Annotated in this window: 54 protein-coding genes (1 of these 54 cut by a window edge); 36 read left to right on the top strand and 18 right to left on the bottom strand. The window is 67.9% G+C overall.

The window, feature by feature from the left end:
* Positions 1–405 precede the first annotated feature (405 nt).
* A complete protein-coding gene (locus tag AB0M24_RS30625) occupies positions 406–1,161 on the top strand; it encodes a class I SAM-dependent methyltransferase (protein ID WP_363775550.1) in 756 nt (251 codons plus the stop codon).
* Between the two features lie 89 nt (positions 1,162–1,250).
* Positions 1,251–1,934, top strand: a complete 684-nt coding sequence (locus AB0M24_RS30620) for an SDR family oxidoreductase (protein ID WP_363775547.1) — start codon at positions 1,251–1,253, stop codon at positions 1,932–1,934.
* Here AB0M24_RS30620 and AB0M24_RS30615 read toward each other — a convergent pair.
* The gene (locus AB0M24_RS30615; protein ID WP_363775544.1) at positions 1,885–2,331 is read right to left on the bottom strand and encodes a TFIIB-type zinc ribbon-containing protein; all 447 of its coding nucleotides are present in this window, start codon (positions 2,329–2,331) and stop codon (positions 1,885–1,887) included. The genes AB0M24_RS30620 and AB0M24_RS30615 overlap by 50 nt on opposite strands.
* 31 nt (positions 2,332–2,362) lie before the next feature.
* Here AB0M24_RS30615 and rsmD point away from each other — a divergent pair, with 31 nt between their 5' ends.
* Both rsmD and coaD read left to right on the top strand, forming a co-directional pair.
* Entirely contained in the window at positions 2,363–2,923 is a 561-nt protein-coding gene (rsmD, locus tag AB0M24_RS30610; protein WP_363775541.1) for a 16S rRNA (guanine(966)-N(2))-methyltransferase RsmD, read from the top strand.
* Positions 2,924–2,976: 53 nt separating this feature from the next.
* On the top strand, positions 2,977–3,459 hold the full coding sequence (coaD, locus tag AB0M24_RS30605; protein WP_166043311.1) for a pantetheine-phosphate adenylyltransferase: 483 nt from the start codon (positions 2,977–2,979) through the stop codon (positions 3,457–3,459).
* Here coaD and AB0M24_RS30600 read toward each other — a convergent pair.
* On the bottom strand, positions 3,456–3,896 hold the full coding sequence (locus AB0M24_RS30600) for a GNAT family N-acetyltransferase (protein ID WP_363775568.1): 441 nt from the start codon (positions 3,894–3,896) through the stop codon (positions 3,456–3,458). The genes coaD and AB0M24_RS30600 overlap by 4 nt on opposite strands.
* A gap of 104 nt (positions 3,897–4,000) precedes the next feature.
* Between AB0M24_RS30600 and AB0M24_RS30595 the strand changes: the two genes are divergently transcribed.
* The 6 genes from AB0M24_RS30595 (at position 4,001) to mutM (ending at position 7,520) form a co-directional block, all read left to right on the top strand.
* Positions 4,001–4,717 (top strand): DivIVA domain-containing protein, encoded by a 717-nt coding sequence (locus tag AB0M24_RS30595; protein ID WP_363775537.1) that lies wholly within the window; start codon positions 4,001–4,003, stop codon positions 4,715–4,717.
* 148 nt (positions 4,718–4,865) lie between these two features.
* Positions 4,866–5,447 carry a YceD family protein gene (locus AB0M24_RS30590; RefSeq protein WP_363775534.1) on the top strand — a complete coding sequence of 194 codons (582 nt, stop codon included), beginning with the start codon at positions 4,866–4,868 and terminating at the stop codon, positions 5,445–5,447.
* 2 nt (positions 5,448–5,449) lie between these two features.
* Complete coding sequence (gene rpmF / locus AB0M24_RS30585) at positions 5,450–5,632, top strand: 50S ribosomal protein L32 (RefSeq protein ID WP_030467958.1); 183 nt, start codon at positions 5,450–5,452, stop codon at positions 5,630–5,632.
* A gap of 16 nt (positions 5,633–5,648) precedes the next feature.
* Entirely contained in the window at positions 5,649–6,452 is an 804-nt protein-coding gene (rnc, locus tag AB0M24_RS30580) for a ribonuclease III (protein WP_363775530.1), read from the top strand.
* Positions 6,453–6,460: 8 nt separating this feature from the next.
* Positions 6,461–6,661 (top strand): hypothetical protein, encoded by a 201-nt coding sequence (locus tag AB0M24_RS30575; RefSeq protein ID WP_325517619.1) that lies wholly within the window; start codon positions 6,461–6,463, stop codon positions 6,659–6,661.
* A 1-nt stretch (position 6,662) separates the two neighbouring features.
* Entirely contained in the window at positions 6,663–7,520 is an 858-nt protein-coding gene (gene mutM, locus AB0M24_RS30570; protein WP_363775526.1) for a bifunctional DNA-formamidopyrimidine glycosylase/DNA-(apurinic or apyrimidinic site) lyase, read from the top strand.
* Here the strand turns inward: mutM and AB0M24_RS30565 are convergent.
* Positions 7,510–9,273 carry an AAA family ATPase gene (locus AB0M24_RS30565; RefSeq protein WP_363775523.1) on the bottom strand — a complete coding sequence of 588 codons (1,764 nt, stop codon included), beginning with the start codon at positions 9,271–9,273 and terminating at the stop codon, positions 7,510–7,512. The genes mutM and AB0M24_RS30565 overlap by 11 nt on opposite strands.
* A gap of 295 nt (positions 9,274–9,568) precedes the next feature.
* Here AB0M24_RS30565 and AB0M24_RS30560 point away from each other — a divergent pair, with 295 nt between their 5' ends.
* Together AB0M24_RS30560 and AB0M24_RS30555 are read left to right on the top strand one after the other, a co-directional pair.
* Positions 9,569–9,895 carry a PadR family transcriptional regulator gene (locus tag AB0M24_RS30560; protein WP_086660750.1) on the top strand — a complete coding sequence of 109 codons (327 nt, stop codon included), beginning with the start codon at positions 9,569–9,571 and terminating at the stop codon, positions 9,893–9,895.
* Positions 9,892–10,989 (top strand): hypothetical protein, encoded by a 1,098-nt coding sequence (locus tag AB0M24_RS30555; RefSeq protein ID WP_363775519.1) that lies wholly within the window; start codon positions 9,892–9,894, stop codon positions 10,987–10,989. Before AB0M24_RS30560 ends, AB0M24_RS30555 begins: the two co-directional genes overlap by 4 nt.
* A 34-nt stretch (positions 10,990–11,023) precedes the next feature.
* Here AB0M24_RS30555 and AB0M24_RS30550 read toward each other — a convergent pair whose 3' ends face one another.
* On the bottom strand, positions 11,024–11,464 hold the full coding sequence (locus AB0M24_RS30550) for a MarR family transcriptional regulator (RefSeq protein ID WP_355444408.1): 441 nt from the start codon (positions 11,462–11,464) through the stop codon (positions 11,024–11,026).
* 303 nt (positions 11,465–11,767) lie between these two features.
* Here AB0M24_RS30550 and AB0M24_RS30545 point away from each other — a divergent pair, with 303 nt between their 5' ends.
* Together AB0M24_RS30545 and AB0M24_RS30540 are read left to right on the top strand one after the other, a co-directional pair.
* Positions 11,768–14,284 (top strand): DUF4118 domain-containing protein, encoded by a 2,517-nt coding sequence (locus AB0M24_RS30545; RefSeq protein ID WP_363775515.1) that lies wholly within the window; start codon positions 11,768–11,770, stop codon positions 14,282–14,284.
* Positions 14,281–14,961 carry a response regulator gene (locus AB0M24_RS30540; RefSeq protein ID WP_363775512.1) on the top strand — a complete coding sequence of 227 codons (681 nt, stop codon included), beginning with the start codon at positions 14,281–14,283 and terminating at the stop codon, positions 14,959–14,961. The genes AB0M24_RS30545 and AB0M24_RS30540 overlap by 4 nt, the downstream gene beginning before the upstream one ends.
* Before the next feature lie 492 nt (positions 14,962–15,453).
* On the opposite strand, the gene AB0M24_RS30535 is transcribed toward AB0M24_RS30540, so the two are convergent.
* Positions 15,454–15,951, bottom strand: coding sequence for a hypothetical protein (locus tag AB0M24_RS30535; protein ID WP_363775509.1), 498 nt, complete (start codon positions 15,949–15,951; stop codon positions 15,454–15,456).
* 165 nt (positions 15,952–16,116) lie between these two features.
* Between AB0M24_RS30535 and AB0M24_RS30530 the strand changes: the two genes are divergently transcribed.
* Entirely contained in the window at positions 16,117–16,548 is a 432-nt protein-coding gene (locus AB0M24_RS30530) for a hypothetical protein (RefSeq protein WP_363775506.1), read from the top strand.
* Between the two features lie 17 nt (positions 16,549–16,565).
* On the opposite strand, the gene AB0M24_RS30525 is transcribed toward AB0M24_RS30530, so the two are convergent.
* Positions 16,566–17,288: a CAP domain-containing protein gene (locus AB0M24_RS30525; RefSeq protein WP_363775503.1), complete on the bottom strand. Its 723-nt coding sequence runs from the start codon at positions 17,286–17,288 to the stop codon at positions 16,566–16,568.
* A gap of 78 nt (positions 17,289–17,366) precedes the next feature.
* On the opposite strand from AB0M24_RS30525, the gene AB0M24_RS30520 reads away from it, so the two are divergent.
* The 4 genes from AB0M24_RS30520 to smc are packed head-to-tail and all read left to right on the top strand — an operon-like array spanning position 17,367 to position 22,471.
* Positions 17,367–17,642, top strand: coding sequence for an acylphosphatase (locus AB0M24_RS30520; protein WP_363775500.1), 276 nt, complete (start codon positions 17,367–17,369; stop codon positions 17,640–17,642).
* 33 nt (positions 17,643–17,675) lie between these two features.
* A complete protein-coding gene (locus AB0M24_RS30515; protein ID WP_355564263.1) occupies positions 17,676–18,182 on the top strand; it encodes a sigma-70 family RNA polymerase sigma factor in 507 nt (168 codons plus the stop codon).
* Positions 18,179–18,769 (top strand): zf-HC2 domain-containing protein, encoded by a 591-nt coding sequence (locus tag AB0M24_RS30510; protein ID WP_363775496.1) that lies wholly within the window; start codon positions 18,179–18,181, stop codon positions 18,767–18,769. The genes AB0M24_RS30515 and AB0M24_RS30510 overlap by 4 nt, the downstream gene beginning before the upstream one ends.
* A gap of 60 nt (positions 18,770–18,829) precedes the next feature.
* The gene (gene smc, locus AB0M24_RS30505) at positions 18,830–22,471 is read left to right on the top strand and encodes a chromosome segregation protein SMC (protein WP_363775493.1); all 3,642 of its coding nucleotides are present in this window, start codon (positions 18,830–18,832) and stop codon (positions 22,469–22,471) included.
* A 238-nt stretch (positions 22,472–22,709) separates the two neighbouring features.
* On the opposite strand, the gene AB0M24_RS30500 is transcribed toward smc, so the two are convergent.
* The 5 genes from AB0M24_RS30500 to AB0M24_RS30480 all read right to left on the bottom strand — a co-directional run bounded on the left by AB0M24_RS30500 (position 22,710) and on the right by AB0M24_RS30480 (position 30,006).
* Positions 22,710–25,268, bottom strand: coding sequence for a BTAD domain-containing putative transcriptional regulator (locus AB0M24_RS30500; RefSeq protein WP_363775490.1), 2,559 nt, complete (start codon positions 25,266–25,268; stop codon positions 22,710–22,712).
* 85 nt (positions 25,269–25,353) lie between these two features.
* The gene (locus AB0M24_RS30495) at positions 25,354–26,067 is read right to left on the bottom strand and encodes a lysophospholipid acyltransferase family protein (protein WP_363775487.1); all 714 of its coding nucleotides are present in this window, start codon (positions 26,065–26,067) and stop codon (positions 25,354–25,356) included.
* 24 nt (positions 26,068–26,091) lie between these two features.
* Complete coding sequence (locus AB0M24_RS30490; protein WP_363775484.1) at positions 26,092–26,430, bottom strand: hypothetical protein; 339 nt, start codon at positions 26,428–26,430, stop codon at positions 26,092–26,094.
* Entirely contained in the window at positions 26,423–27,178 is a 756-nt protein-coding gene (locus tag AB0M24_RS30485) for a PmoA family protein (protein ID WP_363775481.1), read from the bottom strand. The genes AB0M24_RS30490 and AB0M24_RS30485 overlap by 8 nt, the downstream gene beginning before the upstream one ends.
* The gene (locus AB0M24_RS30480) at positions 27,175–30,006 is read right to left on the bottom strand and encodes a tetratricopeptide repeat protein (RefSeq protein WP_363775478.1); all 2,832 of its coding nucleotides are present in this window, start codon (positions 30,004–30,006) and stop codon (positions 27,175–27,177) included. Before AB0M24_RS30480 ends, AB0M24_RS30485 begins: the two co-directional genes overlap by 4 nt.
* 66 nt (positions 30,007–30,072) lie before the next feature.
* Here AB0M24_RS30480 and AB0M24_RS30475 point away from each other — a divergent pair, with 66 nt between their 5' ends.
* Positions 30,073–30,996, top strand: coding sequence for a GNAT family N-acetyltransferase (locus tag AB0M24_RS30475; RefSeq protein WP_363775475.1), 924 nt, complete (start codon positions 30,073–30,075; stop codon positions 30,994–30,996).
* On the opposite strand, the gene AB0M24_RS30470 is transcribed toward AB0M24_RS30475, so the two are convergent.
* Positions 30,946–32,505, bottom strand: a complete 1,560-nt coding sequence (locus AB0M24_RS30470; RefSeq protein ID WP_363775472.1) for a sodium:solute symporter — start codon at positions 32,503–32,505, stop codon at positions 30,946–30,948. The genes AB0M24_RS30475 and AB0M24_RS30470 overlap by 51 nt on opposite strands.
* Positions 32,493–33,614, bottom strand: a complete 1,122-nt coding sequence (locus AB0M24_RS30465; RefSeq protein WP_363775565.1) for an anhydro-N-acetylmuramic acid kinase — start codon at positions 33,612–33,614, stop codon at positions 32,493–32,495. The genes AB0M24_RS30470 and AB0M24_RS30465 overlap by 13 nt, the downstream gene beginning before the upstream one ends.
* A 121-nt stretch (positions 33,615–33,735) precedes the next feature.
* Here AB0M24_RS30465 and ftsY point away from each other — a divergent pair, with 121 nt between their 5' ends.
* Positions 33,736–34,983 carry a signal recognition particle-docking protein FtsY gene (gene ftsY / locus AB0M24_RS30460; protein ID WP_363775469.1) on the top strand — a complete coding sequence of 416 codons (1,248 nt, stop codon included), beginning with the start codon at positions 33,736–33,738 and terminating at the stop codon, positions 34,981–34,983.
* On the opposite strand, the gene AB0M24_RS30455 is transcribed toward ftsY, so the two are convergent.
* Entirely contained in the window at positions 34,980–36,137 is a 1,158-nt protein-coding gene (locus AB0M24_RS30455; protein WP_363775466.1) for a hypothetical protein, read from the bottom strand. The genes ftsY and AB0M24_RS30455 overlap by 4 nt on opposite strands.
* A 106-nt stretch (positions 36,138–36,243) precedes the next feature.
* Here AB0M24_RS30455 and AB0M24_RS30450 point away from each other — a divergent pair, with 106 nt between their 5' ends.
* Complete coding sequence (locus AB0M24_RS30450; protein ID WP_363775464.1) at positions 36,244–38,223, top strand: tetratricopeptide repeat protein; 1,980 nt, start codon at positions 36,244–36,246, stop codon at positions 38,221–38,223.
* On the opposite strand, the gene AB0M24_RS30445 is transcribed toward AB0M24_RS30450, so the two are convergent.
* The gene (locus tag AB0M24_RS30445; RefSeq protein ID WP_363775461.1) at positions 38,220–39,107 is read right to left on the bottom strand and encodes a LysR family transcriptional regulator; all 888 of its coding nucleotides are present in this window, start codon (positions 39,105–39,107) and stop codon (positions 38,220–38,222) included. The genes AB0M24_RS30450 and AB0M24_RS30445 overlap by 4 nt on opposite strands.
* 83 nt (positions 39,108–39,190) lie before the next feature.
* Here AB0M24_RS30445 and AB0M24_RS30440 point away from each other — a divergent pair, with 83 nt between their 5' ends.
* Both AB0M24_RS30440 and AB0M24_RS30435 read left to right on the top strand, forming a co-directional pair.
* Positions 39,191–40,351 carry an MFS transporter gene (locus tag AB0M24_RS30440; protein WP_363775458.1) on the top strand — a complete coding sequence of 387 codons (1,161 nt, stop codon included), beginning with the start codon at positions 39,191–39,193 and terminating at the stop codon, positions 40,349–40,351.
* Positions 40,348–41,157, top strand: coding sequence for an LLM class flavin-dependent oxidoreductase (locus tag AB0M24_RS30435; RefSeq protein ID WP_363775456.1), 810 nt, complete (start codon positions 40,348–40,350; stop codon positions 41,155–41,157). Before AB0M24_RS30440 ends, AB0M24_RS30435 begins: the two co-directional genes overlap by 4 nt.
* Here the strand turns inward: AB0M24_RS30435 and AB0M24_RS30430 are convergent, their stop codons facing one another.
* A complete protein-coding gene (locus AB0M24_RS30430; protein ID WP_363775453.1) occupies positions 41,158–41,904 on the bottom strand; it encodes an IclR family transcriptional regulator in 747 nt (248 codons plus the stop codon).
* Positions 41,905–41,980: 76 nt separating this feature from the next.
* Between AB0M24_RS30430 and aceB the strand changes: the two genes are divergently transcribed.
* From aceB to AB0M24_RS30410, 4 genes are all read left to right on the top strand, one after another.
* Positions 41,981–43,465, top strand: a complete 1,485-nt coding sequence (gene aceB / locus AB0M24_RS30425; RefSeq protein WP_363775451.1) for a malate synthase A — start codon at positions 41,981–41,983, stop codon at positions 43,463–43,465.
* Positions 43,465–44,634, top strand: coding sequence for an aldolase (locus AB0M24_RS30420; protein ID WP_363775448.1), 1,170 nt, complete (start codon positions 43,465–43,467; stop codon positions 44,632–44,634). Before aceB ends, AB0M24_RS30420 begins: the two co-directional genes overlap by 1 nt.
* Positions 44,635–44,709: 75 nt before the next feature.
* Positions 44,710–45,177, top strand: a complete 468-nt coding sequence (locus AB0M24_RS30415) for an Imm1 family immunity protein (protein WP_363775446.1) — start codon at positions 44,710–44,712, stop codon at positions 45,175–45,177.
* A gap of 30 nt (positions 45,178–45,207) precedes the next feature.
* A complete protein-coding gene (locus AB0M24_RS30410) occupies positions 45,208–46,497 on the top strand; it encodes an FAD-dependent monooxygenase (RefSeq protein WP_363775444.1) in 1,290 nt (429 codons plus the stop codon).
* Here AB0M24_RS30410 and pucL read toward each other — a convergent pair.
* Together pucL and uraD are read right to left on the bottom strand one after the other, a co-directional pair.
* Positions 46,424–47,302, bottom strand: coding sequence for a factor-independent urate hydroxylase (gene pucL, locus AB0M24_RS30405; RefSeq protein WP_363775441.1), 879 nt, complete (start codon positions 47,300–47,302; stop codon positions 46,424–46,426). The genes AB0M24_RS30410 and pucL overlap by 74 nt on opposite strands.
* Positions 47,303–47,307: 5 nt before the next feature.
* The gene (uraD, locus tag AB0M24_RS30400; protein ID WP_363775438.1) at positions 47,308–47,829 is read right to left on the bottom strand and encodes a 2-oxo-4-hydroxy-4-carboxy-5-ureidoimidazoline decarboxylase; all 522 of its coding nucleotides are present in this window, start codon (positions 47,827–47,829) and stop codon (positions 47,308–47,310) included.
* 83 nt (positions 47,830–47,912) lie between these two features.
* Here uraD and AB0M24_RS30395 point away from each other — a divergent pair, with 83 nt between their 5' ends.
* The 8 genes from AB0M24_RS30395 to AB0M24_RS30360 form a co-directional block, all read left to right on the top strand.
* Complete coding sequence (locus tag AB0M24_RS30395; protein WP_363775435.1) at positions 47,913–48,659, top strand: TIM barrel protein; 747 nt, start codon at positions 47,913–47,915, stop codon at positions 48,657–48,659.
* Positions 48,656–49,513: an NAD(P)-binding domain-containing protein gene (locus AB0M24_RS30390; RefSeq protein WP_363775432.1), complete on the top strand. Its 858-nt coding sequence runs from the start codon at positions 48,656–48,658 to the stop codon at positions 49,511–49,513. Before AB0M24_RS30395 ends, AB0M24_RS30390 begins: the two co-directional genes overlap by 4 nt.
* A gap of 4 nt (positions 49,514–49,517) precedes the next feature.
* The gene (gene gcl, locus AB0M24_RS30385) at positions 49,518–51,230 is read left to right on the top strand and encodes a glyoxylate carboligase (protein WP_363775429.1); all 1,713 of its coding nucleotides are present in this window, start codon (positions 49,518–49,520) and stop codon (positions 51,228–51,230) included.
* Positions 51,227–52,225: a glycerate kinase gene (locus AB0M24_RS30380; RefSeq protein WP_363775426.1), complete on the top strand. Its 999-nt coding sequence runs from the start codon at positions 51,227–51,229 to the stop codon at positions 52,223–52,225. Before gcl ends, AB0M24_RS30380 begins: the two co-directional genes overlap by 4 nt.
* 5 nt (positions 52,226–52,230) lie before the next feature.
* Complete coding sequence (gene allB / locus AB0M24_RS30375) at positions 52,231–53,520, top strand: allantoinase AllB (protein ID WP_363775423.1); 1,290 nt, start codon at positions 52,231–52,233, stop codon at positions 53,518–53,520.
* On the top strand, positions 53,517–54,509 hold the full coding sequence (gene alc / locus AB0M24_RS30370; protein WP_363775420.1) for an allantoicase: 993 nt from the start codon (positions 53,517–53,519) through the stop codon (positions 54,507–54,509). The genes allB and alc overlap by 4 nt, the downstream gene beginning before the upstream one ends.
* Before the next feature lie 117 nt (positions 54,510–54,626).
* Complete coding sequence (locus tag AB0M24_RS30365) at positions 54,627–56,144, top strand: alpha/beta fold hydrolase (RefSeq protein WP_363775417.1); 1,518 nt, start codon at positions 54,627–54,629, stop codon at positions 56,142–56,144.
* Positions 56,145–56,203: 59 nt separating this feature from the next.
* A protein-coding gene (locus tag AB0M24_RS30360; RefSeq protein ID WP_363775414.1) for an FtsX-like permease family protein crosses the window boundary here: on the top strand, positions 56,204–57,125 show its 5' portion. Its footprint extends 845 nt past the window's final position; 922 of the gene's 1,767 nt are visible here — the first part of the coding sequence; it begins with the start codon at positions 56,204–56,206; its stop codon lies beyond the right edge, outside the window.

The following is a 57,125-nucleotide window of genomic DNA, read 5'->3' as shown; positions in this document are numbered from 1 at the left end:
TGGGTCAAGTCGACGAAAAGCGTGTCGACTTGACCCAACCCCTCTGGCGCGGCCAACGATCAGCCACGACTCGTGACGGGACCCACCCCACCTGTTCGTTGTTCGGCAGAAGCAGCTCGGCTTCGCCTTCTGTTGGTGGCCGGTTTGAACTCCCCGGCTGAAGTGGCTTCGAGCTGTCGTTATCACGGCCGAGGGAACTTCCGGTCGCCAGTTGGGATCAACCGACAACGACGCAGAAGTAGAACAGGCTATTGCGCGGTTCGTTGGGGCCAACGCCGCGTTCCCCAATGCGCGCTCAGCGGCATGCGCGGACGCGTTGCCCTCGTGAAAACCATTGGTGACCGACTTGCTCCGCTGATGTACTGATGGCCACCGTGAGTCTGCCGCGTGACGGAGGTAGTAGCTGTGAGCGGCTATAACGCGCTTGCCGAGGTGTACGAGTGGCTCATCTCAGATGCAAAGCTGACTCCGGCCGAGTTCGCTGCGTCGTTCGATGACGTCCTCGGTCTTCTGCCGTCGAACGCTCACGTCCTCGATTGTTCGTGCGGGACCGGACAGTTGGCGGTTGGCCTCGCCGGTCTTGGCATGCACGTTGTCGCAACTGACGCCAGCGAAGCGATGGTTCGTCGGACTGCGGAGTTGGCTGAGGAATTCGGTGCATCTGTCCGGACGGTGCGGGCGGACTGGCAGGAGTTGCCCGACCATTTCGATGACGACACCTTCGACATGGTGTTCTGCGTCGGCAACTCGCTGCACCATGCCGAGGGCGCACGAGGCAGAGTTGCTGCTCTGGAGTCGATGTCACGGCTTCTGAAACGAGGCGGGCGCTTGGTGCTCACCTCCCGCACCTGGGAACTCGTGAGAGCCAGAGGTTCCCGGCTGGACATCAGTGACCGACTCGTTCGCCGGAACGGTCGCGATGCCGTCGTGGTCTACCGCTGGGACATTGCGCCGAACTGGGAGGACGAGCACCACATCGAGATTGCGATCGCGCAAGTGGACACGGCTGGGTCGGTTCTTGCCCGCTCGGCACTGCTGTCGAGCTGGCCCTACCGATACGAAGAACTCGAAGCCGAGTTGCGCCGGGTCGGACTCCAGACGGAAATGAGCACGTTCAACCTTGAAGCCGAGAACTACATGGTGGTGGCGAGCAAGCTATAGACAACGGGCTCATCAAGAGCCACGGCACGACTAGCACGGACCGCGGCACCGACGAATCTGCTGCGATCACTGTCAGCTTGGGGGAAGCAATGCGTACTGCTGTTGTTACGGGTGGTGGCACTGGGATTGGCCGTGCCATCGCACTTGAGCTCGCCTCGCAAGGCATGCAGGTCACCATCACCGGGCGCCGGGCTGAGGTTCTGGCTGCTGTGCCGGGTGTTCGGCATGTTGCGTTCGATGCCACCGATCCTGGTGCGGTCGACGCCGCGCTGACCGAACTACCGTCCCAAGTGGACGTTCTGGTCAACAACGCCGGTGGGGTCATCGGTCACGAAGACACGAAGTCGAGGTGGCTGGCCAACTACGAGGCCAACGTTGTCAGTGCGGTGTTGGTCACTGAGGCGTTGACGCCTCGGTTTGCCGACAACGGGCGGGTCATCACGATTGGTTCGATCGCGGGGCGGCGCGGTGGCGGGAGTTATGGGGCGGCCAAGGCTGCGGTGGAGGCTTGGACCGCGGAGCTGGCCGGGGAGCTCGGGGCGCGGGGGATCACGGCGAATGTCGTGTCGCCTGGGTTGATCGTGGAGACGGAGTTCTTCGGTGAATCGATGACCGAGGAGCGGCTGGCGATGCTCGTCGGGCAGACGAAGAACGGCCGGGCCGGCACGCCTGAGGATGTGGCGGCGTTGGTGGGGTTTCTGGCTTCGGAGCGGGCCGGGCACATCACCGGGCAGGTGCTCGCGGTGAACGGTGGGGCGCACCTCGGACGGTAGCGCGCAGGCGGCGGATGGCTCGGAGCACCTCGTCGCGGTTCTTGGCCGACTTCAGCCAGGCCGGGAGTTTGGACAAGGTGGTCATCCGCCGCACCACCGTGGGGAGGGGGTCCTCGCGCAGCGTTGCGGAGACGTAGGACTCCAGCAGGTCCAGGTGTTCTGGGTTCAGGGCCCAGAGGGTGTGGCCCGCGCACGGGGTTTGCAGCCAGAGGTCGGGGACGAAGCGTTGGTCGTCCCAGCACCACGTGCGTTGGTAGGCGTGCGTGTGGGCGCAGGCCGGGCAGACCAGGCGGGCCGAGGTGACCACGGCCTGGGCTGTGCAGGAGGGGCACTTCACCAGGACCGGGTGGGTGGCCAGCTCGCAGAGGCAGGCGCCGGAGTCGCGGTGGCGGGTCATGAGGTGAGGATGCACCTGAGAGCATGAAGAGGTGACGCGAATTGTTGCCGGGAGTGCGGGAGGCCGCAGGCTCAAGGTGCCGCCGAAAGGCACGAGGCCCACGTCGGAGCGGGTGCGGGAGGCGTTGTTCAGCTCGCTCGAGTCGATGATGGATCTTGACGGGGTGCGGGTGCTGGACCTGTACGCGGGGTCCGGGGCGCTCGGGTTCGAGGCGTTGAGTCGAGGGGCCGGGCACGCGACGTTCGTGGAGGCGGACAAGAGGGCCGCCGAGGTGCTCAAGACGAATGCCGGGGAGTTGCCCTTCCGGGACGTCGTGATCGCCAACCGGAGTGCCGAGGCGTACGCGGCGACTGAGGGGGAGCCGTTCGACCTGGTGTTCGCGGATCCGCCGTACGCGGTGACCGACGAAGAGCTCGAAAAGGTGCTTTCTGGATTGGTAAACGCGGCGAGGCTCACAGCCGACGCGGTGCTCATCGTGGAGCGTGCTTCGCGCAGTGCCGAACCAGCGTGGCCGGAGGGAGTGGAATCCTTGCGTGCCAAGCGTTATGGGGATACGGCGGTCTATTGGGCGCAGGTGCGTTCGGATGGGTGACGAGAACCACGGACACGCCTGGAGGCGTCCGATCGGGTGCTAACGTCCGCCTCATGACACGTGCCGTGTACCCCGGCTCCTACGACCCGGTAACCAACGGTCACCTGGACATCATCGGGAGAGCCGCGCACCTGTTCGACGAGGTTGTCGTCGCCGTGCTCATCAACAAGAACAAGCGCACCTTGTTCGACGTCGAGGAGCGCCAGGAGATGCTGCGCGAGGTCACGGCACAGTGGGACAACGTGCGTGTGGATTCGTGGCACGGGCTGTTGGTCGACTACTGCCGTGAGAACAACATCAAGGCCATCGTGAAGGGCTTGCGCGCGGTCAGCGACTACGACTACGAGCTGCAGATGGCGCAGATGAACCACCAGCTCACCGGGGTCGACACGCTCTTCATGCAGGCCAGCCCGCAGTACTCGTACCTGGCGTCGTCGCTGGTCAAAGAGGTCGCGACGTACGGTGGCGACGTGTCGACGCTGCTGCCGGCCACGATCGAGCAGCGGTTGCAGCAGCGCCTCGCGGAGACCCGTTAGAGCGGGAGTTTCATCCCCACGTGCGACGCGGTGAAGCCGAGTCGTTCGTAGAAGCGGTGCGCGTCGACGCGTGAGGCGTCGGTGGTGAGCTGGACCAGGCCGCAGCCGCGGGCGCGGGCCTCGTCGATCGCCCAGAGCACGAGCTGTTCGCCCAAGCGCTTGCCGCGCTGGTCGGAGCGCACCCGCACGGCCTCGATGGTCGCGCGGGTCATGCCCAGGCGGGACAGGCCTCCGGTGAACGTGAGCTGCAGCGTGCCCACGACCTCGCCGTCGGAGTCGGCCACCGCGAGGTACTGGTGCGGGTCGGCGTCGATCACCTCGAAGGCCTTGAGGTAGGCGGGGTCGCCCGGCGACTCGCGCTGAGCGCCCAGGGGGTCGTCGGCGAGCATCTCCACGATCGGGTGGACATCGGCCGCGGTCGCCCGCCTGATCGTGATGGTCACGGCCAAATCCTGACACGCCCTGCCGATCTCCCTCTTTCGGGGAGATCCGCAGGGCACACTTGTGGGTGGGAGCCACAGGTAAATCAGGGGAGTGAGACGTGTACCGGGTGTTCGAGGCACTCGACGAGCTCGTCACGATCGTCGAGGAAGCGCGCGGAGTTCCGATGACCTCGGGCTGCGTGGTGCCGCGCGGTGATGTGCTCGAACTGCTCGACGACGTGCGCGACGCGATCCCCGCGGAGCTCGACGACGCGCAGGACGTGCTGGACCACAAGGACGAGCTGGTCGGCAAGGCCAAGCACGACGCGGAAGCCGGAGTGTCGAAGGCTCGCGCGGACGCCGAGCGCATGCTCGCGGAGGCGCAGGCCGAGGCCGAGGCCATGCTGTCGGACGCGCGGGCCCGTGCCGAGCGGATGATCGCCGAGGCCGAGGACCAGGCGGAACGCACCGTCGCCGCCGGTCGCCAGGAGTACGACGACCTCGTCGGGCGTTCGCACTCCGAGGCCGAGCGGATGATCCAGGCTGGCCGCGCCAACTACGAGCGCGCCACCGAGGACGGCCGTGCCGAGCAGGCCAGGCTCGTCAACGAGCAGGAGGTCGTCCGGGCGGCGCACGCCGAGTCGGCGCGCATCCTGGACGCCGCGCAGAGCGAGTCGATCCGGCTGCGGTCGGAGTGCGACGCGTACGTGGACGGCAAGCTCGCGGACTTCGAGGACCTCCTCGCGCACACGCTCAGGTCGGTCGGCAAGGGCCGTTCGCACCTGCGCGGGCCGGCCGTCGCGGGGGCTTCGGCGCCCTTCGACTACGGTGCTTAACGAACCAGCTGGTCCTCTGGGCGCCTGAACGTGTGATTCGCGCTACTACGGACAGGTGCGATCACCTGCCGATTTCACGCGTGAGCCCGTCGTCCCGTACCCTGGACCGGCTGGACGTGGTAGGTCCCCGCCGGCAACAAATCTGATCATGACTGAGCATCGTCACGCGTCCACGCGTCCCACAGCATCCGGTCCCTGGGTCATCGACACCAGGGACATCGGCCGTCGCGCCGGGTCGAGCCGACCCTTCGTCCGGTCGGTTCCCGCCGAGGGTGTGGGGTTGCTCGGGGTGATCGCGGTGCCGGAGGCCGGAGAGGTCGAACTCGATCTCCTGGTCGAGTCGGTGGTCGAGGGTGTGCTGGTGTCGGGGACCGCGTTCGCCAAGGTCGAAGGGGAGTGCTCGAGGTGTCTCGAGCCCATCTCCGATGAGGTTGAAGTCCGGGTCACGGAGCTGTACGCGTGGCCGGACAGCACCACGGACGAGACCACCGACGAAGACGAGGTCAGCCGGATCGAGAACGATCTGATCGACCTCGAGCCTGTGGTGCGGGACGCCATCGTCCTCGCGCTGCCGCAGGCGCCGCTCTGCGAGCCGGACTGCAAGGGGCTTTGCTCCGAGTGCGGCGGTAGGTGGGCGGAGCTCGGGCCCGACCACGGGCATGAGACGATTGACCCTCGGTGGGCCGCGTTGCAAGAGCGGTTCAGCGATGACAACAACGAGGAGAAGTAGTCGTGGCCGTCCCGAAGCGGAAGATGTCGCGCTCGAACACCCGTGCGCGCCGTTCCCAGTGGAAGACGTCTGCCGTGCACCTGGTGGCGTGCTCCAACAAGGCTTGCCGCCAGCCGAAGCCGCAGCACGTCGCCTGCCCGGCCTGTGGTCAGTACGCTGGCCGCCAGGTCGCTCAGCCGGCCTGATCTCCTCGGTTACGTAGTGGGGGGAAAGCCGCCGCGCGCTCCGCAAGCTGACCGCGCGACCTTGTCCGAAGCGCTCGGCGTCCAGTTGGACGCCGAGCTGCTCGGGCTTGCGCTCACCCACCGGTCGTACGCGTACGAGAACGGCGGTCTGCCGCCGAACGAGCGTCTCGAGTTCCTGGGAGACGCCGTGCTCGGGTTGGTCGTCACCGACCACCTCTACCGCACCCATCCCGATCTTCCCGAGGGTCAGCTCGCGAAGCTCCGCGCCAGCGTGGTGAACATGCACGCTCTCGCGGGCGTAGCGCGTGACCTGGGGCAAGGCGGGCTCGGTGCACACCTGCTGCTCGGTCGTGGCGAAGAGCTGACCGGCGGCAGGGACAAGGCGAGCATCCTCGCCGACGGCCTCGAAGCCGTCATCGGTGCGGTGTACCTGCAGTTCGGTATCGATACCGCACGAACGTTCGTTCACCGGCTGTTCGATCCACTCTTGGCCAAAGCTCCGCTTCTCGGTGCTGGACTGGACTGGAAGACAAGCCTGCAGGAGCTCACCGCTCAAGCCAGTCTCGGCGTCCCGGAGTACCGCGTGGACGACCAGGGGCCGGACCACCGCAAGGAGTTCACCGCCACGGTGCTCGTCGGTGGCCAGCCCTACGGCAAGGGTGATGGGCGCACCAAGAAGGAAGCCGAGCAGAAAGCCGCCGAAGCGGCTTATCATGTTCTGTCGGAGCGGGTCAAGGCCGAGCAGGAGTCGGTCAAATCCGCAAACGGACAGAACGGCGCCTCGGTGACGCCAGGGACCCTCCCATCCGAGGAAGACTGAGACACGCAATGTATGCGACCAGGTACCGCACCAACCGCCGCACGCGCTCCGCTCGCGGCCCGGTGAACACCTCCCGCAGTGGAGGCATCCAGGGACTTGTGCTGGTCAGGGACACGAGCCGCGCGGGTGTGTGGGTGCTCAAGCCCACCAAGCCGCAGGCCGCCGTGATCGAGGCGCAGCCCGTCGACGAGGGCAAGTCCGAAGCCTGACGTGCCCGAACTCCCAGAGGTCGAGGTGGTTCGCCTCGGCCTCGAAGCTCACGTCTCCGGCCGGGTCATCTCCTCGGTAGAGGTGCTGCACCCACGAGCCATCCGCCGGCACGACCTGGGCTCCGCGGACTTCTGCGCGCGCTTGGTCCAGCAACCCATGGTTGCCGCCAAGCGCCGCGGCAAGTACCTCTGGGTCGAACTGGCCGACAAAGCCGCCATGCTCGCTCACCTGGGCATGAGCGGCCAAATGCTCGTTCAGCCTGTTGGCGCCCCGGACGAGAAACATCTTCGCGTGCGGTTCCAGTTCGCCGACGGCGGCCCGGAGCTGCGTTTTGTCGACCAAAGAACCTTCGGCGGCCTCGCCCTGGCCGAACTCGTAGAGGTCGACGGCACCCTGGTCCCCGACTCGGTCGCCCACATCGCCCGCGACCCGATGGACCCTCTCTTCTCCCGCGATGCTGCCGTGCGCGCGTTGCGCCTGCGTCACACCGAGATCAAACGCGCGTTGTTGGACCAGACGCTGGTGTCCGGCATCGGCAACATCTACGCCGACGAAGCGCTGTGGCGCGCTCGCCTGCACGGCACCCGGATGACGGACAAACTCACTCGGGTGAAAGCCTCTGAGCTGCTGGATCACGCCACCGACGTGATGCGTGAGGCGCTCGGGCAGGGCGGGACGTCGTTCGACGCGCTCTACGTCAACGTCAACGGTCAGTCCGGGTACTTCGACCGGTCGTTGAACGCTTATGGGCAGGAGAACCGGCCTTGCAAGCGGTGCGGGGCGATGATGATCCGCGAGCCGTTCATGAACCGCTCCTCGTACTCGTGCCCGCGCTGCCAGCCGCGTCCTAGGGCTTGAGGATCTCGGTCAGCTTGGCGTGCAGCTCGACGAGGGCCGCCGCGCCTTCGGGTTCCAGCTCGATCTGATCGGCGTTGTTGAGCAGCCGACCAGCGATCGCGACCTTGCCGGCCTTGATGTTCTTGGCTCTGCACCAGGTGTCGACGGCCTTGCTCCGCGTCACTCCCTCAGTGAGGTCTGCTGGGGTGATGCGCTCGGTGCTTCCGCTGTCGGCGATGTGATCGTTGACCGCTTGCAGGTACGAGTCGATCGTCAGCAGGTCCTCCATTGCCTTTCCTGGGGGCAGCGACAGCACGCGATCGGCTGGCATGCCGTCTTTGACCAGCGCTTTCTTCTTGGCGATGCCGCCCCCGTCTCCGTCGACCAGGTAGACGACCCGGTCCGCGGGGTCGTACAGCTCGAGGCTGTCCGCGCTGATGTTCGAGAGGCCGGGAGCCACTCGGTAGAACAGGTCCGTCTCTCCGGTCGCCTTCCGGATGAGGGTGGGTAGCAACAACATCTCGCTCGCACCCTCGGTCAGGACTGCGCGGCTGAACCGGGAGTACGCAGTCCGACTAGCCCCGGCCATCACGTGAAGTTCGCGGAAGCCCGCCTTGCCACTGCTCCAGAAGTTGGACCGCAGCTCGCTGGTGTGCTGGGACGTCGGCACGACGAACCGGAGCCCGGTGCCGATGTCTGGTGGCAGGCAGTCGAGCGAGTGCGTGGTGTACAGGATCTGTTGTGCCACAGTCTGCTGTTGGAGGACTTCCATCAGGTCTGCTTGGGCGTCGAGGTGCAGCTTGCTCTCGGCCTCGTCGATCAGCAGCACCGGTGGATTGGGTCCGGTCCGGTCATGCATGAACGCCATCAACGCGACGAACGCTCGAAGCCCTTCGCTTCGTTCGTCCAACGACGTGGTCACGCCGTCTTCGTGCAGCTCGTTGATGAGCACCTGCACCTGCGTGCCATGGGTGACCAGCTCGATCGTCAGTTCAGACTGCCGCCAGGTTGGCTGGAGTTTGGCCCGCAGAGCGTTGTTCGCCTTCCGCAGCGCCGTCCTCAACAGGGTGATGTTGCCTTCGGTGATCAGTGCCCGGAGTTGCTCGACGTCCGTGCAGCCCAGCCGGAGCAGGTTCTGCAAGGCTCGTGGTGGTGGGGCGTCTTCGTCCGCGAGGTCGTAGGTCGTCTGCAGCATGCGATCGGATTGACTGAACAGAAGGAACTCCGGACAGACCTTGAGAAGGGCTTGCTGCATGACCCCGAAGGGGCCGCCTCGACCAAAGATGCCGTCGCCGTCGACGAGCTCTAGGGCAGCCAAGATTGAGGAGGTCTGAGAGTTCTGCTTGCGCCGGGGGAGTGCACGCAGAACCTTGATCAGTTGAGTCACCGTTTGCTGTTGCTCGTCGCCCCAGGGTCCTGTTGTGAGGTTGTCGAGCAAGCTGCGGACGGAGTCGAGAGCCGATCGTTGGTCTCGGTTGAACATCCCGGCGGCTCTGCCGACGGACTCAAGATCACTTCGGAGGTTTGTGAAGAAGAGTCCCGGAGTCATAGGCAGTCTGCCTTCGGACTGCAAGAACCATGCCCGCCCGCCGGCGTCTCTGTTCATCGTCACCGACTGTGGGACTTCATCGATGTAGAGATCATTGAGTAGCCGATGGTCGTGTTCGGTCAGCTGGAAGGTCGCTGTGATCACTCCGGTGCCGGACTCGTCGACCGGCATCTCTCTGGTCAGATCGGCTGCGTGCAACGGGGTGCCGTTGAGGTCCTTTGCCATCAGCCAGGCCAGTCCTTCTAGGACTGTGCTCTTGCCTGACTCGTTCGGGCCCAGGAACGCGATCAGCTTGCCGTCGACGTTGCACGACGTCTGAGCCAGCCGCTTGTACCCGTTGAACTCGATCTTCGTGAGCCGCACCCAAGACCTACCCAGTGACCCAGCGTGTCCGATGAGGGGAAAGGTCTAACACAACGCGACCCCCATCACCGACGACTTTCTCCAAGGCACTAACGGGTTAGACAGTACTGCGCACTGCGTAGTACTGTTCAGCACGCAAGAGCGGGTCGGAGGGGTCATGGACACGAGTCAGCTGCTCAAGGGTGTGCTGGACCTCGCCGTCCTTGCGGTTCTGCGCAAGGACGACGGGTACGGGTACGACGTGGTGCGCAGGCTGCGCGCAGGGGGTTTGAACGATGTCGGGGACGCGTCGGTGTACGGGACGCTGCGGCGGCTCTACAACGCGGGGATGCTGACCTCGTACGTGGTGCCCAGCGAAGAGGGGCCGCACCGCAAGTACTACAGCATCAACGAGACCGGGCGGGTGCGCCTGGCTGAGTCGAGGGAGACGTGGAGGTCGTTCGCCAGCACGCTGGACGGCCTGCTCGAGGAGGTCGCAGCATGAACACGCAGGCACTCGGGGTCGAGTACTACCTGGCCGGGATGCGTGCGGCCCTCGACGACCTGCCGCCCAGCGAGGTCGCCGAGATCATGGAGGACGTCAGCGCGCACGTCGCGGAGCTGGCGACCGAGCTCGGCGAGAACGAGACGCTCGAGCAGCGGCTGGGGTCGCCGGAGCAGTACGCGCAGGAGCTGCGGCAGGCTGCCGGGTATCCGCCGCGGACCGAACGGCTGCCGGTCACGACGAAAAAGAAGCTGCTGAACCGCCCGCGGGTGGCGGCTTGGGGGCTGGCGATCGCCGCGGGTGTCACCTTGCTCGCGGGTGTCACGACGCTGCGGGAGCCGGCGATCTTGCTGCTGCCTGGCGTGCTCCTGGTTCTCAGCCTGGCGCTGGTGCACGACCGGGGGCCGGCGCAGCAGGAGATCATGGACCTGCCGGAGACGCGCAGGATCCAGCAGTGGCTGACGGTCGAGGAGGGCACGCCGGCTGAGCGGGCGTTGACCTACCTGAAGTCGTTGCAGCCCGCGTGGTGGTTGGCGCGGGCCGCGCTGCTGGGGATCGGGGCCGTGCTGCTCGCAGGGCGGGACATCCTCGGGTTCCTGGTCGTCGCCGCGATCGCGATCATCTCGGTGTTCGCGGGGCCGCGCGCCAAGATCGACCGGCGGTGGCTGTGGTTCAGCCTGCCGGCGTCCGCGTTGGCGGTCGGGTTGCTGTTCCAGGTCGTCGACGCGACGGCGAACAACCTCGGCTACAACGCGTCGAGGTCGTCGTACCCGCAGCCGATGGTCGAGACCTACGAGAACATCTACGTTCAGGACGAGAACGGCAAGTGGCTCAGCAACGTGCTGTTGTACGACGAGAACGGCCATCCCATCAATGCGCCGCGCACGTACTACGGCTGTGGTGGGAACGGTCCCGAACCGATGATTCCGGCTAACAGGTATCCGCGACCGAAGATCGACTACGAAAACGGAACCTGTTACACGGTGACACCGAGCATGTCCGCTCCGTCATCAACGCCGAGCACATCGCCGTCGACTTCCGGAAGCGCACCTTCCAGCTCGGTGCCACCTACTTCTGTGTCACCCAGCAAGTAATGCCAGGAGCGGGACCTGTCGGGGGGTCCCGCTCCTACTTGTTTTCCTGTGGTTCGGCCAGGTGGCGCAATACCGGCATGGCCGATCGCAGCAGGTCTCTGTCTTCCGGCGAAAGTTCGGACATTCTTTCACTCAATAGTTCGGCCTCGCCGTGAGCCATCGACAGGACAGTCTCGCGACCGACCTCGGTGAGCACGACAATCGTGGCTCTGCCGTCGGCCGCGTCGGGCTCTCTGCGTACTAGACCGGTGGACTCGAGGCTGGTCACGACGGTTGTCGCGGTCGGCTGCGAACACAGCGCGCGCACCGCGATCTCGCCGATCCGCATCGGGCCGTGGGCGCTCAGTTCTGACAGCACCAATAACTGGGTGGGTTGCAAACGACGGGCCGGAGCGGCCTGTCGAAGACTTCGCACCAGCCGGTGCACGGCCACCACGAGTTGAAGTGCCTCGTGGTTGGTGACGGTGGTGGGCATCGTTTCTCCGCGCGCATGTGATTGTCCTGATTAGGACACGAACCCTGGCACTTTCTCTCATTCACGCTCCGCGCGCTATCCGCCAACTGCCGATAACCCATTCGGCCGTTGTGGTGACCGGACCTGTCACGGCGCGCGTCCGGCACACTTAAATGTGCTGGTAAACGGCGTAAAAAGTGCAGCGAGGCTCACTCGAACGGGCGTCGTGCTGAAGGATGATTCAGCAGGTCAGATCTCACGACAAAGATGTGGGAAGGAGCACTCGTCTGGCCGGGTGGCGCAGCGCGTACCCCCGAACAGTCCATGCGGGGCCAGGAGCAGACTGGTCCGGTGAGTGCGAAACCCAGGCGTGGTGAGCTCCGCATCTTCCTCGGAGCTGCTCCCGGTGTCGGCAAGACGTTCGCGATGCTCGGCGAGGCTCATCGCAGGCGGGAACGCGGCACGGACGTGGTCATCGGATTTGTGGAGACCCACGGCCGCGCCAAGACCGCTGAACTGGTCGAAGGCCTGGAAATCGTCCAGCGCGGGTACAGCACGCACCGTGGTGTCGAACTAACCGAGATGGACGTGGACGCCGTGCTGGCCCGCGCGCCCGAGGTCGCCGTCGTCGACGAACTCGCGCACACGAACGTGCCGGGTTCTCGTAATGCAAAAAGGTGGCAAGACGTCGAGGAACTCCTCGAAGCCGGGATAGACGTCCTGTCGACGGTGAACGTTCAACATCTTGAATCACTCAACGACGTCGTTCAACGCATAACGGGCGTGCCGCAGCAGGAAACGGTACCTGACGAAGTCGTAAGGAAAGCCGACCAGATGCAGCTCGTCGACCTCACCCCCGAGGCGCTGCGACGTCGGCTCGCCCACGGTGACGTGTACGCGGCGAACAAGATCGACGCGGCTCTCGGCAACTACTTCCGCGTCGGCAACCTCACCGCGCTCCGGGAGCTCGCGCTGCTGTGGGTCGCGGACCAGGTCGACGTCGCGTTGATGCGCTACCGGACCGAGCAGCAGATCACCGACACGTGGGAGACGCGCGAACGTGTCGTCGTCGCCATCACCGGTGGCAAGGAGAGCGAGACCCTGATCCGACGCGCGCGCCGGATCGCCACGCGCGCGGGTGGCGACCTTCTGGTCGTGCACGTTCTCAGGGGCGATGGCCTCGCCGGGGCCGATCCGCACTCACTGCAGAAGTACCGCAAGCTCACCGAGGACGTCGGCGCCACGTTCCACACCGTCGTGGGTGATGACGTGCCTACGGCGTTGTTGGAGTTCTCGCGCGGGGTCAACGCCACTCAACTCGTGGTCGGCACATCACGCCGTTCGCGGTTCGCGCGCGTGTTCTCCGCCGGTATCGGCTCCACGGTCGTGCAGGAGTCCGGGGCGATCGACGTCCACATGGTCACGCACCCGGCCACGACGAGCGGCTGGCGCGGGCGGTTCGCGAGCAGCCCGCTCAAGCCGAGCAGGCTCGCGTGGGGCTGGTTCCTCGCGGTCGCCGGTCCCGCGCTGGTCACGGCGGCCGGCGCGTCGATGCGCCACACCCTGATCCTCTCGACGAACGTCGTCGCCTACCTGCTGGTCACGCTGGTGGTGGCGATAGTGGGCGGCCTCGGCCCGGCGATCACGGCGGCGCTGCTCAACGCGTTGCTGCTGAACTTCTTCTTCACCGAGCCCTTCTACACGTTCACGATCGACGCGCAGCAGAACGTGCTCACCTTCTTCGCGATGATCATCGTGGGTGTCAGCACCGCTTTGGTGGTGGACTACGCCGCCCGTCGTGCCGCGCAAGCAGCGCGCGCTCGCACCGAGGCAACGCTCCTCGCGTCGTACGCGCGCACCGTGCTGACGAACCCCTTCCCACTCGCACGGCTGCTGGAAAAGGTGAAGGAGAACTTCGGTCTGCAGTCCGTCGCGCTGCTGGAACGCGTCGACGGCGAGTGGGCGCGAGTGGCGTGCGTCGGCGCGGGTCCGTGCGACGAGCCTGATGAGGCGGACGTCGACATCGCGGTCACCCCGGACGTGCACCTGGCGTTGCGCGGTCGGTCGCTGCCCGCGTCCGATCGGCGCGTGCTGGAGGCGGCGGCCGGCCAGGCGTTGCTGGCGCTGAGGCAACAACGTCTCGCCGAGCAGGCTCTGGAGACCCAGCGGCAGGCGTCCAGGACCGAGCTGCGGACCGCGTTGCTGAGCGCTGTCGGCCACGACCTCCGCACGCCGCTGACCTCGATCAAGGCGTCCGTGGGGTCGTTGCGCGACCCGGAGCTGACGCTGTCCGGCGAGGACACGGCTGAGCTGCTGGAAGCCGTCGAGGAGTCCGCGGACCGCCTGACGGGCCTGGTCGACAACCTGCTCGACTCGTCGCGCCTCGCCACCGGCGCCGTCGAACCGCAGTTCCGCGCCGTCGGTTACTACGAGGCGGTGGCACGGGCGTTGAGCGGCCTGAGCGGGGACATCGAGGTCGACGTCCCCGAGTCCCTGCCGCCCGTGCGCGCCGACGTCGGTCTGCTCGAACGAGTGATCGCGAACGTCGTCGGCAACGCACTGCGTTACGCCGGTGCCGTGGCGTTGCGGGCGTCCGCGCACGGCTCCGAGGTCGAGTTGCGGGTCGTCGACCACGGCCGCGGGCTGCCCAGGGACACGGCGGACCAGGTGTTCGCGCCGTTCCAGCGCCTCGGCGACCGCACGCCGGGTGGTGTTGGTCTCGGTCTGAGCGTGGCGAAGGGGTTCACCGAGGCCATGGACGGCACGATCAACATGGAGGACACGCCCGGTGGTGGCCTGACCGTGGTGATCTCACTGCCGGTTGAGGAGAGGATCTCGTGACGAAAGTACTGGTGGTCGACGACGAGCCGCAGATCGTGCGCGCGCTGCGGATCAACCTCTCGGCCCGCGGCTACGAGGTGCTCACCGCCCACGACGGTGTTTCCGCCCTCCGGCTGGCCGCCGACGGCAAGCCCGACGTCGTGGTCCTCGACCTGGGTCTGCCGGACATGGACGGCACGGACGTGATCGCGGGCCTGCGCGGCTGGACCACGTTGCCGATCATCGTGCTGTCCGCCCGCACCGACTCCACCGACAAGGTCGACGCCCTCGACGCCGGCGCCGACGACTACGTGACAAAACCGTTCGGCATGGACGAGCTGCTGGCCCGCCTGCGCGCCGCCGTCCGCCGCTCGGCCGTCACCGGGCCCGAGGACGAGCCGATCGTGCAGACCGCCTCGTTCACCGTGGACCTGGCGGCCAAGCGGGTGCTGAAGGACGGCGCCGAAGTGCACCTCACACCCACCGAGTGGGGCCTGCTGGAGGTGCTGGCGCGCAACGCCGGGAAGCTCGTCGCGCAGAAGCAGCTGCTGCGGGACGTCTGGGGGCCCGCGTACGAGAAGGAGACGCACTACCTGCGGGTCTACCTGGCGCAGCTGCGGCGGAAGCTGGAGCCGGAACCGGCCAGGCCGCGGCACCTGCTGACCGAGCCCGGGATGGGGTATCGGTTCGAGGTCTAGGGCTGTCGGCCGACGGCGGGGTGGCCTCGGGCTATCCGATTCCTGGGCCTGGGCCTGGGCCTGGTGCGGGTGCGGGTGCCGGTGGCGTGGTGGGGCGGCCCCGGACTGCTCGGTTCCCTGGTCTGGGGCTTGTGCGGCGGTGGGGTGGGGCGACCTTGGACTGTCCGATTCCGTGGCCTGGGCCTGGGCCTGGGCCTGGGCCTGGGGCTGGGGCTGGGGCTGGTGTCGGTGGCCGGGTGGGGCGGCCTTGGACTGTCCGATTCTGTGGCCTAGGGCTGTTGCCGGTGGCGGGGCGAGGCGAGTTCAGGCTGTCCGGTTCCGTGGCCTGGGGCTGGTGCCGGCCGCGGGGCGGGGCGGCCTCGGACTGCCGGGTTCCGTGGCCTGGGGCTGGTGCCGGTGGCGGTGTGAGGCGACCTCGGGCTGCCCGATTCCCTGGCCTGAGGCTTCTGCGACGGCAGGGTGGGCGGCCTTGGGCGTTGTCGATTCCCGGGCCTAAGGCTTCTGCGGCGGCGCGGTCGAGCTCGACGACGAAGAAGACGACGGCGGCGTGGTCGTCGACGAGGACGAAGAAGAAGAGGACGCGGGCGGCTCGCTCCACGACGTGGGCGGGTTGCTCTGCGTCTGCGTCGGGTCGGCCGGGTTCGTCGTCACCTGAGGCTGCTGCGGGGCGTCCGGCTTGGGCTGCTCGTTGGGGCGCGCGGCCTGCCTGCGGTCCGGCGTGGCCGACGACTTGCTTGCGCTCGACGGCACCGTCACGACGACCGTGCTGGTGCTGCCGTCCGGCGCGACCGTGGTGATGGTCTGCACGATGTCGGCGGACGTGCGCTCCGGCGTGGCCTCTTTGCCGGATGCGGCGAGCATCGACGCGACCGTCGCGAACAGGGTCGCTACCACCACACCGCCCGCAGCCAGCATGACGGCCGTTCCCACGCGCTTCTTCTGCGGCGGCGCGGGATCGGTTGGTGACTGCGGATGATCTTCCTCGAACACACCCATCTCCTCGTGGGAAACCCGGTCGGATGGACTTGCGTTCGAGTTATCGGCGGAAACGCACCAAAGCCACAGCGACGCCACACCTTCGTGTAGCTCTGCGTCACTGAGCGGTGACGGGCGTAACCCTACGGCTTCGGGCTCGTTGGGTCGGGGTTCGTCGTCGTGGTGGTCGTCGTGGTCGTGGTGGTTGTCGTCGTCGTAGTCGTGGTGGTCGACGAAGACGTGACGACCGGCGGCGGGTCATCGGTCGTGACGGTCGTGGTCGTGCCGTCAGGACGCGTGATGGTGGTGACCCGCGGGTTCTTCTTCGTGGTCGTGGTGGTCGACGTAGTCGTCTCCGAGGGGGAGGACGAGGTCAGCTCGACCGAAGAAGTCGGTGAGGACGTCGGCACGATGCTCAGCGCGTCCTTCACGGCTTCCTTCTTCTGCTGCTGCGCGGGCGCAGGGGACTCCGAGGCGGTGTCCGAGCCGGCCGCGAACGAGGCGACGGCGGCGAAGACCGTGGCCAGCACGACGCCTGACACGGCCAGGATGATCTGCGGTGCACCGCGAAAGCGCGAGCGCGAGTCCGGTTCCGGGCTCTCGTACACGTAGTTTCCCCTGCTCAACCGTCAGTAGCCGAAGTTCTGGGTCCAGTAGTTGCCGCGGGTGTCGAGGCCGACGCCCATAGCCGTGAAGTCGCAGTTCAGGATGTTTTCGCGGTGGCCCTGGGACTTCATCCAGCCGTCCATCACCGCCGCCGGCGTCGCGTAGCCCATGGCGATGTTCTCGCCGCCGGGCTTCGGGTAGCCCGCGTTCTTCATGCGGGTGGCGAACGTCGTCTTCTCGGGCTCCGACGTGTGGCTGAAGTAGCCCTTGTTGGCCATGTCCGCGCTGTGACCCTGCGCGGCGGTCGTGATGCGGTCGTCGATGACGAGGGCCTTGCAGCCCTTCGCGGCGCGCTGGTCGTTCACGAGCTCCAGGACGGCCTGCTCGGGGGTCTTGTTCCCCGGAACCTGCGGCGGCTGCACGGGCGGCTTCGGCGCTTCGGGAGGCGTCGTCGTGGTGGTGGGAGCCGCTGACGAAGAAGAAGAGGAGGGTGTCGCCGTCGTCGACGAGGTGGTGGGAGCGGAGGACGACGACTCGGCGGGCTTGCCCGTACCGGTGTTCTCGGGAGAGTTCTGTCTGTTGGGTGCTGCCGCGTTGCCTGTACCGAACTGGTTCGCTGCGTCGGTGCTCTCCTGCTGCGCGGCTGTGGTGAAGCTGATGCCGAGAGGAGAGGTGCCGGTGACGGCGAGACCGCCGACGCCGGTTGCACCGATCAGCAGGCCGAGTAAGAGGCTGCGGGCACTCACGGGTCGGCACCGTACCACTAATGGGTGATAAGCCAGGAGTGCGTCTTCGGTCACCTTGGGTGACTACGCAACCATTCGGTGGTGGACGTGCGACTAAACGCGTGGGTGCGGGGACGGGTTCAGGGCGTTGGTTTTCGCTGGTGGACGCGAGCCAGGGCGCTAGAACTGGGCCTGGTGGGCAGTGCTTCGAACAGGCCCGACGGCCGGGTGGAGGTGGTTGCCGAGGGTCCGCGCGAGAAGTGTGAACAACTGCTCAATGCTCTCCGTTCGGGTGAAACTCCTGGCCACGTCGAATCTGTCGGTGAGCAGTGGACCGACGCGAGGGGCGACCTGACCGGGTTCATCGAGCGCTGAACCTTTCCGAACGAGGTGGCGTAGTAAGGGAGCGTGGACTCCGCCGAAGACGTCCTCATCCAGCTCTACGACCGCTGGAGAGGCCCGCTGCTGCACTACGTGCTGAAGCTGGTCGATGGCGACTTTCAGCAGGCAGAGGACGTTGTGCAGGAGACCTTGCTCCGCGCGTGGCGGCACTACGACGAGCTCAAACCGGACGACGCGGCACCGTGGCTCTACACGGTCGCGAAGAACCTGGTGATCTCCGGCTACCGCCGCCGCAACGCACGGGCGACCGAGGTGCCGCTCGAACCGGTGGATCTCCCGCCGGTCAGCGACCAGGTCGAGCACGTGCTGCAGACGTGGCAGATCGCGTCGGCGCTGAGGGCGCTCACGCCAGAGCACCGGACGGTCGTCATCGAGCTGTACTACCGCCGCCGCACCGTCGCGGAGGCCGCCAAGACGCTCGGCATCCCGCCGGGCACGGTCAAGTCGCGCTGCTTCTACGCACTGCGGGCGTTGCGCGACGCATTGGAGGAAAGAGGGGTGACCGAGGCGTGAGCTGTCAGCACACCGTCGACGTCGGCGCCTACCTCTTCGGGTCGCTCGACCTCAAGGAGCGGTCCGCGTTCGAACGCCACCTGTCCGGTTGCGACGCCTGCCAGGCCGAGATGCTGCGGCTGGCCCCGCTGCCGGGCCTGCTCGGGCGCCTGAGCCTGGACGACGTCGAGAACCTCGACGAGATTCCCGAGTGTCCGCCGCAGCCCAACCGCCAGCGGCGCGTGTTGATCGCGTGCGCGGCGGTGCTGGCCGTGCTCGCGCTGGCCGGTGGGATCTTCTTCCTGAGGCCCTCACCCGCACCGACGTGGGCCGCGCAGGATCAGGGAACCGGGGTCGACGCCAGCGTGTCCATGCTCACCAAGTCCTGGGGCACCGAGATGCGGTTCAAGCTCGGCAACGTGAAGCCGGGCGCGCGCTGCAAGGTGATGGTGTTCAGCAGGGAGGGACAGCGCGAGATCGGCGGCTGGTGGGGTTCCGATCATGCCGCTGACGAGGAGATTCCGGGCTCGACGTCATTTTCCCTTGATCGGATAGATCGCCTGGAAGTGTCGGACGAAAGCGGAATTCTGGTTACTCTCCGTCCATAGAAACGCAGGTCACGGCCTGCCTCACGCATCACTCGCAAGCGTTTGGGTACTCTGCCCGGCGTGCATCTCAAGAGCCTGACGCTGAAGGGCTTCAAGTCCTTCGCCTCGGCTACCACGCTGCGCTTCGAGCCCGGCATCACCTGTGTGGTCGGCCCCAACGGGTCCGGCAAGTCCAACGTGCTCGACGCACTGCGCTGGGTGATGGGCACGCAGGGTGCCAAGGACCTGCGCGGCGGCAAGATGGAGGACGTCATCTTCGCCGGCACGTCCGGCCGCGCGCCGCTCGGTCGCGCCGAGGTGACGCTCACGATCGACAACTCCGACGGCATGCTCCCGATCGAGTACACCGAGGTGTCGATCACCCGCCGCATGTTCCGCGAGGGCGCCACCGAGTACGAGATCAACGGCAACTCGTGCCGCCTGATGGACATCCAGGAACTGCTCTCGGACTCCGGCATCGGCCGCGAGATGCACGTGATCGTCGGTCAGGGTCAGCTCGCCGCGATCCTCGAGTCCAAACCGGAGGAACGCCGCGCCTTCATCGAAGAGGCCGCCGGCGTCCTGAAGCACCGCAAGCGCAAGGAAAAGGCGCTGCGCAAGCTCGAGGCGATGCAGGCCAACCTGACGCGCCTCACCGACCTCACCACCGAACTGCGCCGCCAGCTCAAGCCGTTGGGCAAGCAGGCCGAGATCGCCCGCCGCGCCCAGGTCGTGCAGTCCGAGCTGCGAGACTCCAAGTTGCGCCTGCTCGCCGACGACCTCGTCACGCAGCGAGAGGCCATCGCGCAGGAGGAGCACGACGAGGCGAAGGCCCGCGAGCGCCGCGCCGAGGTCGAGAAGTCGTTGCAGGCAGCGCAGTACCAGCAGAACGAGCTGGAAGAGCGCGTCGCCGCCGACTCGCCGAAGCTGCAGGCCGCGCAGGACACCTGGTACCGGCTGTCCGCTTTGGAGGAACGCCTCCGCGGCACCGTCCGCCTCGCCGCCGAACGCGCGCGGCACCTGTCCGCCGAGCTGGACGCGCCGTCCCGTGGCCGCGACCCGGACGACCTCGACCGCGAGGCCGAGGAGACCGCCGAGATGGAGCTGGAGCTCCAGGAGGGCGTGACCGAGGCGCGCATCGCGCTGGCCGAGGCCGTGGAGACGCGCGCCGAGCTGGAGCGCATGGTGTCCCAGGCGGAGAAGGCGCACATCGCCGCGGTTCGCGCGATCGCCGACCGCCGCGAAGGCCTGGCCCGGTTGTCCGGTCAGGTGGAAGCGTTGCGCAGCAAGACGAACGCGACCGCCGAGGAGATCGAACGCCTCTCCGTCACGGTCGCGGAGGCGTCCGAACGCGTCGAGTTCGCGTCGACCGAACTGGCCGAGGCGCAGGCGGTCACCGGCTACGAGGACGAGGGCGACAACGACCTCGACGAACGTCACCGGCACGCCGTGCAGTCCAACGACGCGGCACGGCAGCGCGTCGAGGAGCTGGTGAAGGCCGAACGCACCGCCGAACGCGACATCGCGTCGTGGCGTGCCCGCGTCGACGCGCTGTCGTTGGGCTTGACCCGCAAGGACGGTGCGGGCGCGCTGCTCGCGTCGGACGTGCCGGGGTTGCTGGGTTCCGTGGCCGCGCTGCTGACCGTCGAGCCCGGTTTCGAAGTCGCGTTGGCCGCTGCACTTGGCCCGATCGCCGACGCGGTAGCGGTTTCGTCGGGTGACGGCGCGCTGCAGGCGCTGAAGCTGTTGAAGGAGAAGGACGCCGGACGCGCCGGTGTCCTGATCGGCTCTTACGGCTCCACTGTGGACACCTCGCAGTGGGGTCAGCTGCCTTATGGCGCGCGGTGGGCCATCGACGTCGTGCACGCTCCCGAAGCGTTGCGCCCGGCACTGGCTCGTGCGCTGGATCGCCTTGCTGTGGTTGAGGATCTGGACACCGCGGCCCGGTTCAGCGGAAAAGCCGTGACCCGTGACGGCGACCTCTTCGGCACGGACTGGGCCATCGGCGGCTCGGGCGCGCAGGGGCAGAGCGTCATCGAGGTGCAGGCCGCCGTCGACGAGGCGCAGGAGGCGTTGGCGACCGCGGAACGCGCGCTGGAGCACGCTTCGGCCGCGTTGGAAGGTGCCAAGGCCGAGCAGCAGTCCCGCCGCAAGGTGCTGGACGCGGTCAAGGAGGCAATGCAGGAGGCCAAGGTCCGCAAGGCCCGCTCCGGCGAACGCCTGAACCGGATGGTCGCCGCGGTGCGCTCCGCCGAGGCCGAGGTCAGCCGCATCACCGAGCAGCGCAACAAGGTCGAGCAGTCCCGCGAGGACGCCCTGATGAAGCTGGGTGAGCTCGAAGAGCGCCTGCTGATGGCCGAGGAAGAGCAGACCCTCGACGACGAGCCGGACACCGAGCAGCGCGACCAGCTGGCCGCGGAGCTCGCCCAGGCGCGTCAGGGCGAAATGGACGCACGCCTGGTGCAGCGCACGGCTGAAGAGCGCGCACGGGCGGTGCAGGGCAAGGCGGACGGCCTTCGTCGTGCGGCGCGCGCCGAGCGCGAGGCCCGTGAACGCCACGCCCGCGCGACGCAGCACCGTGCGCGTGGCGCCCTGGTCGCGAAGGCCGTCGTGCGCGGCGGCGAACAGGCGTTGGAGCGCATCGAGATTTCGTTGCACCGGGCCGCCCGTGAGCGCGACCAGGCCCAGGAACGCCGTCAGCAGCACGAACTTCTGCTGACCCAGGTGCGCAACCTGGTGCGCGAGATGTCCGGCGAGCTCGAGAAGCTCGTCGACGCCGTGCACCGCGACGAGGTGCTGCGCGCCGAGCAGCGCCTGCGCATCGAGCAGTTGGAAACGAAGATCGCCGAGGACTTCGGCATCGGCCTGGAAGACCTCGTCAACGAGTACGGCCCCGAGGTCATGGTGCCCGCGTCCGCCGCGGAGATGGCCGAGTACCAGGCGGCCAAGGAGCGCGGCGAGACGGTCTCCGAGCCGCAGCCGATGCCCTACGACCGCGACACCCAGGCGCGCCGCGCCAAGCGTGCCGAGCGCGACCTGTCGTTGCTGGGCAAGGTCAACCCGTTGGCGCTGGAGGAGTTCGCGGCGCTGGAGGAGCGCTACAAGTTCCTCTCCACGCAGCTCGAGGACATCAAGGACACCCGCCGCGACCTGCTGACCGTCGTGAAGGAGGTCGACGACAAGATCCTGGAGGTCTTCACGTCGGCCTACGAGGACGTGGCGCGCGAGTTCGAGATCGTCTTCAAGGTGCTGTTCCCCGGTGGCGACGGCCGGCTGGTGCTGACCGAACCCGAGGACATGCTGACCACCGGCATCGAGCTGGAGGCCCGCCCGCCCGGCAAGAAGGTCAAGCGCCTGTCGCTGCTGTCCGGTGGCGAGAAGTCGCTGGCCGCGGTCGCGATGCTGGTCGCGATCTTCCGCGCCCGCCCCTCACCGTTCTACGTGATGGACGAGGTCGAGGCGGCGCTGGACGACACGAACCTGCACCGGCTGATCGGCCTGTTCCAGCAGCTGCGGGACCGTTCGCAGCTGCTGATCATCACGCACCAGAAGCCGACCATGGAGATCGCGGACGCGCTGTACGGCGTCTCGATGCGCGGTGACGGCATCTCGCAGGTGATCTCGCAGCGGCTGCGGACTCGTGGTGACGAGCCGGCCAAGCCCGCGGAAGAGGTGCCCGCGGAGGCGGCGGAAGCGCCGGAACCGGCTGAAGCCGAGGCCTAGAGGGCGGTCGGAGCGGTGCCTGGGGGGCTAAGACCAACCCCGACCGCGGCCTCTGCTTCGGGCTGCGCCGTGCCCGGTGACCTTCCTCTTGGGAGAGGGAGGTCCCCCGTACCACCGCGCAGACGCAGCCCGGCGCCCGATGGGGTGAAGTCCCCCAGTTCAACCTCACCACATCGGGTGCGCACGGACTACTTTGCCCGACCGACCTTGTGAAAACCTTGTATCCCCAGGTCAGGCCTCAGTTGTGGGCCAACTTCGCCTGCACCGCGGCAGCGGCTTCCGCGCGTTCGGTGGCCTGGTAGAGCTCCTGGGCCTGGTTCCAACTCTCTCGCGCGCGGTCCGGTCGACCGGCCGCATGCCAGGTGTCGCCCAGGCGGTCCAGCGAGGTCGCTCTGTTGTAGCTGTTGTCCTGGGCTTGGAAGATCTCGATGGCGCGCTCGTACATCGTCACGGCTTCCTCGTGCCGGCCGGCTGAGGCCAACGTGAAGCCCAGGCTGTGCAGGGTGTGCGCCTTGCCGTTGTCAACGGTGTCCGCGGACTGGAGCGCCAGTGCGGCGCGACCCTGCTCTTCCGCCAGTTCGAGCTCACCGCACTGCGCGGCGTAAAAGGCGGCCGTGGAGAGAACGTCCGCTTCGAACATCTTGTTGTTCAGTGTGCGCACCAGGTTCAGTGCGAGCAGGAGCTGGGCGAGTGCTTCGCGCGGGTTGCCGCGTTCCGACTCGAGGTGCCCGAGGATGCGGTAGCCGGCCGTCTCCCGCCACACGTCGCCGGTCTCCTTCGCACAGCGGACCGCGACGACGAGGTGGCGCTCGGCTTCGTCGTAAGCGCCGGCAGTCGCCAGCGACTGACCGTGCAGCAGGTGAGAGGGGAGGATCGCCGCGGGGTCGCCGAGCCGTTCCGCCGCCTCGGCAGCCGCGCGCGTGACCCGCAGGACGTTGTCGAAGATGCTTTGCGTCCTGAAGTAGTAGGTGTAAAGGGCCCAGCTCAGCCGCCAGATCGTGGCGTCGTCGGCGATCTTCAGCAGGGCTTCCGCGGTGTGGTGCTCCGCGTCGAACCACCGCATCGCGGCGTCGCGGTCGGGAAACGTCAGCGGTTCGGCTGTCGCAGGCTCCAGGTCGATGTCCATGCGCCCGGGATAGAGCACGCGGTCTCCCGCGTGGGCGGTGTGCAGCACGAAGTCCAGCAGCCTGCGCAACGCCTCGCCGAGATCCGGTGGTGCGGCGTGCTCCTGGCCGTACAGGCGCACGAGGTCGTGCATCCGCCAGCGGTCGGGGGCGTGCTCCTCGATGAGCGAAACTCGTTCCAGGGCACGAAAAGCACTGCGAGTCTCCACAGTGGACGTCCCGAGGAGCGCGGCGGCACAGGTGGTGCCGAGGTCCTCGCCCGGTACCGCGGCGAGCAGTCCGAACGCGCGGGCGTGCGCCGGTTCCAGCGTCCGGTGCGACGACGCGAGCACCGCGGTCAGCGATGCCGCGGGAGAGCCGAGATCGAGCGCGTCGAGCCGGGTGGAGGTGTCGCGCAGTTCCTCTGCGAGCGACGACAACGGGAACTGCGGCCGTGCCTGTGCCTGTCCGGCGGCCACCGCGAGCGCGAGCGGCAGGCCCCCGCACGCCGTGACGATGGCGGTGACCGCGTCCGGTTCGGCGGCCACCCGTGCCGCGCCGATGCGGTCGGCCAGCAGGCGACGGGCGTCCGGCGGGGCGAGCTCGGCCAGCGGAACGATGCGGACGCCGTTCGTGGTGATGAGGCTGTGCAGGGGGTTCCTGCTGGTGATCACGACCGCGCACGACGGGGTGCCCGGCAGCAACGGGGCGACCTGGTCGGCACTGATCGCGTTGTCCAGCACGAGCAGGAGGCGGCGGCCGGCGATGGTGCTGCGGAACAACGCGGCCCGCGCGTCGACGCCGTCGGGGATCTTGGGGACGCCGAGCCCGCTCAGCAGCCGGTGCAGTGCGTCGGCGGGGGACACGGGTTCACCTGATGGCGTGAACCCCATCAGGTCGACGTGCAGCTGTCCGTCCGGGAAGAAGCGCGCGTCGCGGTGCGCCCAGTGCAGTGCGAGCGCGGTCTTGCCGATGCCGCCGGGCCCGCTGATCACCACCTGGCGGGGACCGTCGTTGGTGAGCACCGCGGTCAGCTCGGCGAGCTCCTCGCCGCGGGCGCTGAACGACCACGGCGCGGCGGGCAGCTCGCGCGGCCGTTCGAGGTGGGCGAGCAGCCGTTGGTGCAGCTGCCTGGTCTCCGGATCCGGGTCGACACCGAGCTCGTCGGCGAGGCGGCGCCGCAACGTCGCGTACACCCGCAGGGCGTCGCCTTGCCTGCCGTCGGCCTCGAGAGCGCGCATGAGCTGCCTGATCACGCGTTCGTCGTGCGGGTGCTCCTCGGCCAGTTCCCGCGCGGACGCCTCCACTGGTGCGTGTTCGCCTCTGCGGAGTCGTGTCTCGTTCAGGTCGAGCAGGACCGCGAGGTGCTCTGCGGCCAGCGCGGTCCGTTCGTGCTCCAGCCCCGGCACTCCGGCGAACGGCTCGCCCCGCCACAGCGCCAGAGCCTCCTCCGGCCGGCCATCGGCGACGAGCGCGCGGAACTGATGCAGGTCGACGGACTCGCGCGCGACCTCCAGCACGTACCCGTTCGAGCGCCGGGTGATCGGCACGTCGCGGGGCAGGAGCGGCCGCAGCCGGTACACGTAGGTGTGGAGGGCCTCGTTGGGCTTCCGCGGTAGTCGTTCGCCCCAGATGGCGTCAATCAGCGCGTCTGTGCGCACGACGCGGTTGGCGTTCAACAGCAGCAGCGACAACGCAACGAGCGCACGTCCGCTCCTCGCGGTTAACGGAGAGCCATCGACCGAGACCTCGCCTAGTACCTGGAAGCGCGTCACGTCTCTATGGGCGCTTGGCATCCAGTTCGGTTGCCTCTTCGGGGGTCGGCGCGGTGCCACCGAGGTGCCGCGGAGCCCACCACGCGCCGGGCTCGGTGGGGTAGTCGGCCTGCGCCTGGTCGAGCAGGTCCTGCATCCGCTTGCGCAGCAACGCGTCGCCGGAGTCGCCGGGCAACGCCTCGAACGGCTCGCCGATGAGGATCGTGATCGGCACGTGCCGCTGCGTCAGGTCCTTGGGCCGGCCCTTGGTCCACAGGCGCTGGGTCCCCCACAGCGCGACCGGGATGAGCGGCACGCCGGCCTCGTGCGCCAGGCGGTTCGCGCCGGACTTGATGTCCTTGACCGTGAACGAGCGGCTGATCGTGGCCTCGGGGAAGATCCCGACGACCTCGCCGGTGCGGAGCGCGGACAGAGCCTGCTGGAAGGAGGCCTGGCCCGCGCTCCGGTCGACGGGGATGTGGTGCATGCCGCGCATGAGCGGCCCTGCGATCTTGTTCGCGAAGATCTCGTGCTTCGCCATGAACCGCGTGAGGCGCCCCGAGGGACGTGCGCCGTAGCCCGCGAAGATGAAGTCGAGGTAGCTGACGTGGTTCGACGCCAGCACCGCTCCACCGGTGCGCGGGACGTGGTGCGCCCCTTCGACGGTGAGCCGCATGTCCAGCACCTTGAACATGAGCTTGGCAGCGGCGATCACCGGGGGATATACGCGATCCGACATGCTTCCGAACGGTAGCCGGAAAAGCTACTGACCGGTAGCGGCGCCTTCCTTGTCTCGGATGACCCTCGGCACACCCGCCAGATCCTCGTCGTTGCACAGCAGCTTGAGGTCGTAGTACGGGTTGCCCTTGGTGTCGTCGTAGTCGAGATGAACTGCGATGACGTCCACGGGTTCGCCCAGCCAGTCCTGAGTCTGCCGCAGCCAGGCGGCGGCACGTTCGAGGGCAGTGGGCAGATCATCGTCTCGGAATTCGACCGGCCGGTACGGAACACCCTGGACCTGGTCCCGGTTGTTCGTCGGCAAGGGCAGGTCGACGGCCACCCCGGATTCGTTGAGATCGAGTTGGATCGTTTCCTCACTCACCGTAGAAGAGTCCCCCACCCTCACCAGCCCTGCAAGCCCGAATCTGGGTGGCGTCCCACGCGCCGTCCGCCACCGTGAGGCGGCATACCAGCGTCAGAGAGCTTCCCGGTGTGAGCGTTGTCTCCTCGTGGAAGAACGGCGCCGGGCACACGGCGGGGAATTCTTGTGTGCGCACGAACCACCAGGTCGGTTGCGGTGTCTCGAAGACGAGCGTGGCCTGTTCCGTCACGTAGGCGAGCCAGGCGCTTTCTTCACCCATCTGCGCGCCTAGGACGGTTCCTTGGACCATCTCCATAGGACCGCGCCACAGGATTCCGCCGTATCCGACGCCGTCACGGCCGTTGGTGGCGGGGCTGCCGAAGACGAGTGGTTGCGCGCTCACGTTGGTGAGCCTGGAGCGCCAGGTGATCGCGTAGTGGTTGTCGTGCGCCGTTTTGTCGACTCGGCGCTCTTCGGTGATCACGTGCTCGCCGGGCTGCGTGAGCCAGCTCAGCCGCTCGCTGAAACCGTTGCCGGTCTTCAGGAACTCGTCGGACTGCTGGGTGCCGTTGTTCGGCAGCTGCACGTAACCTTCGCCGCGCACGAACGTCGGCCCGCCCCAGAAGTTCGCTTCGCCGACGTGCGCGACGGCGAGGCTCAGCCCGGTGTGCCACGGGTGATCTTCCGGCCCGACGTCGGTGATGCTGCGGCCTTGGAGCGTCTCCAACTCCAGATACGGCCGGTCGACTTCGGTGCGCACGTACCTCATGTCAGCTTCTTCTTGAGGAACTCGATCTCGCGCTTCAGCTTGGTGATGCGGTCGTGCGTGGGCATGAGCGTCCGCGACAGCGCTGCCAGCTCCTGCTCCCGCTGGCTGATCGCTCCTTCGACGTCCCCGGTCTCATAGTGCACGGCGGCGAGCAGTCGCCTGGTTTCCAAGGTGTCCTCGTGCTCGGGGCCGAACACGCGAACCTGGTCGCGCAGCAGCGGTTCGGCAACGCGGACGACCTTGGTGAACTGCGATGTGGCGCCGAGCAACCTGGCCAGGTTCAGGCGGATCCCCAAAGTCTGGGGATCGTCCACACCCACCACTTCCGCGCAGTCCTCGGCCAGCGTTCTGAACTCGGCGATCGCTCGCTTGAGGTCACCTGCCTGGGCTCTCGCCGCCGCCAGGGCGTACCGCGTCCGGAGCGTGTCCGGGTGCCGGTCGCCGAGCACCTTGCGCTGGTCCTCGGCGAGCAGGCCGAACTCGCGGACCGCACCGGCCACGTCGCCCGCCTCGATCAGGTTCGTGGCCAGGCTGAACCGGGTGTTCAGGGTGAAGGGGGTGTGGTCACCGATCGCACCTTGCTGGTCGTGCACCAGCTCCTCCAGTTCTCGAACGGCGTTGAGACGATCACCTGACTTCCCGCGCAGGCAGGCCAGGTCTTGGCGAGTGGAAAGTGTGATCGGGTGCAGCGGCCCCAACACCTCCAGGCAGTCGTGCAGCACGAGCACGAGCTCTTCGAGCGCTGCGTCGACCTCGCCGGCCTCAGCGCGCTGGTGAGCGTGGTTGTTCCGGGTCATGAGGGTGTTCGGGTGCACCGGGCCGAGGATGCGGTGCAGGTCCTCCAACAGCTCCTCGAACTCCTCTGTCGCTGTCTTCTTGTCGCCCGCTTGGCTGCGTGACCACGCGAGGTTGTTGCGCACAGTCAACGTCGCGGGGTGCTCGGGGCCGAGAACCCGCATCTGGTCGGCGAGCAGTGCTTCGAAATCAGCTACCGCTCCGGTCTCGTCGCCCGCGGACACCTTGCTGGACGCCAGGTTGTGCCTGTTGCCCAAGGTATCTGGATGATCTTCGCCCAGAACGGCGACCAGGAGGGGCTTCAGTTGCTCGTAGGTGTGGATCGCTGCGGCGAAGTCACCCGCTTCCGAGCTGCAGCGAGCCAGGTTTCCGCGAGTGGTCAGGGTTTCGTGAGCGTCCGGCCCCAGCACCCTGGTCTGATCCACGAGCAGGTCCTCGAGGTCTTTCACGGCACCACCGAGGTCGCCTGATGTGAATCGCCAGATGGCTCGGTGGTGCCTCGACGACAGGGTGGAGAGGCTGTCCGTTCCGTGCACGCGGAGACAATCTCTCACCAGCCGGTCGAACTCGTCGAGGGCTCCGGCCGCGTCTCCGGCCTCCCCGCGCCAGGTCGCCATGTTGCTGCGGGCGGCGAGTACGTCGGGGGCGTCACCGCCGAAGTGAGGCACCGCGGCGTCGAGCAGGCGCCTGTAGTGCTGGTACGCCGCTGCGACCAGCCCGGCTTCACCGAGACTTTCCCCATAGGTGAACAAGAGAGCGTGGCAGTCGGGTTCCACGAGTTGGGGCAGTGCCACTGTGATGAGTGCGGATGCATTGGCGCGCAAGGAAGACGACAACGGAGTGTGGCTCGGGCGAGTCGGGCACATACCTTGGATCGCGTCCGCCACCGCGCGGCTGGTCGCGTGCAGATCTTCTGCGCCCATGCCCTCACGGGTCGCTCGTTGCACGAGGGCGTGCACGGTGACCGAGTCCGCGCTCGCTTCGACGAGGCTGAGCCGGTGCAGGCAGCGAAGCGCGTCGCCGGCGGCTTCGGGGTCGACGACGTGGTCCGAGATCTCGGTGAGCCTCGCGGTGATCGGCGGGCTGGTGAGGACGGCCACGGGGATGCCGTTGGGGTCGAGCAGCGAGGCGATCCGCAGCAGTGGTGTGGCGAGGCCGGCCGGTTCGAGCGAGTTCGCCAGTTCGATCGACAACGACCACGTGACGTCGATCGTGGCCTGGTGGTCGTCGGGCAGGGCGGACGCTTCCGGCACCAGCGCGCGGAGCTTTCTGCGCTGGTCGAGGAAACGGGAGACGTACGCGGCGCACGTCAGGCCGCGGTCGGTGAGGTAGGCCACCGCCTGGGCGAGCGCCAGCGGAAGGTGGCCGAGGACTTCGGCGAGTTCGGCGGCGCCCTCGCTCAGGTCCGCGTGACCGGCCAGCTTGGCGCCGAGGTAGGTACCTGACTGGATCGCGGTGAACACGTCGACGTCGACCAGCGAGGAGTCGGTGCGGGCGAGCCAGGACTCCTTGTGACGAGTGGTCACGAGGGTCTGGCCTGTTTCCGTCGCAGGTGGCCACAGTCCGGCCACCGCGGCAGCGTCGGAGAGGTCGTCCAGGACGATCAGCCAGCGGCGCTGCGCGGTTTCCAGCCAGGTGACGAACTGGGAGGCCGCGGCCGTGGTGTCGGTGTCCGAGGTCGCGATCTGGACGAGGGCGGCGGCTTGGGCGTAGGCGGCCACGATCGCTTCGCGGCTCGTGGCGGTGATCCACACGACGAGGGAGGTGTCGGGGTCGTGTTGGGCGGTGCGCGCGTGGGCGGCGGCCGTTTGGGTTTTGCCCACGCCTCCCATGCCTCGGAACACCGTGAGACCGGACGAAACGGGCGCCGGGCGATCTTGGTAGCAGTCGGCCTGGCGGGGCACGACGCCTACGTGCACGGGCCAGGAAACGCCTGGTGACGTGCTGTTTTGCACGGTGGGGTGGAGGTTGCCGAGCCGGGTGGCCGCGCTGTGGATCTCGGCGGAGATCAGCGGGCGTCGCGTCTCGGACATCCTCGCCATTTTACCCGTCCGAAAACTCCCTCGCGTCCGGACGGCGGGGGAGCAACCATTCCTTGTATGTACGACATCCGTTTCGCCGAACCTGGCGACCTCGGCGCCACGATGGCGCTCCTGGTCCGGCTCCAGGCCGACTCAGCGCACCACATCGGCTACCTCGGTGAGACAGTCGAAGAGCTCCGCGCGGAGCTCGCCGAGTTCGAGCCCAGCTGGGCCGACTGCACGGTGGTCGCGGTCGACGCCGACGACAACATCACCGGCATGCTCAGCGTGGAGGTCGATCCCGAGCTGGGCCGCGCGTGGCTGCACGGGCCGTTCGTCGACGTGCCGGTCAACCACCCCGCGGGCAGCCGCATCTGGGACCAGACCGCCGACGCGATGTTCCGGCGGGCAGCCGAGCTCCTCACCGGCGTCACCGACCTCGAGCTGTACGGGCACACCGCCCACCGACGATTGGCGGCGTTCGCCGAAAGGCACGGGTTCAGTGCCGGCAAGGCGAGCGCCATCCACGTGCTGGACAACGGGGAGCTGCGCACGTTGCTGCTCAGGGACGCGAAGTGCCCGAGCGAACGTGAGATGCGCGTTCTGCCGACCGACAAGCACGTGCACGAAGCAGTGGCCGTGCTGCACGAGCGATGTTTCCCGCGGACCTATCTGTCCGGCAAACAGCTTGTCGAATCCAAACCGGAGACCCGCACCGTCGTCGTCGCGATGGACGGCGAACGCGTCATCGGGTACGCGGCGGGCAAAGCCCAACCCGAGGAGTACTACATCGACTTCGTGGCCGTCGAACCCGATGTTCGCGGCCAAGGCGTCGGCGCGGCCCTCATCACCGAGCTGTTGTGGAAGCTCGCGGCCGAGCACGGGGCTCGACCGCAAGCGGCCGCGTCGATCTACTCGGGCAACGAGTCGTCGCAGAACATGTTCGCCCGCCTAGGCTTTCGACTCCACATCGAGCTTGTCGCCTACCGGCACACCGCCTGAATGCCGCAATGACAGCAATCCACCGACCACCAAGGTGACCGCCACCCCCAGGGGCGTGTTCCACCAACCGGTCAACGACTTCAGGTCGGCTGTCGCCTTGCCGAAGTTGACCTGAGGCGTGCTCCCGGCGAACTTGACGCCCAGGATCACGAAACCGACGACCAGCACCGTCGTCACGAACGCGATGATCGCGTCCGCCTGCGTGACGCGCTTGAAGATGAGGCCCAGGAGGAAGGCCCCGAGCAGCGCGCCGTAGGTGTAGCCGGCGATGCCGAGCGCCTGCACCACGATCGGATCCGCCGTGGTCTTGTTCGAGGAGGCGAACAGACCCGCGCAGACGATCAGCAGACCCGCCCACACCAGGGTCCAGATCCGGCCGTGGCGCAGGCGTTCCTCGTCGGTCATCGGGGTCTTGCGGACGCGTTCGTAGACGTCGGTGACCGTCGAAGAGGCCAAGGCGCCCAACGACGACGACAGCGCGGCGGCGAGGATGCCGGCGATCACGAAGCCGGACAGGCCCGACGGCAGTTCGCGCACGATGAAGTTGCCGAAGAGCTCGTCCTTGTTGCCGAGCCCCAATCCCTTCACCGGGTCGACGCCGTTGTAGAACGCCCACAGCATCACGCCGATGAACAGGAAGAACGCGAACTGCAGGAACACCACGACACCGGAGGCGATCAACGCCTTCTGCGCGGCCTTCACATCACGCGTGGCCATGAGCCGTTGCACGATCAGCTGGTCCGCGCCGTGTGAGGCCATGGAGAGCAGCGCACCACCGAAAAACGCTGCCACGAAAGGATAAGCGCCCGTCAGCGGCGACGAGGTGAAGTCGAAGATCTGGAACTTGTCGACGTCGGCGGCCTTGGAGAGCCAGCCGTCGGGGAGCTTCCCGGCGAGCCACCAGATCACGACGACGCCGCCGAGCACGTACCAGAGCATCTGGATGGCGTCGACCCACACGACCGCGCGCACACCGCCGAAGAAGCTGTAGAACACCATCGCGATGCCGAGCGCCACGATGATCAGCCAGTACGAGGCGTTGATGCCGTACTGGGCGAGCACCAGCTTGATCGGGATCGCCGTCGCGAAGAGCCGGATGCCGTCCGCGAGCAGACGCGTGAAGAGGAATGTCACGGACGCCGTGGCGCGCATGCCGTTGCCGTACCGCTTGCCCAGGAACGCGTATGCCGTGACGAGATCACCGGCGACGTACTTCGGCAGCAGCACGAAGCTGACGATGATCCGGCCGACGATGTACCCGAGCGCGAGCGTCAGGTACGTCATGCCGCCCTGCGCGGGCGTCGCCATGTACGCGATCACCGGCACGCTCAGCACGGTCAGCGTCGACGTCTCCGCGGACACCACCGACAGGCAGACGACCCACCACGAGATGCGGCTCTCGCTGACGAAGTAGTCGGTGGACGACTTCTGCCTGCCGCCGATCCACGTGCCGAGCAACGGCATGCCGACGAGGAACACGGCGATGATCGCGAGATCTAGTCCAGCCACTTCGGCTCCCCCACTTTCAGCTTGGACACGGGACCCGTGACAGGTTCCGGCAGCCTCAACGGCCCGTTGCCGGGGGTGATGCTGCCGAGCAGCCGCGGCCCGGACGCGCCGGTCGCGGACGGCGTGTTGCCCGAGATCCCGTGCCACGTCAGGAACCCGAGCAGTGCGGCGAGGTAGGCCTCCTTGCCGTCGCGCGGCAGGCCCAGCGAGTCGCTGATCTTCAACGGGATCGGGTCGAGCGCCTTCGTCAACGCCTCGACGAGCACGGGGTTGCGCATGCCGCCACCGGACGCGACCACAGAGCTCGCGTCGTGCGCGCGGCAGGCGTCGGCGATGGTGCGGGCGGTCAGCTCGGCGAGGGTGCGCAGCATGTCCTCGGCCGGCACCGTCGGAAACCCTTGCAGGTACTCGGCGTTGAACAGCTCCTTGCCCGTCGACTTGGGCCAGGGCTTCGAGTAGTACGGGTCGGCGAGCAGCTTCTTCAGAATGTCCTCGCGAACCACGCCCCTGCGCGCGAACTCGCCGTTGGTGTCCTGGCGGCGCTGGCCGTTGGAGATGACCTCCATGACGGCGTCCATCAGCGCGTTGCCCGGCCCTGTGTCGTACGCGATCGGTGGTGCGTCGGGTCTGACCACGGTGATGTTGGCGATGCCGCCGATGTTCAACGCGATCGAGGTGGTGTCACCCGCCAGCCACAACGCGTCCAGGGTCGAAGCCAGGGGTGCGCCCTGGCCGCCTGCCGCGACGTCGCGGACGCGCAGGTCGGCGATCACGGGGACGCCGGTGCGTTCGGCGATCCACGCGGGCTGGCCGAGCTGGAGCGTGCCGAGGCAGTCGCCGTCCTGGACCTCGTGGTGGACGGTCTGCCCGAGCGAGGAGATCAGATCCGCCGGCAGGTACCCGGCGGCGACTTCGCCGAAAGCCTGCCCCAGCGACGTGTCGAAAGCGCACACTTCGGCGAGGTCTTTCGGTTTCTCCAGCAGATCCTTGGGGAAGGGGTGCTCGGCGCATTGCACCGGCACGAGCTCGACGACGTCGCCGTGGATCGACAGGTCGGCGACGGCGACGTCGATGCCGTCCATCGACGTGCCGGAAATCAGTCCGATCACCCTCACGACGTGTGGTCTATTCCACACTCCGGGCGGGCGCAAGTGCTTTGGTGAAATCTTCGCCTAAATGAGCAATAGATGGTTGATGGGTCACATGACGGCCTGTGAAACCATGAGTCCCGTGTCGACGTCTTCCCTTGTCCTGATCCTCGTCGTCGTGGCGGTCGTGCTGATCGCCGCGCTGGTGACCGGTGTGGTGCTGACGCGTCGTCGTCGCATCAGCCTGACCCAGAAGGAGGAGGCGCCGAAGCCCGGCGGGTACGAGGCCTCGTCCGGGATCTCGCTGGCTCCTGCCAAGCCGGAACCGGTCGAGCATCCCGTCGCGGACCGGCCCGAGGTCGACGGCCAGCCAGGTGTCGGTGACGACGCCTCGGAGCCGCGCGACTCGGTGAAGCGCGGGTTCGTGGAGGTCGACCTCCCCGAGGAGTCCTCCGAGGTCGAGGAGATCGAGCCGACCGCGGGCCGCCTGGAGCGGTTGCGCGGCAAGCTCTCGAAGTCGCGCAACGCCTTCGGTTCGTCGCTGCTGGGCCTGCTGGGCGCCGGCGACCTCGACGAGGACTCGTGGCAGGACGTCGAGGACACGCTGCTGATCGCGGACCTGGGCGCGGCCACCACCACCGAGATCGTCGACACGCTCCGCGCGAAGATCGCCGGTTCCGCGGTGCGGACCGAGACCGAGGCGCAGGCGCTGCTGCGGTCCGTGCTGGTCGACGCGCTGCACCCGTCGATGGACCGGTCGCTGAAGGCGCTGCCGCACTCCGGCAAGCCCGCCGTGCTGCTGGTGGTCGGCGTCAACGGCGTCGGCAAGACGACCACCACGGGCAAGCTCGCCCGCGTGCTCGTGGCTGACGGCCGCACCGTGCTGCTGGGGGCCGCGGACACGTTCCGCGCCGCCGCTGCCGACCAGTTGGAGACCTGGGGCAAGCGGGTCGGCGCGGAGACCGTGCGCGGGCCTGAGGGTGGCGACCCGGCTTCTGTGGCGTTCGACGCGGTGAAGCGCGGCATGGACGCGGGCGTGGACACGGTGCTGATCGACACGGCCGGCCGTCTGCACACCAAGGTCGGGCTCATGGACGAGCTCGGCAAGGTCAAGCGCGTGGTCGAGAAGCAGGCCGTGGTCGACGAGGTGCTGCTCGTGCTGGACGCCACCACGGGCCAGAACGGCCTCACACAGGCACGGGTGTTCGCCGAGCAGGTCGACATCACCGGCATCGTGCTGACCAAGCTGGACGGCACGGCCAAGGGCGGCATCGTGTTCCAGGTGCAGCGCGAGCTGGGCGTGCCGGTGAAGCTCGTCGGTCTCGGCGAGGGCGCCGACCACCTGGCTCCGTTCGAGCCAGGGGCCTTTGTGGACGCTCTGCTTGGCTAGAGCACGCGGACGAAGACGTCCTTGTGCCCGTTGGTGTCTCCGGGCACGAGGTTGGTCGCGTACGAGCTGAACCCGACGGACGAGCCGTCACCGCTGATCGACGGTTCCATGCTGTCGCCGTCGCCGCTCACGACCGTGGTCTTGTTGGTGGCGAGATCGCGCACGACGATGGTGAAGGCCGCCATGAAGGCCACTCGGCTGCCGTCCGCGCTGATCGACGGCGTGCGGCCCTCGGCGTCCACGAGCTTGGTCGTGCCGGCCGCGAGATCGCGCACGAACACGCCCTTGCGCCCTTCGTAGGCGACGTGCTGCCCGTCCGCGCTCAACGCGAGCTTGTCGGCCGGACCTTCCACCCTCGTCGTGGTGTTCAGTTTGCGGATGAACACGTCGTAGGCGTTGTTCGTGTCGCCGGCGACGAGGTTCGACGCCTTGGTGATGAAGGCGACCGAAGCGCCGTCAGCCGAGATCGCCAGATCCCGCACCCCGTAACCGTCGTCGACGAGCGGGCCACCTTGCACAGGCACGCTGGCACGGGTGAGCGTGCCCGTGGCCAGGTCCTTCACGACCACGTTCGAGACCGGGCCGTTGTCGTCGATCAGCTCCGAGCGGTAGGTCACGTAGGCGACGAACCTGCCGTTGGCGCTGATCACGCCGTCGGTGCTGGAGCCGCTGTCCTGCGCGCCGGTCGCCGAGACGCTCGCTCTTGTCGTCGTGCCCGCCACCGTGTCGCGCACGAAGACGTCCGGTCTCTCGTTCGTGTCGCCTGGGACGAGATCGTCGGCGTACGAGGTGAAGGCCACGTACCGTCCGTCGGCGCTGATCGACGGCTGACCGCTGTAGCCGGACCCGCCGATCCGCGTGGTCACACCCGCCGTGAGATCCCGCAGGAACACATCGCTCGTGCCGTTCGTGTCGCCAGGCACGAGGTTCACCGCGTTCGACGTGAAGACCGCGAACCGTCCGTCGGCGTTGACGGAGATCTCGTCCGAGTGCATCCGGTGGACGCCCGGCTCCTCCAGCTGGGCGGGGGTCGGCTCGGCCTGACCGCCCAATGTGGACACACTGACCCGCACGGTCCGCGGGGTGTCCGCAGTGGACACACCGGTGACGCTCAAAGCCATGGCTCCGGTCAACGCCAGCGAAAGCAGTTTCATCGTCGTCCTATTCTTTCGTGCCAAGGGAAAGCACGTCGATGATCGCCGGTGACCTTTCGCTCACCTGTGGGTGAGGGGGCAGGACGAGTCAGGCATCCTGTGCGCCATGCTCACCGACTGGCCGGCGGCCATCGACGAGGCTTACCGCGTCACGGAGGACTTCGGGCCGCTCACGGCGGCGCAGGCCTGGCCGTTGGTGATGGTGTTGTACCTGCAGGGCGACATGGCCGCGGCGCGGGCGGTGCTCGCGAGGGTTCCGGACGCCGGCGACCGGGTCTTGCTCGCGAGGGTTCCGGACGCCGCCGCTGGGCTGGACGTCGGCGACCGGGTCTTGCGCGCGAAGGTTCCGGGCGACGAATCGGGCGATCTAGGTGACCGGGCTCTGCTCGCCGCGTGGGGAGCGAGCGTCGTCTGGGCGCAGGGCACTCCTTGCCGCGACCAGGTGGAGTCGGCACTGGCACTCGCGAGGGCCTCCGGAGACCAGCGCGCGCTCGCGGCCGCTCACACGGTGCGGGCCCTGGTCGCTGCGGCTGAAGGCGACCGGCGAGCGAACGACAGGCACTACGCCCTCGCCCTCTCTGCCGCCGAACGCGCCGGCGATCGCACCCAGCAGTTGCGGATCCGCGCCAACCGGGCGTCGCAACGGGTGGAGGAAGGCGACCTCGACGGCGGGCTGGCCGAGCTCGACGACGCGCTGGAGCTCCTGCCGGGCGCGCATCCGGCGATGGTGGGGCTGGCGCAGCACAATCGCGCTGATCTTCTGTTGCGCCGTGGCCGGCTGGACGATGCGCGCAAGGGCTTCCGGGCCGCGTGCCTCACGTTGCAGCAGGCAGGGTCGGGCATCGTGGCGTACCCGTTGGCGGGCCTCGGCGAGTGTCATGAACTGCGCGGTGATCTCCAGCAAGCGCGGGCCGCCTACGAGGAAGCCGTGCGGGTGGCGGATGAAACCGGCATCACGCCGACGCTGGTACCGGCGTTGTGCGGACTCGCTCGGGTGCTCGCGGCCACTGGCGATCCGCTTGCTCCGACGATCGCGGCCAGAGCCGTTGCCCACTCCGACGGGTTGAGCTCGGCGATGGCGCACGCGGCTGCCGGATGGGCTGTGGTGGCAACGGATCCAGCCGCAGCGCGCACGTGGGCCACGCAGGCGATCGAGCTGGCTCGGGTTCATCGCGCACCGACAGCGCTCGCCGATGCCCTGGAACTGGCCTCTGTCGCGGGTGACACGGGTGAGGATGCGGCGCGTGTGTTCGCGGACATCGGCGACCAGATCGGCGTGGCCCGGGTCGCACTTTCTCGTGCGGGATCCGCGGCTGCTCGTGTCCTGGCAGAACATCGTCTGCGCGGGCTCGGTGTGGATCCGTCGACCGGCACCCGATCACTCGCTGTGCGAACCGCTGCCAGGACGAGCGTGCGGGTGCTGGGGTCGTTCGCCGTGGTGCGCGACGGCGAGGAACTGCCGCCGTCGGCGTGGAAGAGCCGCAAGGCGCGCGATCTGCTCAAGCTCCTCATCGTCCGGCGCGGCCGCCCGGTGTCGCGGGAGGAGTTGGCGCAGACGCTGTGGCCCGGCGAGAGCGACGTCGCGAACCGGCTGTCGATCACCCTCTCGGTGCTGCGCGCGGTGCTGGACCCCACCCGGACCGCGCCGCCGGTGATCGCCGGGCCGTCGGGCATCGCCTACGACCCGCGAACCCTGCTCGTCGACGTGGACACCTTCCTGGAGCTGGCCGCGGCGGGCTGTGCGGACGAGACGCGCCTGCTGCTCGAAGCCGCCGCAAACGCTTACGAGGGCGATGTCCTGGGCGATGAACCCGAGCTGCGGGTTGTCCAGGAACTACGCGATGAAACGCTCAACCGGTACCTGGAAGTGATGCGCACGCTTGGTCGGGTGTGTGCGGCCGAGGGCGACGTGGACGGTGCACGGCGAGCGTGGTCGCGGGTTCTGGAACGCGACCCGTACGACGAGGGGACGGCGTTGCGGCTGATCGACGCGCTGCGGGCGGCGGGACGGCTCGGCGAGGCGGCCCGGCAGCACCGTCGGTACGCCGAGCGGATGCGGGAGCTGGGCGTACCGGTGCGGGCCTAGACGGCGAGGTCGCGGGCCACGTCGACGGCGATCTCCCTCGTTCGGAGCGCGAGTGGCGACTCGGTGCGTCCGGCCGGCCAGTACAGGGACAGCTCGCGCGTGGGTGCCGGCTTCAGCGGGTGGATGCCGAGTTGGTCGTCGGACCAGGCGTCGTGTGCCTTCAGGGCGAGCCACGGCAGCACCGCCCAGCCGATGCCCGCCCGCACCATCGACAGGACGGTCTCGTGCCCGGTGGTGCGGAAGACGAATCGCGGTTGTGCGCCGGCGCGGGCGAGCGTCCGTTCCAGCCAGCGCTGGTGGTAGGTGAGCGGCCAGCCGATCATCGGGGCGTCGTCGAGCAGTTTCGCCCGCACCGGGCCCACCGGGAACGTGCCCGCGCCTGTCACCAGGAAGTACTGCTCGTCGAATAGTTTGACGTGCTCGACGTCGCCTTCGACCGGGCCGTCGTGGAACAGCAGGTCGAGGTCCCCGATCCGCGGATCCTCCGGTGTCACGTCGGACAGCCTGATGTCGCAGCCGGGATGCTCCTCCAGCAGGCGGCGGATGACGGCCGGGAGGATCAGCGTGGACACGCCCTGGAACGTGCCGATGTCGATCCGGCCTTGGCCTGCGAGAAACCGGTCGACGGCGTCGGTCAGCGCGTCCGCCCTGCGCAGCAGGTCGCGACCGTGGGCCAGGACCACCTCGCCCAGCGGCGTGATCCGGACGGGTCTCGGCCCGCCCGGCCGGTCGAAGACGGGGCCGCCGACGGTCTTCTCCAGCGCCGCGATCTGCTGGCTCACCGACGACTGGGTGTAGCCGAGCCGGGCCGCCGCCTGGCCGAACGTGCCTTCCTCGGCGATCACGACCATGGCCCGCAGGTAACGCAGTTCGACGTCCGCCACACCAAAAACTATAAGTGAAAGCGATTGAGTCGATCGGAAGTCATCGCTTTTCGTGATGGAAATGCCGACCTAGCGTGAGTGCCATGACGACCTCGATCACGACCCGCGCGCAGCTCGGTCTGCCCAACCTCGTCTGGGCGTTGGCCGCCACGCACTTCGTCGGCAGGGCCGGGGGTGTGGTGCGGTCGTTCCTGGTGCTGTACCTGACGCAGGCGCAGCACCTCTCGCCGGCGACGGCGGGCGCGGTGGTCGCGGCCGTCGGCGCGGGCGACATCGGATCCCAGGTGCTCGGTGGCTGGCTGGGAGACCGGATCGGGCGGCGCAACACGATGCTGGTGGGGTTCGTGGGCGCCGCGATCGCACTCACCGCGCTCGGCTCGGCGGACTCGATGCCCGAGATCTGGGCGGCCGCCGTCGCGGTCGGGCTGACCGTCGAGCTGCACCGTCCCGCCGGATCGGCAGCGGTGGCCGATCTGCCGTCACAGCAACGGATCCGCGCGTTCGGGTTGCTCTACTGGGCGGCCAATCTCGGCTTCTCCGTCGCCACGGTGACCGCGGGGATCCTGGCAGGACACGGCTACGGGTTGCTGTTCTGGATCAACGTGCTGGCCTCGCTGGCCGCGGCGCTGATCGTCTGGCGCCAGGTGCCGGAAACCCGTCCGGCGGGGTCGGTGCGGACGCGGCAGGCGCTGCTGCCCGTGGTGCTCAAAGACCGGCGGATGATCGCGATGCTGGCGGTGCACGTCGGCTACTTCACGGTGTTCCTGCAGACGTTCACGACGTTGCCGTTGCTGATGACGGCCGACGGTCTCGGCCCCGCCACGTACGGAATGGTGTTGGCCCTCAACGGAATCGCCGTCGTGGCGCTCCAGCCGGTGGCGGTCAGGCTGCTCGCCGGTCGCGACGGCAGCGCGGTGTCGGCGGTCTCGATGCTGCTGGTCGGGGCCGGTGCCGCGCTCGGCGCCGTGAGCCACGGCAGCGCTGCCTTCGCCGGATCGGTCCTGATCTGGACTCTCGGCCAGATCGGCATCGCCGTCCGGTTCGGCGACACCTTCGCCGACCTCGCGCCGGCCGCCCTGCGCGGCGGTTACATGGGTCTCGCGTCGACGACCTGGAGCGTCGGCGCGGTGCTCGGCCCGCTGGCCGGAACCGCGGTGCTCGACCTGGCCGGACCGGCCGTGCTCGGATCAGCCTGTGCGATCGGTGGGGTGGCACTCTTCCTCGCCCGGAAGGTGTTGTCATGACCACGATGCGTTCGGCGCTCTGGCTGCCGATCTTCGACGAGCTCGCCGAACCCGTGGTCGTCGCGCGGCTGGCAGCCGAGGCGGAAGAGGCGGGCTGGCACGGGTTGTTCGTGTGGGACCACCTGCGCTGGCAGGCACCGGTACGGGAGGTCGCGGACCCGTGGATCACGCTGGCCGCGGTCGCCTGCGCCACCGAACACCTGCGGATCGGCCCGATGATCACCCCGCTCGCCCGGCGGCGGCCGGTGAAACTCGCGAGGGAGACCACGACGCTGGACCGGCTCAGCGGTGGCCGTCTCACCCTCGGCGTCGGCCTGGGCAGCGACCGGTTCGGCAACGAGCTGTCGAAGACCGGCGAACCGCTCGACGACCGGCAGCGAGCCAGGATGCTCGACGAGTCCCTGGAGATCCTCACCGCCGCGTGGTCCGGCGAAACCGTGCACCACCACGGCGAGCACTACACCGTCGACGGCATCGAGTTCCTGCCCCGGCCGGTCCAGCGACCCGGCGTGCCGGTGTGGGTCGCGGGATTCCCGGGCAACCGCAAGCCGATCCAGCGTGCTGCCCGGTACGACGGGTTCTTCCCCGTCAACCTCGAACACCCGGACCAGGTCGCCGAGATCGCCGCCACCATCACCGATCTTCGCGACGACCCGACGGCGCCCTACGACATCGCCGTCGCACTGCCCGCCGGCACCGACCCCGCGCCGTACGCGGCGGCGGGCGCGACCTGGTGGCTGACCGACGTCTCGCCGGGCGACACGCTGGACCACGTACGCGGCCTGCTGCGCGACGGCCCGGCTTAGTCAGGCGGTCGCGGCCTGGTCCGCGAGCCTCTTCGCGACCGCCAGCACCTCCGGCAGGATCCGCGACACGGCTTCCTTCGTGAGCCTGCCCTCCGGTCCCGACACCGACACCGCGGCCAGCGTCGGACCGCCGATCACCGGCACCGCGATGCACCGCACGCCGAGCTCCTGTTCGGACTCGTCGAGCGCATAGCCGCGTTCCTGGATCTCGTCCAGCTCGTCGAGCAGCCCGGCAGCGTCCGTGATCGTGTTCGGCGTGTACGCGGGCAGGCCTGTGCGATCCAGCAGCGACCGGACCTCGGCGCGCGGCAACTGCGACAGCATCGCCTTTCCCACACCGGTTCCGTGCGGCAACAACCGCCGGCCCACCTCGGTGAACATCCGCATCGAGTGCTTCGAGGGCACCTGCGCGACGTAGACGACCTCGTCGCCGTCCAGCACGGCGAGGTTTGCCGTCTCCTCCACGGAGTCGACCAGCTGCGAGAGGAACGGACGCGCCCACGTCCCGTACTGGCGCGACGCGGTCTCGCCCAGCCGGATCAGGCGGGAGCCGAGGGTGTAGCGCCGGTTGCTGTTCTGGCGCACATAGCCCAGCGTGACAAGGGTGCGGATGAGCCGGTGGATCGTGGGGAGGGGGAGGCCGGAGGTGGTGGCCAGCTCGGACAGGGAGGCTTCACCGCCCGCGTCGGCGAGGCGTTCTAGCAGGTCGAAGGCTCTTTGCAGGGACTGCACGCCACCTGTGGACACGTGCGGCTCCTCTCATTGCTGTTCCGCAATGCAGAAACTATAGTCCACACAGCAAAACCGAGAGAGGTGGATCCAGGTGCAGGTCCTCACCGAAGAGGCTCTTGAGTTCGTCGCGAAGCTGCACGAGGCGCACGCTGCGCGCCGGGACGAGCTGCTCGCCCTGCGCAAGGAGCGGCGCCCTCTCGGGTTCTTGCCCGAGACCCGGAACATCCGCGACGGCGAGTGGCAGGTGGCCTCAGCACCCGACGCGCTGAAGGACCGTCGCGTCGAGATCACCGGCCCGACCGAGCGCAAGATGACGATCAACGCGCTCAACTCCGGCGCGAAGGTGTGGCTCGCGGACCTGGAGGACGCGAACACGCCGCACTGGGACAACGTGGTGCAGGGACAGGTGAACCTGTACGAGGCGGCGCGCGAGACGATCGAGTACACCTCGCCGGAGGGCAAGGAGTACAAGCTCAAGGGCGGGCCGTACCCGACGATCGTGGTCAGGCCTCGCGGATGGCACCTCGACGAGCGGAACCTCGAGTTCGGCGGTCGCAAGGCGGTCGGCGCGCTCGTCGACTTCGGGCTGCACTTCTTCCACAACGCCGAGCTCGGGCGGCCGTACTACTACCTGCCGAAGATGGAGTCGCACCTCGAAGCGCGGCTGTGGAACGACGTGTTCACCACGGCGCAGCAGCTGAAGGGCGTTCCGCACGGCACGATCCGCGCCACGGTGCTGATCGAGACGATCCCGGCCGCGTTCCAGATGGAGGAGATCCTCTACGAGCTGCGCGACCACGCGTCCGGGCTCAACGCCGGCCGCTGGGACTACCTGTTCAGCGTCATCAAGTACTTCCGCGACGCGGGCGCCGACTACGTGCTGCCGGACCGCAACAGCGTGACGATGACTGCGCCGTTCATGCGCGCGTACACCGAGCTCCTCGTGAAGACGTGCCACAAGCGCGGGGCGTTCGCGATGGGTGGCATGGCGGCGTTCATCCCGAACCGGCGCGATCCCGAGGTCACCGAGAACGCGCTGCGCAAGGTCCGCGAGGACAAGACGCGCGAGGCGACCGACGGCTTCGACGGGTCGTGGGTGGCGCACCCGGACCTGGTGCCGATCTGCCGCGAGATCTTCGACGGCGTGCTCGGGGACAAGGCGAACCAGATCGACAAGCAGCGGCCCGAGGTCGACGTGAAAGCCGAGCAGCTGCTGGACTTCAAGTCCGCGGGTGGCGCGGCCACGCGGGCCGGGCTGGAGTCCGCCGTCGACGTCGGCGTGCGGTACATCGCGTCCTGGCTCGGCGGCAACGGTGCGGCGGCCATCCACAACCTCATGGAGGACGCGGCCACCGCGGAGATCAGCCGCTCGCAGATCTGGCAGTGGATCAACAACAAGGTCGTGCTCGACGACGGCACGCAGGTGACCCCGGACGCCGTGCGGGAAATCCTTGCGCGCGTGGGCAAGGACGTCGAAGGTCCGCATGTGCCGGCTGCTCTTGAGCTGTTCGAGCAGGTGGCGTTGTCCGAGGACTTCGTCGACTTCCTCACGCTGCCGGCGTACGAGCGCATCTGATGTACGAGACGTCGCTGTCGCCGGAGGACGTCGAGCGGCTGACCGCTCGGCTGTCCACTGTGGAGCGCAGCTGGCCGGTGGGGCGTCAGCCCGTGCACACGTGCTACGTGCCCGCCGGTCGGATCATCGCGACCACCGTGAAGGACTGGGGCCGCGAGGCGCTGGAGTCGATCGAGCCCGACCTGCTGCCATCGCTGCCGGAGGGTGTGCTCGACCGGGTGCGGGCCAAGCTCGTCCGGGAGCCGATCGAGGACCTGCGGATCGACTTCGAGGACGGCTACGGCGCGCCCGAGGACGACGTCGAGGACATGGACGCCGAGAGCACCGCGCATCTCGTGGCCCGGTGGCTGGAGGAGGGGTCCGCGCCGCCGTCGATAGGGCTGCGGATCAAGTCGTTCGACACCAAGGCGTTGCGGGAGCGCGGGCTGCGCACGTTGGACATCTTCCTGACAGCACTGGGAGAGGTTCCGCCAGGTTTCGTCATCACTTTTCCCAAAGTGACATCAGTCCACCAGGTCGACGTGTTCGGCGACGTTCTGGATCTCTTCGGCAAGGAGCTGAAGTTCGAGATCCAGGTCGAGACGACCCAGTCCATTGTGGATCACAAGGGACGGCTCGCGATCCCGCGGTTCATCAAGGCGGGCAAGGGCAGGGTGACAGGTCTGCACTTCGGGACCTACGACTACACGGCGGGCTGCGGGTTGTCCGCGGCGCAGCAGCACCTGGCGCACGGGGCGTGCGACTTCGCGCGGCACGTCATGCAGGTTTCCGCTGCTGGGACCGGGGTGCGGTTGTCCGACGGGTCCACCAACGTGCTGCCCGTGGGTGATCAGAAGAAGCACGGGTGGGACACGCACTACCGGCTCACGCGACGATCACTGGAGCACGGTTTCTACCAGGGTTGGGATCTGCACCCGGCACAGTTGGTGACACGTTATGCGGCTGTTTACGCCTTCTACCGCGAGGGTTTGGACGCCGACGCGGGGCGCCTGAAGTCCTATGTGCAGCGCGTCTCAGGAGGGGTGCTGGACGAACCCGCGACCGCTCAGGCGCTGTCGTCCTTCTTCCTCCGAGCGGTGGACTGCGGTGCGCTCGATCCGGTGGAAGTGCAGGTCGCGACGGGTCTGGATGAGTCAGCGTTGAGGGGCCTCGTCGCACGATCGGGCTGACCGGGTCATCACCCGTTCGTGTGGTTCTGTCAATGGGTGTCGAATGTTCCCGGCAATGGGTGCAGGGTGGCTCGCATGAGCATGCGTGCCGGCCTCTGGACCGGGCTACCCGACCTCGACGCGGCGGAGCACAAGTACCAGGTCGTCGCGTGCGAGGCGGATGTGGACACGTTGATCGGCCTGCTCGGCAGGCCGGAGTGCAACGACGGATCGCTCGACCACTTCGGCAGGGCTCTCACCGCCGAGGGCGACCCGGACCACAACGTGGTGCTCGCCGTGCGGGGCGGCTGGGGCTACATGTACTACGTCGACAACGCGTTCATGGGCTGGCCGAAGGGCTCGGAGGAAGCGCCGTACGTCAACGAGAAGTACACCGACTTCCCACCCGGGGTCGGTGTGCCGCTTCCGTTGTACCGGCAGCTGCTGATCGAGTTCATGACGACCGGCGAGCGGCCGACCGGCGTGGACTGGTACTGCGAGGCGGATCTGTTCCACTCGTGGCGCGACCAGCAGATGTCCCTGCGGGGCACGGAAAACCGCTGACTCTCAGCGCGACGCTGGTTCAATGGCCTCATGAAGGCCGTGGTGATCGGTGGGGGAATCGCCGGCTTGCTGGCTGCCCACGTGCTGAGCGAGTCTCATGATGTCGTTGTCCTGGAACGGGACAAGCTGTCCGACGAACCCGAGTACCGCTCGGGTGTGCCGCAGGGCAGGCACGTGCACGGGTTGCTCGTGCGCGGCGGCGAGATCCTGGAGGAGCTGTTCCCGGGCCTGCGCGCCGAGCTCGTCGAGGCCGGAGCGCACCTCACCGACGCGGGTGAGGCACAGCTGCTCAACTCGGTCGGCTGGCTCGCCAAGGCGGACACCGGGTTGCCGTTGCTGACGGTCAGCCGGCCGTTGCTGGAGACGCACATCAGGCGGCGGGTCACCGCGAAGATCGTGGACGGTGTGCACGTCACCGGACTGTCGTTCAGCGGATCCACTGTGGACGGTGTGGTCACCAGGGACGGGCGGGTCGACGCGGATCTGGTGGTGGACGCGTCCGGGCGGGCGTCGAAGCTCACGACCTGGCTGTCCGATGCTGGTGTGGCCGTCCCCGAACCCGTCGTGGTGGACTCGCGGACCGGGTACGCGACGCGACTCTACACGGCACCCGAGGACTTCCCGGTGGTGATCGCGGAGCTGGCCGGGGCGCCCGACCACCCGCGCGGGTGCGCGGTGATGCGCATCGAAGGTGGCCGGTTGATGGTCACGGCTCAGGGAGCGGCCGGGGACCACCCGTCGCGTGATCCTGAGGAGTACGACAGGTTTCTGGCGTCACTGCGAGGGCCGCTCGCCGAGATGCTGGCCGACGCCGAGCCGTTGACGCCGATCTACCTGTTCGCGCGGACGGCCAGCAGACGCAGCGGGTACGAGAGCGTGCGCGACTGGCCAGGCGGGTTGGTGGCTGTTGGTGACTCCGCCTGTTCGTTCAACCCCGTGTACGGGCAGGGGATGACGGTGGCGGCCTTGGAGTCGTTGCTGTTCCGCGGGCACACGGACTTCAGCGCGCGCGGGTGTCACGCGTTTCAGAAGAAGGTCGCGAAGGTGGCGGCTGAGGCGTGGGCGATGTCGAGCGGTGCGGACCGGGGGTGGACCGACGACGAGCCGGGGACGGCTCAGCGGCTGCTCGGCTGGTTCATGAAGAAGTGGCAGGCCGGGATCGTGCACGACCCCGACCTGTTCCGGCGCTTCGTCCGGGTGGTGCACATGAAGGCGACGCCTGCCTCGCTCATGAACCCGGTGGTGTTCAGAAGGTTGGCAAAGTACTCCAGGCAAGACCCGCGTCCGGAGCGTCGTCCCGGAGGATCGAGCCCTCGATGAGCCCGTACGGGCGGTCGGCGGCGTAGAAGACCTCGTTGTCGTTCTCCAGATCGAACGCGCTGAGGTCGACGAGGAAGTGGTGCTTGTTCGGCATGGAGAGCCGTACCTCGGCGACCTCGGGACGTGCGTTCAGAACAGCCTCGCCCATCGCGTACAGCGTCTGCTGCAACGACAGGGAGTGCTTGTCCGCGAACGTCTTCAGCATGATCGACCGGATCTCGGTGAACGACTTGGCCCAGTCGACGTCGGTGCCGACGTAACGCCAGCGCGCCGTCACCGACGTCGCCAGGATCCGGTCGTTCGTCTCCTTGAGAGTCGTGTACGGGTCCTTCGGGTACCCGTGGAACTCCGACCCGGTCGACTTCAGCACCACCAGGTCGCGCACGCCCGACACGACCCACGCCTGTGAGCCCTCGATCGTCACGGCCGTGGTGCGCTTCTCGTTCGACCCCTGCACGAACGAGTGGTCGTGGCCGTCGATCCGGTCCCACGAGTGCTCGTCGACGAGAATCCGCGCGCCCGAGATCGCCTCCTGCGAGGAGACGAAGTGGCGGCCCAGGCGCAGGGCGAAGTCCTCGACCTCCCCGACCGGCGCCTCCTTGGCGAAGGCGTACACGGTGTTCTTCTGCGTGTCCGTCGCGAGCACCTTGGCGTTGTCGCCGGTGAGGTGCGTGTCGGCGAGGTCTCCGCGGAGCGAGGTGCTGACGGTCAGGTCTTTGATCGTGTGCACGGAACCGTTGCGCGACACCGTGACGAGGCGGTTCTCCGCCTTCCCGTACTGGTTGGGGCCCAGGACGATGGCCATGTTGTTCAGCTCCCGATCAGCTTCTGCAGCCGCAAGGCGGCGATCTTCGCGAGTTCGTCGTTGACGACGCGGACCTCGACATCCGGCGGGTTGTCCATGCGACTGGACAGGTTGTCGAGCATCTCCGCACCGCTCAGGCCGGTCGCGCACACCAGGTAGATGTGCCCGAACCGATCCTCGTACGCGGCGTTCGCAGCCGCCAGGCGATCAGCCTGGGAGCTGTCCACACCGGACTGTTCGGACCGCGACCACTTCGCCGACACCCCACCTGTCTTCTGTCGTTCGCCGATGCGCGGGTGCCCGGCGATGGCGCCGAGCACCTCCTCGTCGGAAAGTCCTTGTGCAGCAACGGAAGAAGCTGCGAGGAGAGCATCCATCGACGCGTACGGCCTGCCCGCCACTATCGCGTCGACCCAGCGGGGTACCGCGAGGCACTCGGAGAGAAGAGGTCGCAGTTCGGCCTCCGGGGCGCTGTTGAAGCTGTCCACGGCTCTCCAAGTTTCTGTATCGCGGAATCTAACTTCCACATTCTTGACCCGGGCCAAGTGAGATGTCTAGTGTCTCCATAGAGCGAAATTGAACTTCCGCAATGTGGAAGGAACGACCAGAGATGTTCGACGCAAACCTGTCCATGCTCTTCACCGAGCTGCCGTTGCTGGAGCGTCCGGCTGCCTCACGCGCCGCCGGGTTCGACGCGGTCGAGATCTGGTGGCCGTTCGCGGACGCCGTACCCGAGACGCGCGAGATCGAGGCGTTCGAACGCGCGATCGTGGACGCGCAGGTCCGCCTGGTCGGCCTCAACCTCTACGCGGGCGACATGCCGGCGGGCGACCGCGGCCTCACCAGCTGGCCCGGCCGCGAGACCGAGTTCCGGACGAACGTCGAGATCACGGCCGCCATCGCGGCGCGGCTCGGCTGCCGGACCATCAACGCGCTGCACGGCAACTTCGAGACCACCGCGCAGACCGTCTCCAACTACCGCTTCGCCGCCGACGTCGCGGCCGAGGCGGGCGCGCAGATCGTGATCGAACCGCTCAGCGGCGCGCCGCAGTACCCGATCAAGACCGCCCACCAGGCGTTGGACCTGATCGACGAGATCGACCGCGGCAACGTGAAGCTGCTCGCGGACCTTTACCACCTCGCCACGAACGGCGACGACCTCGACCTCCTCGCCGACCACGTCGACCGCATCGGTCACGTGCAGATCGCCGACGCTCCCGGACGCGGTGAGCCCGGCACCGGCGATCTCGACCTCTTCGGGCATCTCGCGAAGCTCCGCGCCAACGGCTACACGGGCTTCGTCGGCGCCGAGTACAAGCCCGTCACCCACTCCTTCGCTTGGAGGGACAACGCATGACCCGCATCGGTTTCATCGGACTCGGCATCATGGGCTCGCCGATGGCGGCCCACCTCGTAGCCGCCGGGCACGACGTGACGGGATTCGACCTCAGCTCGGCATCCCTGGAGAAGCTCGTCGCCGACGGCGGCAAGGCGGCATCCAACGCCCAGGAAGCCGTGAGTGGCGCCGAGGTCGTCATCACGATGCTGCCGAACCACCCGCAGGTCGAGGCCGTGATCGACGAGGTGACGTTCGACGACGGCACGTTGCTGATCGACATGAGCACGATCCGCCCGTCCACGTCGATCGAGATCGCGCGGAAACTCAGCAACGTCCGCGTGCTCGACGCGCCCGTGTCCGGCGGTCAGACCGGTGCGATCCAGGCCAGCTTGAGCATCATGGTCGGCGGCAACGAAGCGGACTTCGCCGCGGCCAGGCCGTTCCTGGAGATCGTCGGCAAGACGATCGTGCACGTCGGTCCGCACGGCGCCGGTCAGGTCGTGAAGGCCGCGAACCAGCTGATGGTCGGCGGCATCTACGCGCTGGTCGCGGAGGCGATCGTGCTGCTGGAGGCGTCCGGCGTCGACCCGAAGGCGGGCCTCGACGTGCTCGCGGGTGGTCTCGCCGCGAACCGGATCCTCGACCTCAAGCGCGAGTCCATGATCGCGCGCGAGTTCCAGCCCGGCTTCCGGATCGACCTGCACCACAAGGACATGGGCATCGCACTGGACGCGGCACGCGCCGCCGACGTCGCGTTGCCGGTCACCAACCAGATCGCCGCACTCGTCGCGGCGGCACGCGCGCAGGGTTATGGCTCGCTCGACCACTCCGCGCTGCTCAAGGTCATCGAGAACCTCGCGGGAAGGGCCTGAACACATGCCGAAGATCCCAGTCATGCAAGCGGTCGTCGAGGTCCTCAAGTCCGAGGGCATCGACACCGTGTTCGGCTGCCCCGGCGCCGCGATTCTCCCGCTGTACAAGGCGATGGAGCAGGACGGCACGATCGAGCACCTCATCGTCCGGCACGAGGAGGGCGCCACGCACATGGCCGACGGCTGGTCGCGCACGACCGGCAACGTCGGCGTCGCGATCGGCACCTCGGGCCCGGCCGGCACGAACATGATCACCGGTCTGTACACCGCGCAGGCCGACTCCGTGCCGATCCTGTGCATCACCGGCCAGGCCGCCGTCTCCAAGCTGCACCAGGAGGCGTTCCAGGCCGTCGACATCGTCTCGATCGCCGCGCCCGTCACCAAGTGGGCGGTGCAGGTCAAGGAAGCCGCGCAGATGCCGTGGATCTTCCGCGAGGCGTTCCGGATCGCTCGGTCAGGCCGTCCGGGTCCGGTCCTGATCGACCTGCCGATCGATGTGCAGAAGCAGGAGATCGAATGGGACTCCACGATCGACGAACCGTTGCCGGTGCCGAAAAGCGCGCCGAGTGACGCACGCGTCGAACGGGCGCTGGAGATGCTGCTGGCCGCCGAACGCCCACTGCTGCTCGCGGGTGGCGGTGTCATCCTCGGCGAGGCGGCCACCGAACTGCTGGACCTGGCTGAGTTCCTGCAGATCCCGATCCAGGCCACGTTGATGGGCAAGGGCGCGATCGACGAGGACCACCCGCTCTACGCGGGCATGACGGGCATCCAGACCTCGCAGCGCTACGGCAACGCGTCGTTCCTGGAGTCCGACCTCGTGCTGGCGCTGGGCGCGCGGTTCGGCGACCGCCACACCGGCGACCTCGCCACCTACCGCGGTGACCGCAAGTTCATCCACGTCGACGTCGAACCGACCCAGATCGGCAAGGTGTTCGGCCCGGACCTCGGCATCGTCGCGGACACCAAGCTGTTCCTGAAGGCCCTGCTGGACAAGGCGAAGCAGCACGGCCCACGGGCAGCGGGCGAGTGGGTCGACCGCTGCGCCGAGCTCAAGCGGACACTGCTGCGGCGAGAAGACTTCGACACCGTGCCGGTCAAGGCACCGCGGGTGTTCAAGGAGATCAACGAGTTCTACGGCCCGGACACCTACTTCGTCACGGCCATCGGGCTCTACCAGATCTGGTCCGGCCAGCACCAGAAGGCGCACAAGCCGCGCCACTACCAGGTGTGCGGCCAGGCCGGCCCGCTCGGCTGGGAGATCCCGGCGGCCATCGGGGTCAAGAAGGCCCTGAAAAAGTCACAGGCGGACGCGGAGGTCGTCGGCATCGTCGGCGACTACTCGTTCCAGTTCCTCGTGGAGGAGCTCGCGGTCGGCGCCCAGTACGACGTGCCGTTCGTGCTGATCATGCTGAACAACGAGTACCTCGGCCTGATCCGGATGGCCGAGGACCACGGTGGCTACGACATGAAGTACGAGGTCGACATCCACTACGACACCACAGGCTCGGACAACGTCAAGATCATGGAGGCCTACGGGTGCTCGGGCATCCGCGTGGCCGATCCGGGCGAGATCCGCGGCTCGCTGGAGTGGGCGCGCAAGGAAGCCGACCGCACGCAACGGCCGGTGCTCGTCGAGATCATGATCGAACGCGAGGGCAACACCGCCAACGGAACGTCCATCGCCGCCATGCGCGAGTTCGAGCCGCTGCCGTGATCGTCGTAGCGCCGGACAAGTTCAAGGGTTCGCTCACCGCCCCGCAGGTCGCTGCCGCCGTCGCGCGCGGCCTGCGGGAGGCGGCCCCGGACGTGGCCGTGCGCCTCCTCCCGGTGGCGGACGGCGGCGACGGCACCGTCGACGCCGCCGTCGCCGCCGGGTTCCTGAAGGTGGGGCGCTGGGTCACCGGCCCGGTCGGCAAGCCGGTGCCCGCGTCCTTCGCCGTCAAGGGCACGACCGCCGTGGTCGAGGTGGCCGCAGCGGCCGGGCTGACGTTGCTCGACCGGCCCGCGCCCCTCGAAGCCACCAGCTACGGCGTCGGTGAGCTGCTGAAGGCCGCGTTGGACATCGGCTGCACCACGATCGTGCTCGGGCTCGGCGGCAGCGCGTGCACGGACGGCGGCGCGGGGATGCTGGAAGCCCTGGCCAAGGCGTCGTTCTCCGGCGTCGACCTGGTGCTGGCGTCGGACGTGGACAACCCGCTGCTGGGTCCCACGGGCGCCGCTGCCGTCTACGGGCCGCAGAAGGGTGCTTCACCCGAACAGGTCGAGATCCTCGAAGCCAGGTTGGAGGCCTTCGCGTCGCGGGTAGGCCTGGAGCACGCGGCACGGCCGGGAGCGGGTGCGGCGGGTGGCATCGGGTTCGCCGCGCTGGCCGTGCTGGGTGCGAGGTTCCGGCCCGGCATCGAGGTCGTGCTGGAGCTGGTCGGGTTCGCCGACGCGGTCGCGGACGCGCGTCTGGTGATCACAGGCGAAGGATCACTGGACGCGCAGACCCGGCACGGCAAGGCACCGTTCGGCGTGGTCAGGGCCTCGGGTGACGTCCCGGTGGTCGCGGTGGCCGGCCAGTGCTCGGTCGCACCCGGTGAGCTCGGGCTCAAGGCCGCCTACGCGTTGCTGGACATCGAGCCGGACGTGACGCGGTGCATGGCCCAGGCAGATTCGCTGCTGGGCGTTCTCGGCGGTCGCATCGCCCGCGACTGGGTGTCAGAGTGAGGGACATGGACCTGGTCTTCCGCGCCCGCAGGGTCATCACCCCCATGGGCGAGATCGCGGCTGACGTCGGTGTCGTCGACGGCAGGATCGTCGCCGTCGAGTCGTTCATCGAGTCGCCGAACGTGGTGCACCTCGCTGACGACGAGGTGCTGCTACCCGGCTTGGTCGACACGCACGTGCACGTCAACGACCCGGGCCGCAGCGAGTGGGAGGGGTTCGAGACGGCGACTCGCGCGGCCGCCGCCGGTGGCGTCACGACGATCATCGACATGCCGTTGAACAGCATCCCGCCGACGGTCGAGACAGCTGCTTTGGAGATCAAGCGGAAGGCGGCGGCCAACGTCAGCGTCGACGTCGGGTTCTGGGGCGGGATCATCCCCGGCAACCTCGCCGACCTGAAGCCGCTGCACGAGGCCGGAGTCTTCGGCTTCAAGTGCTTCCTGATCCACTCGGGCGTGGACGAGTTCCCGGCCGTGTCCAAGGACGAGCTCGAAGCCGCGCTACGGGAGTTGGCGACGCTCGACGCGTTGACGATCGTGCACGCCGAGGACGCGCACACGGTTCGTGAGTCGGAGCCGGACTACGCGGGCTTCCTCGCGTCACGGCCGCGCGAAGCCGAGAACCGGGCGATCAGCGATGTTGTCGAGCTGACCCGCAAAACCGGTGCACGAACCCACATCCTGCACCTGTCGTCGTCGGACGCCCTCTCGATCCTGGAAGCGGCGAAACGGGAGAGCCTGCCGATCACCGCGGAGACCTGCCCGCACTACCTCACGTTCACGGCGGAGGAGATCCACGACGGGGAGACGGAGTTCAAGTGCTGCCCGCCGATCCGCGAGGCGGAGAACCGCGAAACGCTGTGGTGGGGGCTGCGCGAAGGCCTCATCGACCTGGTCGTCAGTGATCACTCGCCGAGCACGGTCGAGCTGAAGGCCGGCGACTTCGCGACGGCGTGGGGCGGCATCGCGTCGTTGCAGCTCGGCCTGCCCGCGGTGTGGACGGGCGCGCGTGCCCGCGACTTCCACCTCACCGACGTCGTCCGCTGGATGGCGACGCACCCCGCCCGCCAGGTGGGGCTGGAGACCAAGGGCGCGATCGAGGTCGGCAAGGACGCCGATCTCGTGGTGTTCGCGCCGGAGCAGAAGTTCGTGGTGGACAAGAACGCGCTCCACCACCGCAACCCCGTGACGCCCTATCACGGACGGGAACTGTTCGGCGTGGTCCGCCAGACGTGGTTGCGCGGTAAGGAAATCGGTACGACGCAAGGCAAGTTGCTCAGAAGAGGAGAAGCATGACCGAGTGGACCCGGCTCCCCGATCTCGCGTCGCGCGCGGTCGGGGGTGGTGTGGTGTGGGCGAACGACGAGCTGTTCGCCGAGCGGGAGAACCTGATCAAGCCCGCCGAGCCGGTCTACCAGACCTACACCTTCGGCCACAAAGGACAGATCTACGACGGCTGGGAGACGCGCCGTCGTCGTGAGCCCGGCGTGGACCAGGCGGTGATCAGGCTCGGCATGCCCGGTGTGGTGCGTGGAGTCGTGGTGGACACGGCGTTCTTCAAGGGCAACTACCCGCCGTTCTGCTGGGTCGAGGGCGCGCAGGTCGACGGTTACCCGACCGCGGACGAGATCACCGAGTGGTTCCCGCTGGTCGAACGGTCGGCGTTGAAGGGCGACGAGAAGCACTACTTCGACGTGGCCGAAGGGCGCCGTGTCACGCACGTCCGGCTCACCATCGACCCGGACGGCGGCGTCGCGAGGCTGCGCGTGCACGGCGAACCGGTCGCGGACCCGCGGCTGCTCGTCGGCGGCATCGACTTGGCCGCACTGGAGAACGGCGCGGTCGTCACGGGCTGCAGCAACATGTTCTACAGCTCGCCCAACAACCTGATCTCGCCAGGACAGGCCACGGTGATGGGCGAGGGCTGGGAAACCGCGCGGCGCAGGGACGACGGCAACGACTGGGTGTCCCTCCGGCTCGCCGCACCCGGTGTGGTGCAGCTGGTCGAGCTCGACACCAGCCACTTCAAGGGCAACGCGCCGGGCTGGGCGTCGGTGCGCGGCTGCGACGAGCGCACGGACCCGGACACCTGGTTCGACGTCCTGCCGCGCACCCGGCTGCAGCCCGACACGCGGCACCGGTTCGTCGTGGACTCGGTCGAGGCGACGCAGGTGCGGCTCGACATCTACCCCGACGGCGGTATGGCGAGACTGCGCGTTCTAGGAACCCCTACGAACGATGGTGCAGCACACCTACGATCGTTGTGGACCAAAAGTAGTAGCTAGGCGTGGTTGTCCGACTACAGGCTGATTCCACTCCATACCCTCGTTGGTTGTCTGCGTCACACCACCGGTGGAAGCGTTTCCTCCCGCAAGATCGGGGATCTAGGGAGGAAATCCGTCATGCAACCAGTGGTGCGCGCCTTCGGGGCCGCGCTCGCGAGTTCTGCATTGGTCTTGGGCGCGGCTCAGATCGCGGTCGCGGCTCCGGAAGGGCAGCCGGAGGCCGCCGGCTACAAGGTCGGCGCGATCGAGTGGAAGCCGTGCGAGGAAGTTCCGACCGTCGACTGCGGCTTCCTCGAGCTGCCGATCGACTACGCCAAGCCGAACGGCGAGAAGTTCAAGCTGGCCGTGTCGCGCAGAAAGGCGAACGACCAGGCGAACAAGATCGGCTCGATGGTCATCAACCCCGGTGGCCCCGGTGGTTCCGGCGTCGACTTCTCGTTCGGCGCCGACCGGTACTTCAGCAAGGAGATCGTCGACAAGTTCGACGTCATCGGGTTCGACCCGCGTGGTGTCGCGCGGTCGCAGCCGATCAAGTGCTCCGGCGACGTGCTGCAGCGCCAGCCGTCCGAGTACCCGAAGACCAAGGACGAGTTCGACAAGCTGGTCGCGTTCAACAAGGAGCTCCGCGCGGACTGCCGCAAGGTCTCCGGCGCGATCTTCGACCACGCGTCGACCTACGACGTGGCGAACGACATCGACTCGATCCGTCGCGCGCTCGGCGAGAAGAAGATCAGCTACTACGGCGTCTCGTACGGCACGATCATGGGCCAGCACTACGCGGCGCAGTACGGCAAGAACATCCGCGCGATGATCATCGACTCGAACATGGACCACAGCCTCGGCACGTGGAAGTTCCTCGAGACCGAGGCCCGCGGTGCGCAGGACATGTTCAACGAGTGGGTCAAGTGGAGCGACCGCACGCCGTCGTCGCCGTTCTACGGCAAGGACCTCCGCAAGATCTGGAAGGACCTGCTGGCCAAGGCCGGCCGCGGTGAGCTGAAGGACCAGAACGGCCGCGTGATCACCCGCGAGAACCTCGGCGGGAACATCGTCGGCATGGGCTACGGCCCGGCGTTCAAGCCGTTCGCGGACTACATCGCGACGCTCGCCTCCGGTGCGCCGGTGGCCGCGAAGTTCGCCGAGGGCGAGACGTACGAGAACCCGTTCGCGGGCATCTTCTGCAACGACTACAACCTGCGCGTCGGCTCCTGGGGTGAGTACCAGGCGCTCAACGCCATGGAGAACCGCATCGCGCCGGACAGCGTCGGCTCGTCGATCGGCCACGGCGCGATGATGGGCTGCGTCGGGTTCCCGAAGGCCACGAACGCGCAGCGGCCGCTGAAGATCAAGGGCGCGCCGAAGATCCTCATGACCAACTCGCGGTACGACACCGCGACGGTCTACGAGTGGGCGGTCAACGCGCACCGGCAGTCCCGTGACACCACGGTCTTCGTGACCTACGAAGGCTGGGGCCACGGCGTCTACGACCGCAGCGACTGCACGCTGAAGATCAACAACGAGTACCTGGTGTCGCTGAAGCTGCCGCGCAACGGCACCACGTGCGCCGCGGTGGAGCCGTCGGTGCAGGAGGCCGGTGTGCTGTCGGCCAAGCCGAAGATCGCAGGCCCGTTCTAAGGTTTTAGCAGGTAGTTGACTATACCCCCGGTGTATACGCCGGGGGTATAGTGCTGCGCATGGCTGGCCTGTGGTGGCCTCGTGGAAGGTCTGCGTGGGCGCGGTTCGCGTTCACCGCAGCCGGTGTGGCCGTGGGTGTCATGGTGCTGATGCTCTGCCTCACGGCGCAAAGCGCGTTGCAGGGGCGTTCCGATCGTTCGGCGTGGCAGTACACGCGCGCCGACACGCCGGGGTCCGCTGATGTGAAGTGGCTGGCCGTCACCGACTACTTCCGCGGCGAGGAGATGCTGCGGATCCACGTGTCGGGTGCCGGTCTGTCGCCACCTGGGTTCTCGCTGCCGCGCGACGGTGAAGTCGTTGCCTCACCGGCGATGCAGAGGTTGTTCGAGTCCACTCCGGACGATCAGCTCGACGATCGGTATCCCGGCGTCGTCGTGGGCACGATTCCGGTGGAGTCGCTGGCCCACCCGGAACAGCTCGTCGCCGTGGTCGGCGGTGAGGTGCCGGGCATGTTCCGGGCGTCGGGCATCGCCACCGAGCCCGACCACGCGTTCTTCGTGTTCGCGCGGGTGATCCTCGGGTTCGCGGCTCTGGTGCTGCTCGTGCCTGTGGTGGTGTTCGTGGCGATGGCGACCAGAATCGCCGCGGCGCAACGGGAACGGCGGCTGGCGGCTCTTCGGCTCGTCGGTGCCACGAGGTTGCAGACGGCGTTGATCGCCGCCGCCGAGACCGGGATCGCGGCGGTCGCGGGGACCGTTCTCGGCTGGCTCGCCTACGAGGGCGGACGGCGCTGGCTCGCTTCTTCGTTGACCTACCAGGGTTTCCACTTCCACGCCGTCGACGTCCGGGCGCCGCTGGTCGTGCTGGTGCTCGTGCCGTTGCTGGCGGTCGCGGTCTCGGTGATCTCGTTGCACCGCGTGAACATCGGCCCTCTCGGGGTCTTGCGGCGCGCCGCGTCGAAACCGCCGAACGCCTTGCGGG

It is taken from the genome of Lentzea sp. NPDC051838 (assembly GCF_040681245.1).
Taxonomy (GTDB): domain Bacteria; phylum Actinomycetota; class Actinomycetes; order Mycobacteriales; family Pseudonocardiaceae; genus Lentzea.
This window is presented reverse-complemented; position numbering and strand designations above follow the sequence as displayed.

Bases quoted from the DNA above. Each gene is read 5' to 3' on its own strand.
- AB0M24_RS30620 (WP_363775547.1), top strand. From the start codon at position 1,251: ATGCGTACTGCTGTTGTTACGGGTGGTGGCACTGGGATTGGCCGTGCC.
- AB0M24_RS30615 (WP_363775544.1), bottom strand. From the start codon at position 2,331: ATGACCCGCCACCGCGACTCCGGCGCCTGCCTCTGCGAGCTGGCCACC.
- coaD (WP_166043311.1), top strand. From the start codon at position 2,977: ATGACACGTGCCGTGTACCCCGGCTCCTACGACCCGGTAACCAACGGT.
- AB0M24_RS30590 (WP_363775534.1), top strand. From the start codon at position 4,866: ATGACTGAGCATCGTCACGCGTCCACGCGTCCCACAGCATCCGGTCCC.
- AB0M24_RS30575 (WP_325517619.1), top strand. From the start codon at position 6,461: ATGTATGCGACCAGGTACCGCACCAACCGCCGCACGCGCTCCGCTCGC.
- AB0M24_RS30565 (WP_363775523.1), bottom strand. From the start codon at position 9,273: ATGGCAAAGGACCTCAACGGCACCCCGTTGCACGCAGCCGATCTGACC.
- AB0M24_RS30560 (WP_086660750.1), top strand. From the start codon at position 9,569: ATGGACACGAGTCAGCTGCTCAAGGGTGTGCTGGACCTCGCCGTCCTT.
- AB0M24_RS30555 (WP_363775519.1), top strand. From the start codon at position 9,892: ATGAACACGCAGGCACTCGGGGTCGAGTACTACCTGGCCGGGATGCGT.
- AB0M24_RS30550 (WP_355444408.1), bottom strand. From the start codon at position 11,464: ATGCCCACCACCGTCACCAACCACGAGGCACTTCAACTCGTGGTGGCC.
- AB0M24_RS30545 (WP_363775515.1), top strand. From the start codon at position 11,768: ATGCGGGGCCAGGAGCAGACTGGTCCGGTGAGTGCGAAACCCAGGCGT.
- AB0M24_RS30495 (WP_363775487.1), bottom strand. From the start codon at position 26,067: ATGTCGGATCGCGTATATCCCCCGGTGATCGCCGCTGCCAAGCTCATG.
- AB0M24_RS30485 (WP_363775481.1), bottom strand. From the start codon at position 27,178: ATGAGGTACGTGCGCACCGAAGTCGACCGGCCGTATCTGGAGTTGGAG.
- AB0M24_RS30480 (WP_363775478.1), bottom strand. From the start codon at position 30,006: ATGTCCGAGACGCGACGCCCGCTGATCTCCGCCGAGATCCACAGCGCG.
- AB0M24_RS30475 (WP_363775475.1), top strand. From the start codon at position 30,073: ATGTACGACATCCGTTTCGCCGAACCTGGCGACCTCGGCGCCACGATG.
- AB0M24_RS30455 (WP_363775466.1), bottom strand. From the start codon at position 36,137: ATGAAACTGCTTTCGCTGGCGTTGACCGGAGCCATGGCTTTGAGCGTC.
- AB0M24_RS30450 (WP_363775464.1), top strand. From the start codon at position 36,244: ATGCTCACCGACTGGCCGGCGGCCATCGACGAGGCTTACCGCGTCACG.
- AB0M24_RS30440 (WP_363775458.1), top strand. From the start codon at position 39,191: ATGACGACCTCGATCACGACCCGCGCGCAGCTCGGTCTGCCCAACCTC.
- AB0M24_RS30435 (WP_363775456.1), top strand. From the start codon at position 40,348: ATGACCACGATGCGTTCGGCGCTCTGGCTGCCGATCTTCGACGAGCTC.
- AB0M24_RS30420 (WP_363775448.1), top strand. From the start codon at position 43,465: ATGTACGAGACGTCGCTGTCGCCGGAGGACGTCGAGCGGCTGACCGCT.
- AB0M24_RS30415 (WP_363775446.1), top strand. From the start codon at position 44,710: ATGAGCATGCGTGCCGGCCTCTGGACCGGGCTACCCGACCTCGACGCG.
- AB0M24_RS30410 (WP_363775444.1), top strand. From the start codon at position 45,208: ATGAAGGCCGTGGTGATCGGTGGGGGAATCGCCGGCTTGCTGGCTGCC.
- pucL (WP_363775441.1), bottom strand. From the start codon at position 47,302: ATGGCCATCGTCCTGGGCCCCAACCAGTACGGGAAGGCGGAGAACCGC.
- AB0M24_RS30395 (WP_363775435.1), top strand. From the start codon at position 47,913: ATGTTCGACGCAAACCTGTCCATGCTCTTCACCGAGCTGCCGTTGCTG.
- AB0M24_RS30390 (WP_363775432.1), top strand. From the start codon at position 48,656: ATGACCCGCATCGGTTTCATCGGACTCGGCATCATGGGCTCGCCGATG.
- gcl (WP_363775429.1), top strand. From the start codon at position 49,518: ATGCCGAAGATCCCAGTCATGCAAGCGGTCGTCGAGGTCCTCAAGTCC.
- allB (WP_363775423.1), top strand. From the start codon at position 52,231: ATGGACCTGGTCTTCCGCGCCCGCAGGGTCATCACCCCCATGGGCGAG.
- alc (WP_363775420.1), top strand. From the start codon at position 53,517: ATGACCGAGTGGACCCGGCTCCCCGATCTCGCGTCGCGCGCGGTCGGG.
- AB0M24_RS30365 (WP_363775417.1), top strand. From the start codon at position 54,627: ATGCAACCAGTGGTGCGCGCCTTCGGGGCCGCGCTCGCGAGTTCTGCA.